Below are 57,671 nucleotides of genomic sequence, written 5' to 3'. Positions count from 1 at the left end.
GAAGATCACATCACTGAATTTGATGTTTCTCCCAATGCAAAACGGGCAGTGTTTGCAGCCCGTGGTGATATTTTCACTGTACCTGTTGAACATGGCAGCCCACGTAACTTAACCGATAACTCAGCTAGTCGTCAGGTTTCACCTGCATGGTCTCACGAAGGTCAATCCATTGCTTGGTTCAGTGATGACACTGGTGAATACCGCCTAAATATTGCGGATCAAAAAGGTAATATCGCCAAAGAAATTAAATTAGCAGAAAAAGGCTTTTACAATGAGCTGCAATGGTCACCGGATAATAAACGTTTAATTTTTAGTGATAATTTTCAGCAGCTTTGGATTGCAAACGCAGAAAATGGCAGCACAAAAATTATTGACCAAAACGCCATTACTCACCCTGAACCATCACCTATGGCGTCGTGGTCACCAGACAGTAAATGGGTAGCATACACCCAACAAACCAACAATATGTTTCGCCAACTCTTTGTTTATTCAGTGACAGAGCGAAAAAGTTATACAGTAACCGAAGGCATAGCTGAAATACGCTCCCCTGTTTGGGATAAAAATGGCGAACGCTTGTATTTTCTAGCTAGCACAGATTATGGCCCTAAAGCAGCTTGGCTAGACATGTCAACGGTCGCATTCAACCCTAGCTTTCAAATTTACTATGCACTGTTAACTAATAAATATGACTCTCCATTGTTAGAGAAATCAGATGAAGAGGAAGCTACAAAACAGGCAAACGCAGAAGAATCAGAAGCAAACAGCGAGGATGCAGAGAAGTCCGCAGTGTCTGTCACTGTAGACTTTGAAAATTTACACAAGCGTATTCTGCCTCTATCTAAAGAGTCAGGGCACTTTAGCCAGCTACAAACGGGGAACTCGGGAGAGCTATTTTATGTGTCTCAATATGAAAATAATTCAGGTGAAACTAAAACAGATTTAATTCGCTACGAATTAGAAACGCAAAAAACAAGCACACTCGCAAGCGACATAAACACCTATAAAGTATCCACAAATGGCGAATCTCTGTTAGCTAAAAATCAAGCTGGCTGGAGCGTATTCAATAGCGCAACAGGATCTGGAAAAGATGATAAAGTACTAAAATTAGCCCTACCAAAACGTGTTAATTATTCACAAGAATGGCAACAAATATTTAGAGAAGCATGGCGTTATCAAAGGGATTATTTATATGTTGATAATTTTCATGGGGCTGATTGGGATGAGGTTTACCAATTATACAGCCCACTGGTTGCATCGGTTAGACATCCCGCTGACCTTACCTATTTACTAGACAACATTGGCGCTGAAGTTTCAATTGGTCATTCATATACATATACAGGGGAATTGCCCTACCTAGGTAAAAATTATGTGGGCCTGTTAGGGGCTGATTTTAAGATTGATGATAACGGCGTCCAAATAGTAAAAGTCTACACTGGTGAAAACTACTACACCAAACAAAATAATCAGGCACCGCTTGCTAAAGTTGCCCATAAAATTAGAGATAACGACTATCTACTTAAGGTAAATGGTACCTCTATAGATCCAAACCAAAACATTTATCAATACTTTCAAGGCACACTAGGCCAAGTCACTAACATTACTGTTGGAAATTCTAAACGACCTAAAGACTTGCAAACTTTCAACATCATTCCTATTGCCGATGAAACTGCACTTCGAAGAAATGAATGGGTTGAAAACAACCGTAAATATGTAGATAAACAATCTGATGGAAAACTAGCGTACGTGTGGATCCCAAACACCGCAGAAGATGGTTACCATAGCTTTAACCGTTATTTTTATTCTCAATCGGATAAACAAGGGGTGATTCTCGACGAACGCTTTAATCACGGAGGTTTTATTGCAAACTATATAATCGATGTATTAAGGCGAGAACCAAACGGCTTTTTCAACAATCCCTTCGCCAAGGCAAACCCTATGACAAGCCCTGGCTCGGGGATTTGGGGGCCTAAAGTTATGCTAATTAATGAGGTGTCTGGATCTGGGGGCGATATGCTGCCTTATATGTTCAGACACTATAAATTAGGTAAGTTAATTGGTAAGCGCACCTGGGGTGGATTAGTAGGCATATGGGGCGTACCTCCGCTTATTGACGGTGGTTATATTACCGCACCAAGGTCAGGCTTTTATGACTTACAAGGGCAATGGAAAGTAGAAAATGAAGGTGTGGCACCCGATATTAATGTTGAACAATGGACAAAATATACGGTTAAAGGAAGCGATCCTCAATTAGACGCTGGGATAAAAGAGGCCTTAAGTGAACTATCTGGTTATCAATCACCAATAATGACAGAGCCTAAGACACCAATTAGAGTCCCAAATCCTATTCAATAATCTTCCATTAAAAATAGTACAAACTTAAAGGTGGGTTTAATTGTTAACCCACCTTTACTGCACTAAAACCGCAATGATGTTTTTATAGCTTTATGGATAGTCGACGTACAAAGAAAGCGAAAGCCTATAAATTAGTAATTAACACCACAGTCAGTTGTTAAATTTCCCACTCAACATCAGTGACGCCCTCAATATTTTTTACTATATTCTCGACGATTTTTCTTGCTTCCAATTCAGGAGATTTATCTACTCTGCCAAAATACTTTTTAATAAAAGGAACACGCTGTTCCGGCCAAATTTGCCACAACGGAGTTTCTGATTTTTCATCGTTTTTACCTAGGTACAAGTCAACCATAATGTCGCCTATATACATCGAAATACTAAACATATAATCATTGTTCACAGGAGAATTGGGATTCAAATTCGACTTTTTAAGCTCAGCAAACACATATTCAGCGAGAGACTGATTTGACTTAAATATTGCTGACTTAAAATACAGACAATCCCTCACTTCAATCCCCCCTTAGACATATAACGAGCCTGCTTAGATTGTTAGAGTTATTCAATCTTTTCTATAGGTAAGCATATACGTTACGGCCCATGGAACACGATACTCAATGTCTTCCAGTATCATAGATAATAATTCAGCTCTCTCGGTTTCAGAGTAATCAGTTAACGGTTCCTTCCATAAGAATTGTACGTCTCTTTTCTGTCCAAAATTCATAGCTGCTGTTGAGAAAAAACTAGGTGCAGAAAGGGTAGAGGCATCAAATAATTTGTAGTCAAGATAGTTATGAATGGTCAATTGACCTTCTTTCATTGCTGACGTTCGAGAAATTCCAATTCCGCCCATATAGCCAGCCCCATTATCGATTGCATTGTATCCTCTTGTGACAACTAATAAGTAATTTACATTGTTTTCTTTTGCAATTTGAGCTAACTCATTCGCTGCAAGATCTACCTTAAACTTCTTGTACTCACCTTTTTGTCTATAGCTCGCCAAGAGTGCAGCTCTATCAAATTCAACATCGACTACATCAATTTTCTTAGGGTTATTTAACTTAGTATTTATAGTGTTTTTTAATACCCTAGTTACCTCTTTATCAAAGTCAATATATTCCTGTTCCACGAGATTTTCACTATTGCCAAACACTGTAAACCCTAGATTTGCGTACGAAAATTCATTACCCACAAATGACACAATTCCGATTTTTTCGATCTTAGTAATTTGCTCATTGTTTAAAGGGGTGGCTGCTAAAGTGCATCCAGCTAGTACAATAACTATAAAAGTTACTGTCATGATCTTTCTTAAATCCATATGGACCCTCTTAGGTGTTATAAGTAATTATTATGCCAGCATTTTCGGTTGGCTTAGTACGCATCGAAAAACCAGTCCAACACCAAACGTTTGTTAAGTACGTAAAACATAGATAGGTTGGACTTGCTCTGGAGAATATTTTTCGTTATCAGTGACTAGACCAACTAACAATTTAATAGAAGCCGCTGGGTATGTTCAGTTTCTTCATTCCCTTTTCTATCACAAATTGAATTGGTTTCAATCTTAAGCAGTTATTTAAGCTAATCAATATCTTAAAAAAGGTGTGCCTTAACCGCTGCGTGAGAGGTGAAGTTACACCGAGCCTTATTTACCAATCAACTCGTCACCAAAACGTGCCATTATTATTTACCCAAATAACAAAAAAGGAGAAGTGCCATTACTTCTCCTTTTTATGTGTCACCTAATTGGGCTGATGCAAACTTACACCTTAACGAGCTAAGCCTTTATCTGATTTGAGCTAACCGCTACTTGGCGGCTTGAATCGCCAAGCCTTCACAAACTGAATTAAAGGCATCACCTTCCATAATTGGTAAGTCTGGTAGCATCTCTAACAACTCTTTACGGACTATAGGTGACAAACTCATGCCCCCCGTTATAAACAACATTTCTGGCTGCTCGGCGCTATTTTCTAGGCATTCTTTAATTAACTTTTTAACCCTGCGTAACCAAGATTGCATGGAGCGTTGTAGCTCTTCGACATTAATGTCTACCCCAAAATCAGCCTCAATATAATGCAAGGGCAAAGTGATAGCGGGTTTACTCGATAGCAGCTCTTTAGCTAAACGTGCAGAGTTGACTAATCTGGCAGAAAGCTTTTCTTCTTGCACTGTTAGCAAGCGCTCTAATAACTCTGGCTCTTTTACCATATGTTTAGTTTGCGCTATTTCTAAACCGTACTCTTCAGAGAAAAAGCGGTTTAATTTTGGAATATCGTCAACAGCACACATATCAGAGTAATAGGTGGGAGGCACAGGCAAACCATTGGTCATTAACAACCCCTGCCCCATTGTAGGTGAAATCGACTTCACAATAAGATTCTTATCACATTCCATTCCCCCTAAGCGAGTACCGGTTACCGATAACACATCTTGTTGACGGTCTAGATTCGCCAGCTTTTCGGGAGATAGACGAATACAACAGATATCCGTAGTACCACCACCTATATCAACAACCAAGACATTGGTGTGTTTATCTAAGGTTCTTTCTATTTTATAAGCTGCAGCTATAGGCTCTTCTAAAAAGTCAACTTTAGTGAAACCTGCTTTATGAGCAGCTTGAGTCATTATATTAATAGCCTGACTATTTCCTGCGTCACCTCTAGTGCCATGAAACTTAACTGGGCGGCCAATCACAGCAGTATCAACGGGCAGTTTTAATTGCTGCTCTGCACTAAGACGGAAAAACTCCAATTGTTTCGCTATCATGCCAACAAAAGCTTGCTGCTGACCTTCTACTAAACTGGCCCCTAAAAAGTTTTTAGGCGAATAAATCAAGCGCCCTTTGTCAGGCGTTTTTAAGTAACGTTTAAAGCCCTCTTCACCAAATGCAAACTGCCCTGTTTCTACCAACTGCTGTAAAGATAAGTCTTGTACCGTCATATCTTTTAGTAAAAGCTGGATTGCTCGACGTTGCAGTGCGGGGCGATTATGTAGCTCAGCTCGTAAATCATCAATTCTGTCACTGAATACTTTTTGCTCTCTAGGATCTTTTGCTTCGTAATAACCATCTTTTGCTTTGTCTAGCTGTTCACTTATGGCTTGTTTGATGCGCTGAACTTTTGCTTCAATGATAGGAGCAGGAGGTAAAGGAAGCTCGTCTTGGTAATAAATAAAAACAGAAGAACGAATTTTATTTGCAGACTCTAAAGTAGGATCGAGTTTGATAAAGTGGTGTTTCTGTCCATCAAAATACACTACCTCAGAGTTTGATGTTCCGTAATCTATACCAATTGCTGCCATGTCTACCGCTCGAAACCTAAATGCTGCTTAAAAATATGGCCGCGAATTGTAATAGAAAATATCGAATACTTCACCCGCTGTTTACCCTTGTTTTTTGTTCAATGAGTAACAAGCATGTGTATTTTCACTGATCTTGTAGCTGAAACTCTATGATTCTTCTATTTGCTAAATCAGCCTTTTTTATATCCTCTTCATAATATTTATCTAGCAGCTTATCGAGATCTCCATTAGCTGACATTTTCTTCAACCCAGCCTCGATTCTCTGTGCGATACGAGGCGCACTCTTTGAAACATAAACATAAGTCACAAGCGGAATGTATAAAGCTAAATTTGGCTCCACCATTAAGTTAGGAAGCTTATCTTTACGGGTGTTTAACTCATCATACGCCTCATATATGGCTCTAGGTGTATAATCAAAACGTCGTTTTTCCAACATAGAGAACAACCCTTCGAAAGTGTGAGACGTCACCATATTCATATTGGCTTTCTCAAAAACGTCAGTAATGGCCCAGTCTCTCTGAAAACCTGCTGTTAACATATTTAAATCTTCTAATGTCTGAACGTTTTCAAATTTATCTAGGTTATCTTTATGTATTAGCAATAACCGGTAACTCATTAACCCTCGTCGTATAGGAATTTTTATTGCTGTTGCACTTTTGTCCCAAATATCACTGGAAGCTGCAATGTAAGTATTGATTAACTCGCCTCTACGAATTGAAATAAGGGCTCTTCCGGGAGTCATATCCACATTTATAGTTTTATATAAATAAGGCCCAAACTCAGGAATAGTCATCTCAAGGGCCCTAAATATAACTTCATCTTTATGCCTTTCCCTTTTATCCATTCCCAAAAGCGGCTTGAGCAATTTTATTTCATCAACAGCGTAAACGTTTAACGCCGCCCCTAAACAACTCAATAAGAGTAATACCTGAATAATCGGTTTTATGGTTAACATGTCAGCCATTAGAAGAGTAAAAGAGTATAAATATAGTCATTATTTTACAAAGTACTTAGTTTATCGGTAAAGCCATTAGCATTCTTAAGTAACTCAGCTCAGGTAAGCTTGTGGCCAACCTAAATAGAAGTTTACATTTATAAAAAGAAAAAGCACAAAAGGTCAAATGAGCAACAAATTTAGGGTTTAACATAGCTTCACTACCTAATAGGGATTAGACATGAAATACTTAAACAGCATTCAACTTGGCATTGACTACATTGAAGATAACCTAGACAAACCCATTCCGCTTACCTCTATTTCAGCCCATGCCAACATGAGCCATTGGCATTTTCAGAGAATATTTAAAGCCCTAACTAACGAAACTTTAAAGGCCTATGTTCGCTCAAGACGCATTGCCAACTCTATGGATATCTTATTTGATAAAGAACGTTCAATACTAGACGTTGCCATTGCTTCTGGCTTTGAGTCCCATGAGTCTTACACCCGCGCATTTCAAAAGCTATTTGGATATACCCCAAGCGACTATCGGCAACGGGCCAGCCAAGCATTAATCATTAAAAAAGCGCGGTTTGATCAAGGATATTTAGAGAACCTGCATCAACACCTAAATTTGGAGCCCCGTATTTATACTAAGCCAGCCAAAATACTGGTGGGCATAAAAATCGAAGTCATTGGTATTGAGTCAGAAAAAACAAACATAGCAGATAAACTTCCAGCATTGTGGGAAGGCTTTATGCCTAGGCTAGCTGAAATCAGCAATACAATAGAAGGTACTTGTTACGGCATTATCACTGTTGAAGAAAATACCAGTGGTGAGCAAAAGCTGTTTTATATGTCATGTGTGGAGGTATCAAAAGCCTCAGATATTCCAAAGGGAATGGTGACGACTCAATTACCAGAACAACAATACGCTGAATTTCAGCACACTGGGCAAGTTAATACCGATCATTTTAATCGCACCATTAGCTACATCTACTCAAGCTGGTTATTGCGATCAAACATGAAGCATACCTACGGCCCCGATGTTGAAACCTACGGCCCCGAGTTTAACTACCAATCTGACGACTCTATCGTTTACTACGCTGTCCCAGTCGAGCCTTTAGCACAATAATTTACTCCATTAGCAATTAGGATAAAAAATGAATCACCTTGAACTAATCGCCGTATTAGCGGTTAACCAGTACCTGTTTTTTGGCGCTATGACAGGCAAAGCAAGAAGAGTTAGTGGTTTAGAAGCCCCTGCCATACAAGGCGCTATAAGATTTGAGCGCATGTATAGGGTACAAATGAATACCCTAGAAATGTTAGCGGCATTTTTACCCCTTCTCTTTATTGCTGGTCGTTACCAACAGCCCATAGTCATATCACTACTTGGGAGTGTTTATCTGCTCGGCCGGTTTGTGTATTGGCGGGCTTACGTCACTGAGCCAGCAACCAGAACCTTAGGGTTTATGCTGACTCTGGTACCCATCGTATTGTTAAGCATAGTGGCCATGTTTGGCATATTCCGCAGCCTTTTATAGTTAGAACAACTCTCAAAGATTAAAGTGAACAGGAAAACAAAATGATAAAACTCTATAGTTTTGGTGCCAATTTAAACGTCCCCGATCCGAGTCCATTTGTATTAAAAATAAACTTACTACTACAGGTTTCTAATCAACCCTTTGAGGTAATAAGTGGTACACAATATTTACAAAAGGCGCCCAAGGGTAAGCTCCCTTACATTGAAGACGGTAAGCACATCATAACGGACAGTTTTTTTATTGAAAAACATCTAAAAGATACCTATGGATTTGACATAGACTCCCACTTAAGTACCGAACAAAAAGCAATATCTGAGTTAGCCTGTGCCAGCCTAGAGGAGCGCTTATATTGGTGTATTGTGCACTTTAGATGGGTATTTGAGAGCAACTGGGCAGTTATCAAACCCACATTTTTTGGCGATATGCCCTTTCCACTTAACAGGATAATTCCCAAACTTGCCCGAAAGGGCATGATAAAAGCGATGAAAGGCCATGGCATAGGTCGCCATAGCGAAGCCGAGATATTGCAAATTGCAGCATCTCAATTACAAGCGATGAGTAATCTACTGGGCAATAAAGATTACTTTTTTAACGGCAAACTTAGCTTACTTGATGTGTGTAGCTACAGCATGTTAGCGCAAATACTCTTGCCCAACATGCCATCGCCTTTAGTTGATTTAACTAATCAGTACAGTAACTTAGTAGCATTTTGTGAGCGCATACATACCCAGTACTACAGTTAAAAAAAGCATTATACAAAGCCACTAAACCGTGGCTTTAGCTCGACTGTTTTTCCAGCGCCTTAAGGACATCATAATCCCCGTATACACCAACAAACAAGCTAACAGCGAAGCAACACCGGCTATGGTTTGGCCGATTAAACCGTACACTTCACCAGTATGTAAAAAACGAATGTAGTTTCTAATTTTTCGATAGGTTGAATAGTCATCAAAGGTTTTCTCTGCAACCAACTCACCGCTTAGGGTGTCTAGATACACGCTTTTCTTCTTTTGAGGCTCGCCGCCGTTGCCCATATCCAGATCAAATATTTGCAGGCTTTGTGCCTTAGCTGCCACTGAAAAGCTAAAGGTATTCCAGTTTGGGTTAGCCTTGCTTGCCGCTAAGAACAATTCTTGTGTACTTATTGGTTGTAATGAAATCTTTGATGGCAATGTAATAGCCTTTGGAAAGCTCTTAGTGTCAGTTGATACTAAGGTTTCTAGCGTCTTACCAGGCCATTTAAAAGAGAAAAAGAAAGCCGTAAAAATCACCACAATCAAAACAGGCGCCATGTAAAAACCAAATGTATTATGCCATTGGTAATTTCTAGCCTGCTTATTTGGATGTTTTTTTGTGAGGATTAACTTCTGTTTAAATGCTCTTCGTTTAAATTTAGCGGGTAACCACAAATACAGTCCAGTCAGTGCCAGTAAGAAAAAAATGATATTAGAAATCCCGTTCACCCAACGACCTGTTTCGCTAAACTTTCCATCTAGAGTAAGCCAGCGGTGAAACGCTCGCACCTTGCCCATAAACTCTCTTGTACCTTGACCGGGCTCAGTTAATTCAGCACCGTTAAAAGGGTTTAGATAAGCCAAGGTTTTACGACCTTCTTTTATCACAAATGGAGCATTCGGCTCATTCGAAAAGCTAATAGTTACAGCTTTTTCAGCAGGATAAGATTTAGCTATAAAGGCTACCTTGTCCAAAGATAAGCGATTAGCGTTGTCAGTGTGAATTTCAGGGAAATCGGCTTTTTGAGCACTTTGAATAACTTGCCTTTCATAGGTTAAGGCTACGCCTGTGAAGGACATCAAAAATATAAACAAGGCCGCACTACACCCAATAATTAAGTGAAACCAAAAAAAGAATTTTCTAATGCTCATTAGTATACCTTACGTAAAAAAGCCCCATTACAGGGGCTTTAAAAATTATAGATTTATGGTAAACCAATAAAAGTGCATTTTACATGGTTAAAATGAGACTTTAGCTTCTAATCTAGCAGTTGCTCCATTACCAATTGTCACATTATTAATACCACCCCCAGCTAGATAATCTGCATCAAAAACGTTTTCTACATTTAAGCGAAAATCAACTGTTTTATCCCAAATATGAGTACGGTACGTGGCCCCAACATCAACCCTGGTATAAGCATCTTTAAGCACTGTATTGTTGTTATCAGCATAACGTTCACCCTGATAAAATACGCCAGCATTTAGTGCCAATGCTTCTGTTACCTCATATCGAGACCATATTGATGCTGACCATTTTGGTGCATCAACAGGGGTATTACCTTGATAGTTTTCATCTTCTTCAAACTCTGCGCTTAGGTACATAAAAGACGCCATTAAAAATAACTTATCGGTAACTGCACCTTGAGCAGAGAACTCTACGCCCTTGTGAACTTGTTTTCCTGATTGAGTTGTGACGGTTTCAAAAACGGGATCGTTAAGCAACTGTTCGGAAATCAAGGTGCCAGTTTTCTCAATATTAAAAATCGCCCCATTAACTAATAAATGCTCTGAAAACTGCCACTTTGCACCCAACTCCACTTGCTTAGAGGTAGTTGCATCAATCTCCATTCCAAAGTTTCTATCTAACTCGTCTTCGATAGTTTCGCTAGATTGTGGCTCAAATCCTTCTGAATAATTCAAGTAAACCGTACTGTTTTCAGCTGGGTGATATAACACACCGACTTTTGGCAGTAAGGATTCGTTGTCTGCCCCTTCTCTATTTTGCTTGTCATAGCGACCACCGACAGCAACTTGCCATTGTTCATCTAAGGTTATCAAGTCTTGAAAATAAAGGCCGTAGTAGTCATATTCGGTCACGCTTAGGCTGGTGTCTCTATGAAAGTCTAAATCGGGTTTAGCGGGTTCGATTTCACCGGGAGTGAAAACGATTGAGTCTCCTCTTTCAATTAACTGCCCGTAATAATAATCAAGGCCATTAGCACCAATCAGTAAGTTATGTTCAACTCCTGCAAGTGTAAAAGTACCGTTTAAATCAAAATAAACGGTTTTAAACTGCCAGTCATCTGAGCGGTCATAAGGGTTAGAAGTATAGCTATCGCCGGATTGATAATCAGAAGGTAACCCAGGTGACGATTCAAATCGTTGCCGAGTAAAACTCTGCTCGTTATATCCAAGCTTCATTTCCCAGTCAGGGTTAAAAAAGTAACTTAATTTAGCACCAATATTTTCTACTGCTATGTCAGTAAATGACCAAGAAAAATCATTAATCACGTTTTCGTTACTAATGACATCGGCGTCTTCGTTTAACCATGCTCCGGTATCTAACCCTGCCTTATCATTGGTGCGATCGTAATAAACATTAGCCACTAGATTGTCGGTAATATTATGCTCAATAACCAAAGAGCCTAAAAAACGATCTCGCTCACGAGTTCCACCATTTTGGTATTCACGTTGAAAATCCACATCTTGCTTAACCAAGACTGCGCGATAAGCCGTAGCTTCAAAAAGCTTACCACCAGCATCGAGCATAAACCGAGTAGAGCCATTTTGGTCTGTATCAGCACTGATTTCTAATAGCGGTGCTACTGTTGGCTGTTTAGTTACCATATTAATCAGTCCACCCGGCGCTGATTGGCCATACAAAATACTTGATGGGCCTTTGATAACCTCTACCCGAGACAAGGTTTCGATGGGTTGCTGATAATGAGACCAATGTTGATGACCATCTCTTAAATACCCTGTGGATGAACTCAGCTCAAATCCTCTTGAGCTAAACACTTCTCGGTTTCTTTGCTTTGAGCCTGGAGATAAACTCGCATCATTATTTAAAACTTCACCCAATGTGGTGGCTAGTTGTTCATCAATAATGGTTTCTGGAATGACAGTGACCGCTTGCGGTGTTTCTAATAAGGAAACGTTTGAGCGCATAGCACCAGAGGCGTTTTCAACTTGGTAGTCATTGAAATAAGTCCCCATAACTTCGATAGTTTCTACGCTATCGTCACTGCTAATTTCTTGGGATAAAACGGAATGAGATACGGCCAATAGACCAAGACTGACACTGATAAAAATCCTATTTAATTGCATGTGCTTCCATTAATTTGTAATTACTTTAATAAGTACACTTACAATAACACAAACGCAAATGATATCAATTTACATTTAGATGAAAGAGTATCTCAATTGGCGAACTCCAACCTAAACAAAGTTTTTAAGCTAAGCTAGCCCTAAGCTAAGCAGCTACTTTACTTTTGTGTTTTGGCATCAAAACACTTAACACTAACAACAAAATACACATAGCCATGCCAACTTGAGTTGATGTAGCTAGAGCACTTAGCCCTGCAGTTTCAACCACTTGCCCAGACAATACAGCCGCCCAAGCAAAACCACTGGTTAATAATGGTGTTGCTACTGCAGCCCAGCGCCCTTGGCTATCTAAGGTACCGGCCAATGCTAACAACACAGGGAAGCAAAATTGCAAGGCACATATAGCGGGGAACAAGCCCAACAAAAACAGGCTTTGCGATGTACTGTTCACAGCAAGTGTCCAGCCTGCTCCGCAGACAATAAATGCTAAAAACAGAGGCTTTTCAGGGCCAAACTTAGCGCTGCACATGCCACCAATTAAACATGCAAAAGCTGACACAAATAAAATGATACCAATACGATTACCTGACTCTTCAAAGGTCATTCCTAAGTTAGTCGCTATGGTAAACATAAAGGCAAAACCCTGGCCGCTAAAGGTTACAAATAACACGCCCATAATTATGATAAGCACAGGCCGCAAACCGATGTTAAAGGCTATATTATTAGGTTCTGGTGCACTTTGACTTTCAACCCTATCGACTGCTTTATGTTTATAAACAAACATGGCTAACCAAAATACCACGCTTAAGATAACACTAAATATGAAGCCACCAGCCAAACCGCTTTTTTCTGTGGCCATGCTAGCGCCCGCAACCATGAAAGACATTAGCAACACGCCTATCATGTCAACCAAGCCAAACAGGGTACCTGCCGAGTTTGAACGAGCTATAAAGCTTGATGTTACACCCATCAACACCCCTACACTTATACCGCTTAACAGTTGTAGCAACAAAGTAGAAACAGCATTACTAAAGAACATACTGTTTACTATTTGGCAAACTACTAACAGCAAACCTGCATAGCTAATAATGCGTCTATATGAATACCGCTCTAATAATTTTGCTACCACAAAGGTAGCCAGAGAAATGCCAATAAAAGGTGCAGCCACCAACCAACCTGCAAGGCCAGCTTTAAAGCCAACCTCATTCATAAATTGTGTTAACAATACAGGTTTGACTGAGCTAAAAAGAGTCGACATAGAAAACGCAGCACTCGCCGCAATAATTAATCCAAGGTGAAGACGTAAAAAAGCAAAACGACTCATTATTCTGCAAACCTTTGTTTATGGGTGGCCTGTATTTTTCCTTGGATATGTTCGCCAGATGTAGTCGCCGTATACCTGCAAGGTTGCTCTTCAGATATAAACTGCTCTAATGGCTCAACCCAAGTGGGGCTATCTGGGTCGAAAAACATTGCAATAGATAATCTATCTTTACCATTAGTGCATGGCGCCACCCTATGTAAAGTTGAGCGATAATGGCCGTTACTCCAGCGCTCTAATAAATCACCGCTATTAACCACTACTGTATTTTCTCTGGGCTCAACTCCTTGCCATTCATCCTTGTGATTTAATACCTGCAAGCCGCCTACACTGTCTTGGAACAGCAAGGTTAAAAAGCCGTAATCTGTATGAGCTCCTGCCCCTAATTGCTTTTCTATGACCGAATCTGCAGGTTGCGCCGGGTAATACAGTAGTCGCAAAGAAATACTCTCGCCATTGTGAGTCGAACTAAAAAAGTCCTCATCAAGGTTCAAGTGTTTAGCCATTGTTTTCTGTAAGGTGTGGCCGGCATTTAAGGCGTTTGCATAAAACTCTTGCATGACTTTTTTAAACTCAGCAGATGGCCAGCGGTCTTCAGCAATATCACCTAACAGTATATTACGCATAGTGAAGGTTTCTTTTAAATCAGCAGGGGCATTGGGATCTAAGTTTTCTTCTTTGAGCCCTTGGTATCCAAAGTTCTCCCTTGCAGAGCGGTATTGGCAGCGCAGTTTTGTTTCTTTGTCTCCGGTAAAAAAGTCTCGGCTAAAATCATAAACTTTTTGAAGTAGCTCAGCATCAATACCAAAATCACTAATTTGCATAAAACCAAAGTCCCGCAAACTCTCATGGATAGTCTGGCCAGGGTTTGGGTCTTGATTAAATTGGATTACGGGTATGGACATGGGCGCCCTCCTCTACTGATTAATAGCAACGATAAATGTGATAACTAAATCAACAACTAAGCTTGGATTGGCGACAGGCTAGCTTAAAGCAACAAGCTAATTGGCTGCTCACTCTTAAAAAACCAGCAAACCAAATTTTAACTAACGTTCCAGATAGGGCTCGCCCTAACTTAATAAAAATATTAAGCATTGTATATTTCAAAAACAATGGGCAAATACCCCATACAAGAAACAAAATACTATGCAGAGTACTCGGGCAAATTTGATAAGCTAATGGGCATAGAATTTAAAGGCTATTAAGCTTTAGTTTACAAAGAGCAGCTGTGAAAGCGTTATTAAAACTCATATTGTCATTCACTCTAGTGTTTATCAGCATATTTGTGCTGATGAAATTCACTGGGGTGATCACGATAGAAAAAGTAGAAAACTGGTTACTCATTGCTAAAGATACTGGTGTGTGGACACTCATGTTTATAGTGGTAGTGATACTTATGTCAGATTTACTACTTTCTATCCCTACCTTGGCAACCGTAACACTAAGTGGATATTTTTTAGGACACCTATACGGTGCTATTGCAAGCCTAGCAGGCTTAATGCTAGTTGGAGTAATGGGGTACCTATTGAGCTATTATCATGGCGATAAAATTGAAATGCGGGTGCTAAAAACCCGAGAGCAGCGGTTAGACGCAAGGCAAAACTTCGCGCAGCACGGTATAGTGATGATACTTTTCTCTAGAGCTATTCCTATGCTGCCAGAAATATCAGCATGCATGGCTGGCATGACAAAAATGCCCTTTTACAAATTTATCGCCGCTTGGTCACTGAGTATTATTCCCTATGTTTTAGTATGCAGCTACGCAGGGTCAATCAGTTCGTTAGATAACCCCAATCCAGCAATATACAGTGCCATTAGTGTAAATATTGTTATCTGGTTAGCTTGGTATGCCACCCGTAAACTCGGTAAGCACGCTAAAACAATCGCCAATTAGTTTATTACACTTACAAAACCACCCCCTTATCTAAGCCACTTTATATGTTGTTAAATTTAAATTTTAAACTTTTTTGGGAATAAATCTTTTGCTGGTTCGTTACCTAAGTGTCATCTAACTAAACACGAGGAAACGACAATGACTAAGCTAAACAAAATTACAAATATTATATTAATGGCAGGTTTGGTAAGTGCATCAACAGCGGCGCTTGCCCTAGAGTCTAATGTATCTGTGAATGCAAGTGTAACGACTCAAACAAGTATGTCTCAATCAGTGGATAGTGAAAATGCTGAAGTAAACAATAGTGTTGAATCAGACACAGCAGCCGATGCAAATGTAGACGCAAACGGCGAATCAGCAGACGCCACAGTTGTTGATGAAGAAAACTCAACAGACGAAACCGCTGACGATTCAGAAACAACTGAAGAAAGTGAAATTCTTGCTGATAGTTCTGAGTCAGCCACCCAACTAACTGAGACGTTAGCTACTGCAGAAAAGTCTCTGACACAAGCAACAGGCTCTTTAACATTAGCCACCGCTTCTTTGACCGAGACAACTAGCGCGGTAACAGCAGAGTTAAACCTTGAAAATACCCTAAACTCTACTGTATCCAACTCTGTAGACACCATTACCTCAGTATCTGCACCTGATTTAAGCGCAGTGAACTCTGTAATTACATCAGCGACAGATATATCTGCAGAGCAAGCTATGGCAGCAGACATAATTGCAGACTCAACTACACAAATAGCCTCTCAGGTATCAGGCTCTTTAGAAAGTGCCACAGCAGTATTAACTACAGCTGATGTGGTAACAGAAATGAGCCAAACGGTAAGTCAAACTATCAGCACTTCTGTGAGCGATGTGATTAACAGTGAAGCTAACACCCAAGTGGCAGAGTCACTGACTAGTCAAATTAACGGTGTGGTGTCTGATGATATATCTACAGAAATCGCCACTGCCACCACTGCAGAAGTGGTCAGCAATATTAGCAATAGTTTAGATCTTTCTATCTAAGTACCGCCCTCAAACTAAAGCCGGCCTTGCGCCGGCACTTCTTGTATAAACTCATCCTATTATCGGAGTCTGATATGAAACGCTTATCTTGTGTATTCTTAGGTGTATGTATTGCGCCAAACCTTTTCGCTAATCAAGAGCTTGTATTTAATGGTGAAGCCAAGGCAAGCTACCTTTATAACTCTGCATTAAGTGTGGATGAATTAGACCAAGTAAACACCCAAGGCGATAATGGCATTCAATTTGATGGCTCGTTAGCCGCAACTTGGACACCTACAGACACATTCAAATTAACCACAGGATTAGGATATTCAAATAGTCAATACAGTGAGCTTGAGCAATTTGACCTTACCCTTTACCGCTTTAATATTGATGGCAGTTACGCTTTAGAAAATAGAGATATAGGCATAAGAATAGATAATGTTGAGGCTCATTTGCAGGGCAATAAATTTCTGTCGTTTCAACAAGTCAGCGCCTACACAGGGCAGTTTTTAACAGCCACTACTTTTTTACGAACGAGTGTTAATTACAAGAATAAAACCTTTCCCGATTTAAGCCCAAGAGATGCCACCAGTTTGGGATTATCTGGCGACTTATTTCATTTTATAAATGATGCCAAAACAATGTTGTCAGCCAATATTAATATTGAAAAAGAGCAAGCAACAGATAAGCAATTTGACTTTACAGGCCTTGGATTAAAAACCCGTATTAGCCACAAATTCACTTGGTTAGGGTTAGATAATAAAGCAGGATTAAGCTGGAAGTATCAAATAAAGAACCATCCAAAAGTTGAAATATCAGAAGCCCAAGACCAATCATTTTTTGAGCCAGGAAGTCCAGCTCAAATCATAGAGCGAGATCAATATCGCAGTGTAACAACCGCAGATTGGGAGCTAAATATTACAAACAATGTCAGCATAAAGACTGAGGTTGAATATGGTAATTATAATGCCAACCTAGCGCAGCTTGATTATCAACAAACCAAAGTTAACTTATCTATTTCGGCTAGGTTTTAATAGCCAATTCAATAACTTATTAACCAATCAGAATTTAATTAATGAAGTTAGAATAAGGCCGTAGCACAGCTCCTAAACCATAAATAGGGTCTCGGCCTTCGGGGCCCATATCTTGTATCAGCCTAGACATTCTTTCAAACACCAACTCTTTTGTAACCAACTTAGCGTCTGTACTTTTAAGTACAACACAGCTTATTGCTGCTGAAACCACAGGAGCGGCCATAGATGTGCCAGACTCAGTTGCATACTCTTGGGCACCACGAACTGTAAGTACATTGACCCCATCAGCTGCAAAATCAATATACGCCCCTCGATTTGACCAGCGGTAAGGTTGTGATTTTTTATCAATCGCACTCACAGCAATAACCGACTCATAAGCAGCAGGAAACAAAGGTGCAGCCGCCGGCCCTTTATTGCCTGCAGCCGCTACAACTACTACCCCCTTTTTAACCACAGCATTTAGTACCTGTTCTAAAATAAGGTTATCAGGGCCAGCTAAACTCATGTTCACTACTTTTACACCCTGCCTAATCAGCCAGTCAACTCCCGCCACTATAGCTTCTAAAGTGGCTCCTTGAGCGTAATCAGATTGACGGTAAAACACCTCAGCGGAAAAAAGCTCAGCCTTAACCAGCAAAGGGGGCTGTTCAGCGATATTGCCAACCATAATACCCGCCACCGCTGAACCATGAAACGACGGCGATGTTAAACTGGCAGGCAAAAATGACTTGGCCTTGATATCTTTACCGGCAAAAGCAGGGTGATTTACATTTATAGCACTATCTACCATACCTATTTTTACTGGGTCATCACAAAAAGCCTGGTTTTGGGAGCTAGCCAAACTATCAGCTATAGGACTACCATCAACCATAGTATCTTGGCTCTGGGTTTGATAAATATGATTTCTATCTAAAGATGCCATGGCCTCTTCTGGTAAATGTGTGGCCAAAGCTTTTTTTGAGTCTAGGCTAGGTGGCATTTCAAAATGAATTAAGGTTAATCCTAAACCAGAGTACTGCTTTCGAAATTGAACCTTAGCCCCTAGCTGCAACAGCAGAGTTTCGGTTTTTATATCAGATAGCAAGATCCATTGTTGTTTTACCGCCCGCCAATCATTTTCGACCAATACCTCAGTAAATAGCGGAGTGTTGATCTTGTCTGCTATGGTCAAGATATCTGGTAATGCTTCCAAAGGAGTTGTCACTAATGTCTCGATTGCCGGTAATTCACTTAATGTAAAAGGAGGGTCTATTTTACTGACAACTTTATCTTCAACTCTTGTCACTCTATCGACTACCGAACCAAGGCTACCTGTTAAATCTCTAGGATTAACCAATTGAGCCTGAGCAAATTGGCAAAAAACAACACTGGTTAATATGATAATTTTAGATTTAAACATAGGGTTTTCCTGTTACACAAAGGGGCTGATACTGAAATAACGTATGACATTAAAAAATATTTCATTTTTTATGGAATAAACCTGCAACCCATTCGTCTTCTATACAAAGAGCTTAACAAAAATGAGAACCAAACATGACCGAATCCTTTAAATCACTGCTACCTATGTTACGCCGCTTTGCGTATTCATTAACAGGCAGCACTTTTGATGCTGACGATTTAGTACAAACCACATTGGAGCGTATTTTAGATAAAGGCATCCCAGAAAACATTGAAGTCAACAAGTGGGCATTTACAGTGTGTCGCAATGTATGGATAGACGAATATAGAGCTAAGAAAACTCGCACCGCTGCAACTGAGCGCCCTGAGCTTCAAGAAGTGGCAACAGTAGAAGACCAACAAGCAATAGAGTCTAACGCCCACCTTACCCAAGTTCATCATGCTATGAATACCTTACCTACAGACCAGCGTTCAATTCTGTCTATGGTGGCTCTACAGGGACTATCTTATAAAGATGTATCTAGCATATTGAGTGTGCCGGTAGGTACAGTAATGAGCCGCTTGTCTCGGGCAAGAAGCAGCCTACTAGAAAAAGTAAACAGTCAACAATTAGGAGGCCAAGCATGAAGATCACTGACGAAATGTTAAGTGCCTTTTTAGACGCTGAATTACCTGCAGCAGAAATGGAGCATGTCAGAGTCGCATTAGAAACCGATGACAATCTTGTGGTTAGGCTTGCCGAATTAGCAGAAGCAGACCAATGGGTAACTGAGTATGCACAGCAAATTGACAGCACTCCCATTCCTGAAAAACTGATTCAGCTTGCCAATCAGATTGACCAAAAATTGCAGGTCAATGAGCCAGAAGCCATTAATAAAGTGGTGCAATTATCAGCTTGGAAAAAGGCCACACAAGGCACTCAAAAATATTACCAAGTAGCAGCAGGTATCGCTTTAGTAGTAGGTGTTGGCTTAATCACTACTCTTAATACCAGTGTTAATGATTTAGCGATACCTAGCAATATAGCTAAGGTACTAGATACCGCACCAAGTGGCACTCAACATACATTGAGCGATAACAGTGTTGTAGAAAGTCAGTTAAGTTTTGCAAGTATTGATGGGCAACTTTGTCGTCAATACCAAGTATTAACAAGTGCTGGCTCCCAAGGAAATATTGCCTGCAAAAATGGAAGCTCATGGGAGTTAAAAGCACAAAGTGGGATAACACCCGTAAACCCTGAACAAGTTTATCAAGCAGCCTCTAACAACAATGCGTTAGATAAGCTAATTGATACCCTAATTGATGGGCCGGCCTTTGACCGCTCACAAGAACAAGCAGCCATTAATAATCAATGGCAACTAAGTAATTCAATCAAGTAAGAGGTGAAATATGAAATTTATCATGATGTTTTTATCAGCAGTTATCTTGTTTTCTGGTTGTGCAACTAAGCCAGACTACCGTGAAGCCAAAAATGGTTCTGTAGGTTATAGCGAACAAAAAATTACCGATGACAGGTTTAGAGTTCAGTATAAAACTCGTAACAATACAGTGGCAGATGCATATGACTATGCATTGTTAAGAGCTGCGGAGCTTACCATTGACCAAGGCTACGACTGGTTTGTGGTTAACAGCCAAGAGACCTTTGTGGAGTCTGAAAAAGTACCATCATCGGAGCTGCAATTATCAAGACATACTTATATTCAAAAACGTTGTGGCCTATTAACCTGTGAGACTCGCCATACCCCAGCCACTAGTTATGGCGCCGGCGTATCAATCAACAGTGGCAATAACCGCAAAGAAGTACATACCATTATAGAAGTTAGAATGGGCACAGGCATTAAGCTAAATGACAAAACATTAAGTGCTCAAGATGTGATAGACAACTTAACTGAGAAAGCAGATGCAGAGTAAATACTCTACTGAAGTGTAATAAGTAGTAAGCACACAAACCCCACAATAAAAAAGCGCCAGATTGGCGCTTTTTTAAATTTAGGTTAAATACCTAACGGTTTTCTAAGCGGTTGTAATCTAGCAAACCACCTTCGATTGGTTTATGTGCCATAAATGTTTGATGCAATTTATCGCTAAAAGGCCAAAACTCTGGTGAAGTTCGACGTACAGCAAATGCATCTAAGAAGGTTTCATAATCTTGCTCTGATTTAATCTGCTGTGCTTGAGCCACTAACTTAGCAATATCAGTTTCCTTTACATGCCAAAAAACATCGGGATAACTTCCTAATAAACCATGAACCAGAGTTACATTGTCATTTTTATAGTCTCGGTTAGTTTCTTCATAAAACAGACTATTAACATTGTAATGGGCACTGTTACGGACCAAAGTGAAAATTTCTGGCTCATCACTATTTTCAAGCTCTATCATGATCATACTCAACTCAGGCAAAATAGCTGCACTTTGACCTTTTAACTTATTTAACTCGGCTAACAAGGCTTTGTTATTGCTGCTTAATCGACTATCTGCAATGTGATACCCCTTTGGCTGCACACTTTTTAAATGTTCAGCAAGCATGCCAAACAACTCTTTTTTATGGTTTTTAGTTACGAACTCAATGCCACTTGGTTGGTCAAACTGATTCACTTTTCCCTGTAAAAAAGAGGTTAATTCAGGTCCAGCCTTTTGATACCAAGACTTATGTTCTTCACGGCGAGTTTGCGGCGGTAAAAATGCTAAAAAGTTAGCCTCACCTTCAAGTCTTAAAAAATCCATATATAAGCGGGTTAACAATTGATGGCCATAGTTACCATACACATCAAAGCCTGCCACTAGTAAATAATGTATCCGTTCTAGTAAAGGGTAATCGATTACCCAAGCTGTTTTGGGAGGTTCACCCACCAGCCCTTTAATGACACTGGCATTATCGAAATGCCTAAACACTGTTAGGCTAGCATTGTCATTACTACCCTCTCCATTCCAAATATCATCAATGGAAAACTGTTGACCGTCTTTAATAGATGAATTCATAAACTTGTTTCTAGCCCGAATATAATCACCTTGTCGACTAGCATACTCAACCCAAGTCACCGCTAACGCTGTACTTTCTTGTTCAGCCGGCAGGCGTAAATTATCTCGCTGAGATTCGTAAAAAGCATTCACTTCTGATGAAATGGCCACTTCTGGTTTTACAAAATAAACCCAAAAGTGATCATTAATCACATTAAGCGCCACTTGCCCCCTACATACCGGACCTTTGATGTAGCCCATTATGGTATTTTGCGCCCTTTCTAACATAAAGCGATAGCGGGCATTTACAGGCAATTGCGCAAATGCAGTTAAGGGGTTAGCGGCTATTTCTGGTTGATAGCTAGGTAATTTTGAAACCTTATAATCGGCATCTACAAACCAAGCCTGCCATTTTTTAATTAACGACTGATCTATCCCATAGGGTTGATGGGTTTTCGTCACTATAGTAGACACCACTGGCTGTAAACGATAATAGACCCGTTCTACATCGGGTTTATCAAAAGGACGACGGGTAGCAATAATATCAATAGGCTCACCAGAGGCAGTTCTTGAACGCACTAAATTGTAAAACTGAGGTTGCGAATCTGGCTCACTTAGCTCATTAAAATATAAATGGGTGCTAAAGAGGTGTTCGTAAATATAGCGAGCACTTAATTGCATTTTTAAAGAGTCTGCATTTAGAAAGTCTTCTAAGTGGTTTACTGCTTGTTGCTGCTCTTTTGAAATAGGTGCATGGCTAGGCATAAAGGCCCCCTTTTCTATCCACTCCATAAGCGTATTATGCTCACCGGGGGTTAGTTCAGGCAAAGCATAGGGCATACCTGCAAATGGTTGCGCTTTGGCATAATGGGCAAATTCTTCGATAGTAGGACACACTTGCGCCCTATCAATACTGACATCAAACCTTTTATCTAACAGCTTATCGTCTGGTAACGGGTTTTGCTGCTTTAACGTCAACATTTTTGCTAATACAGACGCTTGGGTATTTGCAGTGGGAGTTTGCTCTCGCTCGTTTAATACTGGATAAAAGCCTCGCTCGCGCCATACTTCAGGCTCTAAAGCATCCATAAACAGGCGATTTGGTGTGGCGGCTAAGATGCGGTCACCATGATAAACTTTTTCTTTATTTGCACCGCGCTCTATCCCCTCAGCCGAGCTCATTTTCAACTGACAAGGCGCGTCGTAACAGGCATGACACACTACGCAGCGTTGTTCAATTATAGGGGCCACATCCTCTTCAAAAAAAAGGCTAGCGGCAGAGTTTTCAGCAGTTTCAGGTAACTTGTCTTTAGCTCGATTAGCGGTATTTTCATCACCGTAGAGCTTATCTAAATCAAAACTGGCAATGGTTGCGCATCCAGACGTAATCAAAAAAGCAAGGATGAAAATTTTCATTTTCTTAATGTGTGCTGTTTTCATAGTTCTCCAACTAAATGCATCTGAAAAAGAAAAGATAAATATCTGATTCTGCATTAAAAATAATTCAGTAATAGCGAATTGTACGACAAACCCGGTGATTATTAAAATTGCCTAAGCTTACCCAGTTCTTACAAGCTCGCTAACAAATTGTAATTTTTACACTAGGATAATTACATACACCCACAAGGAAGGTTTGCACTATGCATTTCAATTATAGTCCCTTTGTATGTTTAATTAGTGTTTTATTATACTTTACCACCACAACTGTAGCCCTTTGTTCAAGCCAGCTACAGCCCATCAGTAGCGCCCCTACTCCGCAACAGCTAGCCCATATTTATTCAGAAGATGTTGTCATAAGTGACTATTGGATCAGTGAAAAACTGGACGGTATTCGTGCTCGCTGGACAGGCTCTAAACTTATCACCCGTAGTGGTAATACAATTAATGCGCCAGCTTGGTACACAAAAGACTTTGGAGAACACATACTGGATGGTGAACTATGGCTGAAGCGAAATGGCTTCGAACAAACAACCTCTATTGTGCTGCGAGATACTCCCACCCAAGACTGGGAAAGAGTCAAGTTTATGTTGTTTGATTTGCCCGCACACAAAGGAGATTTCACCCAGAGACTAACTCATTTGAAAAATCTGGTAGAGGCATCACACAGCCCTTATTTATTTTTAATTCCTCACTTTAAGCTAACCAATAAGTCCGAGTTAATGACTAAGCTTGATACCTTAGTAGCACAGGGTGCAGAAGGCTTGATGCTACACCACCAGCATGCCCTTTATGAAAATGGTAGAAGCACAAAGTTACTCAAATTAAAAAAACATCAAGACGCTGAAGCCAAAGTTATCGGGCATATCCCCGGTAAAGGTAAGTATCAAAATATGCTAGGAGCATTATTGGTGGAGCTTGAGAACGGCTTACAATTTAAAATTGGGACTGGATTTAAAGACTTACAAAGACAAAACCCACCAGAAATTGGCGCAATTATTACCTTCAAACATTATGGATTTACTGCAAAAGGAGTACCTCGCTTTGCCAGTTTCATGCGAGTAAGACCTAAATCAAAGCAATAGCTTACTGATTGGTGCAATAAGTTGACAGTTGTCATAACACTGACGCATTTCACTCGTACACTCACAATGATAATAATATTGGAAAGTCATAATGAGTGAACTTACAGGTACCCTCTCAACACACAACCCAGACCGCACTTCTAACCACCTATCTCAATGGTTTTTTGTGGCCCTATTGGTTTATTTACTTATTTGTGCTGTAAGTATTATTGGTGGCGGCTTTAAAATGGCGGCAGGAGGGCATGCCAAAGAACTATTTGCTTTTGCCAGTAACCCATTTGCAGGTCTTGTTATTGGTACAGTTGCAACGGCTTTAATTCAATCATCATCAACTGTTACGGCTATTATAGTTGGCTTAGTCGCTGGCGGGTTACCTGTATCGGTTGCGGTTCCTATGGTTATGGGAGCCAATATTGGCACCTCTATCACCAATACCATAGTTTCTTTAGGTCATGTGAAAGCTAAGCAGGAGTTTTCTAGGGCTTTCTCTGCAGCAACGGTACACGATTTTTTTAATTTACTATCCGTTTTAATATTTTTACCTTTAGAAATAGCTTTTGGATTACTCGAAAAGCTCGGCTCAATGCTGGCTCAAGTGTTTTACGGGGGCTCAGAGGTTTCTATGCACAGCTTTAACTTTGTTAAAGCTGCGACTTCTCCAGTTGTAAGTAACGTTAAATATGCAATGCAGTCATTTGGGGAGCAAACAGGCGGGATTATTTCCATAATTATTGGTGTGGTACTAATTTTTGTCTCAATTACCTTAGTAGGTAAGCTACTCAAAAAGCTTATGGTGGGTAAAGCGCGAGAGATAATGCACTCTGCTATTGGCCGTAGCCCAATTTCTGGAATATTTTCTGGCACCTTAGTAACAGTGTTAGTTCAATCCTCCTCGACCACCACATCTTTGATGGTCCCTCTAGCGGGCTCAGGCTCTTTTAGCTTAAAACAGATTTACCCATTTACTCTTGGAGCCAATATTGGCACCTGTATAACCGCTGTACTTGCTGCAACAGCAGTAACAGGTAATAGCGAGGCTGCTTTGCAAATAGCATTCATACACCTCACTTACAATATTTTAGGCGTGATACTCATATATGGACTGCCTTTTCTGCGCTATGTACCTGTGCAATGTGCAGAGTGGTTAGGACGTCGAGCCTCTGAAAATAAGGTAGTTGCACTGATATATATTCTAAGCGTGTTCTTTATCGTCCCAGCGCTTTGTATTCTTATTTCAAACCAATTTCAGTAAGGAATTAATTCCATGGCAAATGTTAACGTACTGAGTACCGAACGCCTTAAGGCTTTAATTGCAGATACTGAAGAAACCCTTAAGCAACTGACCATAGAGCTTGAAAGAAGAGAGTTGTTACAACAAGAAAACGCCATTGAAAACTTAGAAGAGCATATGAAGGGAGCCGAGTTAAGCTTGGCAACAATACATCAGTTTTTAGCTTACCTCATGAGTGATTTAAAACAACGGGAGTAAATACTAGATATAGTGTTAACCCCGCTAGTAATTAAACTTGATTAGAGGTGCTACTTGTTGTTGGAAGGCTTAACCGCTTTACGGACTAACCTGTCAGAAATATATTGATAAAGTGAATACAAAACCAAGCCAAAACAACAAATCGAGATGATTCCACAAGGTACCCACACCACCCAAAGCCCCGTATTATAACCGCCAACTGCCATAACACCCAAAATAACAGCAACAGATAACTCAATGACCAAGGCTTCGAAATTCAAATAATAACTAGGCTCTATAGTTTTTGCTGCATAATGATTAACCTTAATACTCATAACGCCCTCCTTGTAAAACAGCAACTCAACACCCAAGAGGAGCACTAAGTCTGTTTTGATTAGGTCACAGTCATATATGACCCATAGGTTAAGACGGTATCAGATGTCGAGTCATAGTACAATAAATGTGCACAAAGGAGCTATTCAGTAAGCTCAATGTTAGAGCTGAGATTTAAAAAAATAACCCTTAACGCTCTTTTTTGGGCGCTTCAATTATCCGCGTATTAGGCAGGCTATGTGTATACTTAGCTTCTTTCTCTAGGGCTTCTAAATCTTTTACTATTAGCTGATTACGTTTTTTATCTATAGTGCCGTCTTTTTTCCAAAGCTGTAGCTGTTTATTCACTATCTGGCGCACAGTACCCGCCATTCTAGCTAGGGCATCATCGTTCAAACCACTCACTAAATGGTGCTGATGCTCCTCTTCTTCACGACCTGTATAGAACTTAATTTTTTTAATATGCTTTAAAATGATACGACTTAAACGTGTGGTGACATTGTGCAAAATCACACTGCTAGCTTGCTCTTCTTTTTCGCGCATTTTTTGCGCTAGATACGGCATAAATTGCTGATTAAACTCCGGATAGGTCCACAGCCACTTCCTCATGGTATCGAGTTTAACCGATAGCAATTTTACTGTACTTAGTGGCGATACAATTACATCGTGGGGCTGGTCATCCAAAAGCACAATCAAATCAAAACAATCACCAGCGTAAAGCATATCTAAGGTAGTTTCGCGGCCAGTCTCTGGGTTAGATTGTTTTATTTCTACTTGACCGTCTAACACCACAAAAAATCGTTGCGTCAATAATTTCGGATCAAAGTATTCACCCTTATGCCATTCATTTAATTGAAACTCCTGTTGAAAATCTTCAATTAAACGGGCCGGCAGCCCTGCAAACATGTTGGCCTGCTTGACCAACACTGGGCTAGCTTTTTGAGGTAAATGTGAAACGTCAGAGGCCATAAAGAAAACAGATTTAAGCAGTGATGTAAAAGAGTAAAGCCATTCTACCCTGTTGTGTGTTCATACCCAAGCCACCGCTAAATAACAATCTTTCGCTAACTGTCACAATTGTGACATCGGCATTTTTTGAGCCTGCGTATTATAGCCCCACTAACCAAACATCTTGAGTGTTAGCGGCAAAGTTAGCTAGTCAATATCAAGGTGTTTATGTGGTCAAACTGCTTACTTGGTCAACACCATAAGCATTAGATTAAAACAACTAAACATTAGGTGATTATTATGACAAAGATTATAGGTATTGATTTAGGTACAACAAATTCATGTGTAGCTGTTATGGAAGCTGGCAAAGCGAAAATTATTGAAAATTCCGAGGGTAACCGTACTACCCCTTCCATTGTTGCTTATGCAAACAGCGAGACACTAACGGGACAGCCTGCAAAAAGACAAGCTATAACCAACCCAACAAATACGTTATTCGCTATAAAACGTTTAATTGGTCGTAAGTTCGACGACAAAGAAGTGCAAAAAGACATTAAATTAGCTCCCTACAAAATCATTAAGGCAGAGAATGGCGACGCTTGGGTTGAAATAAATGGTAAAGCCTTATCACCACAAGAAGTATCGGCTCAGATTTTACGTAAACTAAAACAAGACGCAGAAGCTTACCTAGGTGAAGCTGTTACAGATGCAGTGATTACGGTACCGGCTTACTTTAATGATTCACAGCGTCAAGCCACTAAAGATGCAGGTAAAATTGCAGGGTTAAACGTGAAACGTATTATTAACGAACCTACAGCTGCAGCACTGGCATACGGTGTAGACAAAAACGCTCAAGCCGACCAAAAAGTCGCAGTATATGATCTAGGTGGTGGTACCTTTGATGTGTCGATTATCGAAATATCAAACTTAGATGGCGAGAAACAATTTGAAGTGCTCGCCACAAACGGCGATACCTTTTTAGGTGGTGAAGACTTTGATTTACGCTTAATTAACTACCTTGTAGAAGAGTTCAAAAAAGATACCGGCATTGATGTCCAGAAAGACTCTTTAGCACTGCAGCGCATTAAAGAAGGAGCGGAAAAAGCTAAAATCGAATTGTCATCGGCGTTACAAACCGAAGTAAATTTACCTTACATTACAGCTGATGCAAGTGGCCCGAAACACTTAAATGTGAAGGTAACGCGAGCCAAACTAGAGTCACTGGTAGATGACTTAGTTAAGAGCACCATTGCCCCATGTGAGCAAGCTTTGAGAGACGCTGGCATTAGCATAAGCGACGTAAGTGAAGTGATTCTGGTAGGTGGTCAAACTCGCATGCCAAAAGTACAAGAAGCAGTTAAAAACTTCTTTGGCAAAGAGCCCCGTAAAGATGTGAATCCAGATGAAGCAGTAGCGCTTGGTGCAACCATTCAATCAGGCGTGTTATCCGGTGAAGTTGACGATGTACTGTTGTTAGATGTGACCCCTCTATCACTTGGTATCGAAACCCTAGGCGGAGTTATGACTAAGCTGATTGAGAAAAACGCTACCATACCCACGCGGGCATCAGAAGTGTTCTCAACAGCTGAAGACAACCAAGCTGCGGTAACCGTACATGTGTTACAAGGCCAACGTGAAATGGCAGCAGATAACAAGTCACTGGGTCAATTTAACTTAAGTGACATTAGCCCTGGGCCAAGAGGATCAGTGCAAATTGAGGTCACCTTTGATATTGACGCAAATGGTATATTAAATGTGTCAGCCAAAGACAAAGCTACAGGTAAAGAGCAAAGCATTGAGATCACGGCTTCTGGTGGTTTAACTGAAGATGAAATCAATCGCTTAGTTAAAGATGCCGAACAACATGCTGGAGCAGATAAGCTAAAACGTGAGCTAGTTGAGCAACGCAATCAAGCAGACCAACTAATACACACAGTGCAAACATCGATGACTAGCTTGCCTGAAGCACAGCAAACTGAGCTTAAAACCTTAATAGAGCAGCTTAAAATGGCAGTTAACGGTGATAATAAGTCAGCCATTGAAATGCGCCAAAAAGCATTGCAAGACGCTTACGCTAGCATAATGCAAGCTCAGCAGGCTCAGGCGCAACAACAAGGGCAAGCAAGTCAGCAACAAGACGCGCCAGCCAGCAATAGTGCTAACGACGATATAATCGATGCTGATTTTGAAGATGTAAGCAACGGTTAATCGTTAAATACAACTAGGCTTGTGTAAGCAAGTCTTACGTTTAAAATACTAGTTTTGATAAAAACAAAGCCCCTAATACTCAGTATTAGGGGCTTTTTTTATGTAGTAAGCATAAATTTACAAATAAGGAAAAACTGTGATGTATCAACAATCTGAGATAAGAAGCATTTCAGAACATTAAGATTTACTTTAAAATTCGGCCCCTGATTTAGGGTGATAAATCGCCCCGCTGTTTTAAATTAATCGAGTAAAAGGACCCCATGAAATCTTTATTTTATTTACCTATAATGGCAATGAGTGCCACAGTTTTAGCTGATGGCGCAGGATTTGAACACTTTGTTGTTTATGGTAAGCAGGCCCATTTAATTGGGGATTCATTATCGGCTTCTGAAGGCGTCATAGGTTATGGCGACATTCAACAGCGCCCTATATTAAGAGCTGGCGAGGTTCTAGAGTTTATTCCTGGCATGGTAGTGACTCAACACAGCGGATCAGGTAAAGCTAACCAGTATTTTTTAAGAGGGTTTAACCTAGATCACGGCACAGATTTCAGTACCACTATAGATGGTATGCCAGTCAATATGAGAACCCATGGCCATGGCCAAGGTTATACAGACCTCAATTTCATCATCCCTGAGTTTGTCGAACGAATCGATTATCAAAAAGGCCCATATCAAGGGACGCAAGGTGACTTTTCTACAGCAGGCGCCGCTAACTTTTCGTTAATGTCGATCATCCAAAACCCTTTAGCCAAAATTGAATTGGGTGAAAATGGTTATCTTAGAGGTGTTGTAGGTAACAATGTGGCCACTGAAAATGGTAACTTTGCATTTGGAGCCGAGTGGCAACAGTATGATGGTCCATGGACTGACGTCAACGAAGACGTAAACAAAACCAACTTGTTTGCTAGATATCAACAAGCAGTCGCCGGCGGCATACTTAACATCACCTTTTTAGGGTACGACAATAGTTGGAATTCGGCAGACCAAATACCAGAACGGGCAATCACGTCTGGATTAATTGACCCATTAGGTTCCATAGATACTACAGTTGGTGGTGAGTCTAATCGCTACAGCTTATCTGCAAACTGGCAAAACCAAGATTGGTTTGTATCTGGATATGCCATCACCAGCGACTTAGATTTATATTCAAACTTTACCTATTTTCTTGATGATCCTATTAATGGGGATCAATTTGAGCAGGTCGATGACAGAAATATCTATGGCGGTAATATCACTAATATATTTTCTGTTGATACGGACAACTACCATCTCCATCAAAAAGTAGGACTAGATGTACAGTATGATGATATTGCAGAAGTGGGCCTATACAAAACTGCAGCCAGAGAACGCCTATCTACGGTTCGCACTGACTCGGTTGACGAGTGGTCAGCTAGCTTATTTTATACAGTAGACGCCTATATAGGTGAAGACTGGATTGCCAATGCAGCCATTAGGCATGACTACTTATCAGTCGATGTTGAAAGTGACTTAGATGCCAATAGCGGCAAAGCTAACGATCACATGACAAACGTAAAAGCCGGCATTAGCTATTTGATTGATGACCAATGGCAGGCCTATGCTAACGCTGGGCAATCATTCCATTCTAATGATGCCAGAGGTGTAGTCATTAGCCTTGACCCTTCAACATTAGAACCCACTGACCCAGTAGACCTCTTAGTGCGCGGTCAAGGTGCCGAAGTTGGCTTACGGGTATCACTTATCCGTAGGTACAATATGTCTTTATCACTGTGGTGGCTAGAAAATGACTCAGAATTAGTATTTGTAGGAGATGCAGGTAATACCGAGGCGAGCCGAGCTTCTGAACGCAAAGGAGTAGAATTTTCCAGTAACTTTTGGTTAACCCCTAATCTCACCACTGATCTGGAGCTAGCGTGGACACATTCTCGTTTTAGTGAATCAGCAGAAGATGAAGGTGATTACATAGACGGCTCGCTGCCTTTTGTTGCCAGTCTTGGGATCAACTGGGAAGTAAACGACCAACTAAACACAAACTTACGAGTTCGCCACTTTGGAAAGCGGACGTTAGATAGCTTTAATGAAACCCAATCAAATAGTTTCACCGTTGTGAATGCCAACGCTCAATATCAAATAAACGATTGGAGATTAGACCTATCAGTGCTGAACGTGCTCGACAGTGATGACCACGATATAGACTACTTATACACCAGCAGATTGCCAGGTGAAGCTGACGAAGGCGTTGAAGATATCCACTACCACCCTATTGAACCACGCACGGTTAGAATGGGCGTCACTTATCAGTTCTAAACTATAAAAAACTTACTTTATGCCGGTCTCCAATGGCTGGCATTACCTTAACTGTACTATTGATACCTTAAAATAACGTCAAGTGTTTTAAACAATACACAAGGCCCCACTGCTACAAGACTTTAACTTTCATAAAAAACACTAAAGTATGTGTATAAAACTTAATACTTAAGCAACTTCCTAGGTGATTTTTCACATTCCCAAAACTGCTAGGCTATTTAGTGAACATTATCGCTAATCTGATTTTTACCAGTTTTTTATAAAGGGGATTCAACAAACTAATGGTTTGCAAGTTTTCAAAAAACGACAGTCTTTTTGCCACCCTGGGCTCTATACCTAAATGATCCATAAAAGCTCATGGTGGGGTACGAGGAATATAGCGTTTACGTTATTTACTCTCTTCATCTTTACTTGCTTGAGTAATGTTTCATTTGCACTCAGCTCAACTACCGAGCCACATGAACACTCCCTTAGCTATGAATCTGTAGAGAATTTAGTCCAAGCGATTAAAACAAGTCGAATGGACTATTTAAAAAGTGCTGAAGCCTTAGAGCGTGCTTTTAATGTCAGTAAAAAAGAGGGCTGGAAAGATATCCACTTTGCTACTTCGGTACTTTATGCAGAGCTACTTTTTAGACAAGAGAAATACTCTGAATTAGATCGCCACCTTAAAGCCTATGATAAAGATCTGGGACTACAAACCCAGAAAGATTTATATTTAATGCTGCTGGAAACAAAATTGAAGCTACTACTCAGAGCAGACGACCCTGAGCCTGCCCAAGCTTTAATGAAGCAATTAAAACTATCATTACCTGAATCCTCGCCCAAGGAGAAAGTGACTATATTTCGGGCGCTTGCTTACTACTACACGGACACAGATGCATTAAAAAACACCTTGGATGTGTCCCTAGAAGGACTTGATCTGGCAACCAGTTTGCAAGATGTCCCTTCTCAAGGTTTCTTTTTAAGAAAAATAGGAGATACCTACAATTATCTAGGGCAAAAAGATAAAGCAGTAGAATATGCCCGAAAAGCAGCTGCAACTTATGAGAAAACCAAAGAAGAACTTTTTATGTCAAAAGCTTTTTGGAGCTTAAGCAACGTGCTGTTAGAGGCCAACCAAAAAGAAGAGGCCATTGTATATTTGAGAAAAGCTCTTTCATATTTTAAGTCAGTCAATATGTTGAAAGGCCTCGCATTTTCTCAATATTCCCTAGCAAACGTTTTATACACCCAGGAAAAGTATCAAGAGGCTTTAGGTACAGTTAAAGAAAACATAAGTCTTGCAAAGGCTGCTGGCGTTTATGATATGCAGTTAGCATCCATGATTTTATTAAGTGACATATACATAAAGCAAGGCTTGCTTGAAAAGGCTAACAGCGTCAACGATCAGGTATTTTCTATACTCGATAGGTTTAGTCGCAGTTATTACAAAGCAAATTTTCTAAAGAAACGATATGAATTAAAGCGGAGCTTAAACAGAACTAACGAAGCATTTGAAGCAATAGAGCAAGAGCTCGTATTTACCAAAAAGCACCTAGAAGCCACCAGCGAAAACAATATAAAAACGCTTCAAGTGAAGTTTGAAGTCAAAGAAAAAGAAGATGAAATATTAAGGCTCTCCCACCAAAACGATATTAATGAGCTTGAAGCCAAGCAGCAGCATCAACAAAAGCTAATTTGGCGTTTAAGCACAGCAATTGCAGTTATTCTAATTGGCATATCCTGTTTGCTATTTTACAAACAAGTGCGTCAGCGCCAAAAATATCACGCAATCGCATTAACAGACTATTTAACTAATTGCCCGAATAGACGGGGCATAATGCAAGAAGCTACCCATAAAATTCAAAACCAAGAGATAACAATAGCCATTGCAGACTTAGATTATTTCAAAAAAATTAACGACCAGTTTGGCCACGATATTGGTGACTTAGTCTTAGTTGCATTTGCCAATGCAGCCAGAAAAACATTGTCAGAAAATGACAAGTTTGGGCGCTATGGCGGTGAAGAATGGTTGTTTGTATTAGGCACTAATAACAAATCTGATGTGCAAGATATCTTCTCTGGTTTGAGTGCAAACTTTGCAGACTATTGTGTTGATATTAAAGCGAATAACCCCGCTATAAACTGGGACATAACATTTAGTATGGGGGCAATTATCAGCACTCAAACCAGTAATAACCTTGAAGATCTCATCATTCAGGCTGATAAGTTACTTTACCAAGCAAAAGAAAACGGCCGAAACCAGTTAATGATCGCATAGTAAATTTGGTAGCTAAAGCTGCAATAAGACAAATACAGGCAGGTGTAGCCATTAACATCTGTCGCTATTGGTAACTAAAAATGTATAGATGGATTCAATTTAGAAAGGGGAAAAATATCAATATCTATTAAATTGGTCAGCTTGAAAATAATGAAGTAAATAAGGAAAAGATAAGTTTATAGATTATTTCTGAGCCAGTATTTGTCGAAGTTAGTTATACATAAACACAATAAAACTAATAAACGCTAACCAACTTGCGCCGAGTAAAACCCAAGGTAGCATATTGAATTTGGGCTCAGGTAGCGCTTCTTCTATAACATTGCTGGCGGTTTGGTTTACTTGTTTAGAGTTCTGTTTACGTTGTTTATCTAACTCTCGTAAGCGTTTGTTTTGCTGTTTTTTATATTCAGCTATGCCCTTTTCTATACCTTGAGCTATCAATTTAGTCTGTTCTTTTGTTTGCCCTTGCTTTTGCCTACTTTTAGCAATTTTCATGGCTTGAGCTGATACCTCTGGAGACACTTTATTCTTCATTTTTTCAAATCAACATGTTTGTACAATATTTGTATCTTACCAGTTTCCCCTCTTATTTAGGGGATGATTTCTTGTATCAATTAACCACCTTCACAATCAAATTAAAAAAACACCAACTTTTAGCAAAATAAACCAAGTTCTTGGTTAAATTAATTAATTCAAAATTAAAACAATTTATAGAAAACCATAAGTTATTGATTTTATTAAAATAAAATTTTTGGCACCTCAGTTGCAAAAGTATGGTAAGTCACAACGACGACTTAACAACTTAACTAAATAGGAAAATACAATGAACACATTCACTAAAATAATCGCTACTTCTGTTTTAACTATTAGCTCAATTGGTATGGCAAACGCTGCAACTGAATACGTAGCGGCAGACGATTATGTAACAAGCAAACTATGTGTAACTGCAACCGAAGGAAGCAAACTACAATTAGCAAAAGCGATTGAAAAAACCGGATTAAGTAAACGATACGTTGTAAAAAATGTGACTTGTAATAATCAAGATATTATTACCTTTGTAGAGCAGCACGGTACAAATGTAGACAATATTAATAACTACTTAACTGCTGGTAAATATAGCAACAATGTTGAAGTTACCACTGTTGCATCGCGTTAATCCAACTTGATTGTACGCTTAGTTTGTTTTATTCAATCCTCAGCACTTACTTATTAACAATAAAGTAAAGCGCTGAGGATCTGAGTGAAAAAGCGAGTATCCCTTCTGTTAACTCTGCAAAACACTAGATTACAGACTTTTCCTAGTAGGCATAACCACATTGGCAAAAATCAAGCCTGCCACTAGTGACATCAAGATTAAAAAAGTCTCTTGCCCAATATGTTCAGTCTTTATAATGTCCTGACCTGATATAAACGAATTCAAGCCAATATAGGTTTTTGATCCTGGAACCAACACTATCAGTCCATGCATAGCAACTATACTAGAAGGTGAATTAGATATTCGTGAGAAAACATTTGCGAATACCCCTAAGGCAAAAGCCCCAACAAATGCCCCTAAACCATTTTCTAGATAAGCCGAACTCCAAGTAGAGACACCATAAGCAATAAAGGTAGAAGTGATAGCCCAAAGCACATGCTTTAAGCGGGTTCGAAATATTGCTACCAATCCTATACTAAGTAACAGCACACCTAACCAGTTAACCCAAAAAGGTAAGGTTTCTGCCAAGGCCAACTCTTGTTGACCAAACAATTGGTATCCTAAACTCACACCTAAAAAAGCTCCAAAGTACAGTTTAAACAACTGCATAGTGGCATCCATCACACGCGCAGTACCAGACACCATGTTACGGGATGAAATTTCTGCCAAACCCATTGTTAGTGACAAACCTGGCACTAAGATAATTAAAGAAGACAAAATGATTAACCAAATATTAAACCCTGATGACGAATAGTGGTTAATCGCACAGGCGCCAAAGCCCACGCAAAACGATGCAACAGGCTCTAACATCAGCTTCACTCTTTTTGAGTTTAAGGCCCAAAGTGTCCAAAAATAAACCATAAACCCAAGTAAGCCTGAATAGAATATCTCTGACCAACCCGCTCCCATCAACATAGCAAAGGCACTAGTAGACAGACTAAAAGCACCACCAGTTAATGTCTTACCATAAGGGCTTGGCATCACATCTATTTCATCTAAATGTTTGTCGGCTTCAGCTAAAGAAATCTCTCCAGACAATAAAGTGCTAGCTAGTTCATCTGTTCTAGATAAAGAATTCATATCCAACTCTCCAGGTTCCATCCTGGCAGAGTGGTTGTATTCATCTTCGTGACCGTCGCTCCACAACACCATAGTTAAAGAAGTAGGTGTAGAGATAAAAGACGCATGTACGCCTAAGTGTGTGGCAATTTCGGTTAAGTAAGCTTCTAGACGAAATGAAGGCGAACCGTATTTATGAAGCATTTTACCTAGCTTGAGGATAAAACGCCGAATTTGGATAAACTCTAATGTGTCCATTTTCTAGTGCTACTTAAAAAAATTAGTGGTATTAAAGAGCTAGAATACAGTAAATGCATCTAGAAGGAGTACTAAACAGGGCGCGGAGTTTAGAGATACTTGAAAAGTTATTCAACGTACATTTTTTAAACATTTTGAATTAGAAAAACTAATGCTTTTAGATGCCAACTGAAAGAGTCTTACATTTCAATAATGCCAAGTTTAGAAAGTCAGTATTTAGCTACACCCTTACTATTCTTTTTCTGACTTTTTTACTACATACTTACAGGCACAACACCCATAGTAATAACCCTTAGATGACTATCAAGATTCTCAAACATATGAACTTATTATCCCAAGAATCTATGGCAGGATAAGATGCAAGATTCATCAGAAGGCTGGGCGTCACTGCAACCTATATTACAGCACATTTTACTGACTTACAGTGACGGTTTATCTGAATTTGAGCTATTTCAAAAATTAAAATCGCCACCATATGAGATGTTTTCAGCGGACGCCTTATCGGACCCCCTTTTACTATTTCAAAACCACTTCATCCTATTTAACGCTTTGTATCAGTTAAACGATACATGGTTAGAAACAGAAATTGGCTCGTTAGAAGTACATTGTACCTGCATTCGCAAGCTGCCTTGGTCTGCTAATAAGTCTGCCCTTTGTAAAGAAGATAAACTGCGGGACTACTATTTAAATTGGGATAATTTCAACTCAACAGATCAAACACAAGTAGAAGCCCTCATTGACAGCTTTTGGAAAAGGTATTCTCGACAAAATGAGACATTAACCTTCACTAATATGTCTTCACAACAAGCATTAAGTGTATTGGAGTTAACTTCTCCATATTCCTCCGAAAAACTCAAATCCCAGTATCGAAAAATGTTACATAAATATCACCCAGATAAAGGGGGGGATCACAATAAAACCATTACACTTCATAAAGCTTACCAGTATTTAAAACACAGCTTTTAGATATAAAAAAGCGACAAGCCCCCTGATGTTGCCCCACATTGTTATTTTAATTACAGAAGATGAAGACAATTTTATATTTTGTTTATAAGCATTATTTGTTATAGATATGTGTCATTAAGTAGATTTACTCATCCGACTGGAGCCGAGGTTACTTTTGTCATATTTTTATTGGGCGCCACAGATATGTATTGCAAGGCTAGTGCAACTCTTATCAGTGTTGATACTTACCCTAGGCTGTAGTTCATTGCTACAAGCACAACAGATACCATCAGAAGAGTATTGCCAAGTACTTTTAATTGGAAACGACAATCTAGTACAAGCCCTACCTAAGGGGGACTCTGTGGCTATTCAGCTTCTGACAGGTGAGAACCGTTTACGCTTAAGCTGCCATTTAAACGAACAGGCTATATTCACCTTTGGAAAAGATGAGATACTAGAAGTCAATATTGAAACTACAAATGCTACAGTCGAACAAGTATTGTCTAATAGCCCCTCTTATTTATTGCCTGCAGGCACATTCCAAATGGACTTTGTTTTTCTCACCCATCATGAATTTCTTCAACAATTTTCTTGGCTTTCAACTGCGACATTTTTTAATCAAAACCTAATTAATAATATAACAATGGGGGCTTTTTATGGACTGTCCCTAACATTGATTTTCTATGTTTTCTTTATGGGAAAAGTATTAGGAGATAATCGCTTTCAGTTTTATAGCCTTTACATATTTTGTGCTGCTACATTTTTCTTACTTCAAGAAGGCCAGTTGAACATTATATTGCCAAAACATAGCTTTTTATTGAGTCATCAATTCTATTTACTATTTGCGGGACTTACGGTTGTAACCGCAATACTATTCATTGTTAGGCTAACCGACATTAATCAACAATGGCCTAGGTTAACTCGTTACTTCTTAGAGCCTGGGGGAATTGCCGTTTTATTGATGTCTATTGTGATGTTGCTTTTAGATCACAACGCCTTGTCTGCATATATTGGCGAAGCTATGTCAAAACTTACGCTTGTGTTAATGCTTTGTATTTTTTCACTAGTTGCCCTACAAACAACCGCTAAAAAAAGAATGGCAAGCTGGGTATTATTTAGCTTAGGGTTAATGGTTATTGCAATGTTCTTTAGAACCATACTGCAAGACTTGAGTCCATTTTTGCACCGCTATGCTCTTATTTTTGCGTTTTCTATTGAGGCTTTTATTCTAGCTGTTGTCGTGCTCACCAGAGTTAAGAATATCAGACAAGATAAAATTAGAGCTGAGTCTCAAGCAAGTACTGATGAACTTTGCAATGTCTTAAACCGCCGAGGCTGGGAGCTAAGAGCAAACCAACTACTTAACCAACAAAGATTAAACGGGGGTGTTACCTGCCTCCTTTATCTTGATTTAAATGACTTCAAACAAATAAACGATAAAATGGGTCATGATATAGGTGACAAAGCTTTGCAATTGATCTCAGCAGAAATAGAAGAGCAATTGGGTTTAGATGAATACTTAGGGCGTATTGGAGGCGATGAATTTGTTATTATAGGGCACTTTAAAAGTGTACACACTGCTAAAAACTTCGTAGAAAAAATGCAAATCAATTTACGTCAATACAAGTTAAAAATAGAAGAAGAAATGACATTGAATGTAACCTGTAGTGTTGGTTATAAAATATTTAGCAAAGCGCCGAACTCTACAAAAGATATGCTAATTTTAGGCGACAAATCTATGTACCATGTAAAACAAACAGAAAAGAAGAGCACTTTAAAGGTTTTATGTTAAAACCTTAACCTTGCTTACAGTACCTATAAGAAGCTGATACTCTCCGACCTATCAAATTGAAAAGCTCAGCATTACTTTACTAAATGTAATGGGATCCACACATGAAAAAACACCACTCAAAATTTAAATGGTTGTTACAAATAAAAAGCACCATTTTGATTGGTGTTCTTTTATGTACGCTAGCCTATGCCAAACCTGTAGCTATTAACAAGTTTGATAATCCTTACGCTGAATATGTACAATTGTTAACTACCCAGCCATCGAAAATTCTAGAGAAGCTTCAATCAAATCCTATAGCTGATAACGACTCACAGCTTTTAAAAGCTCAGTATTACGGACTACTCAGCCAAGCACATTACACCCTAATTTATCCTGAAAAAGCCTTAGAGAGTGCTCAGCTATCTTTAACCTATATCACTGAGGCTGAGCAACCATGGCTATATCACACATTAAAAGTCTACGAAGCAATGGCATTTGAACTTATTGGGCAGCCAATAAAGGGAATTGAAGGACTCAAGCACGCTATAACTTGGTCCAATCAAAATAAGGCATTAGATATTTATGCTATGGCCCTTTATACAAAATCTCTCATTAATACAAAATTAGGTCACTATACAGTGGCCTTAGAGTCAGCAAAAGCAGGCTATGCTTTAAAAGCCCATCCGCAAAATGGCTATAAGCGCCATGACTTCACTATGCTAATCGCGCAAATTTATGATGAACTGGATGAATATAGATTAGCTATTCCTGTATACGAAGAAGCCGTAGCAGAGTTTAGAGCTCGTAATCAATTAGTATCATTAAGCATTGCGCTTTATGGCCTTGGCCGAGCGAATTACGCTATACACAAGGCAGATTCTGGCGTAGAACAACTTGAAGAGTCTTTAAGTATTGCTGAAACCGTTGGAGACTCACAAGGCGTTGCCTATGCCCTTGCAGAACTCGCTTTAATTAACATAAAGCAAGGAAATTACTCACTCGCTAAGCAACATTTACTCGCAGCGCGAAAAATATTTTCTGAAGCACGAAACCCGCTTGTTAATATAGAAAGTTCTATGCGCCTAGCTTTAGTTTCTTTGCATCAGCAAAATACAAGCTCAGCCAAACAATATCTTGATGAAGCACGAGCCCTATTAGTTAAAGAAAATATGCCCAGTCATGCTATTGAAATTGACTATATAAGGTCAAAATTGCTATTTCAAAATAGTGATTACAAAGCTGCATACGAATTATTAAGCTCGGTTTATGACAATTATCGCAACTATCGCGAACAGGAGAGTAATAGCCAACTGCATAAAACCCGGGTTGAATACGATCTTCAATCCAAAGAATTACAAAACGACATACTGTCAGAAAAAAATGCTTTACAGCAACAGGAATTAAAATTTCAAAAAAATAAAAATATTTACTTCTTCATTGTTACTTTTTTAGCAATAGGCGCGAGTATATTAATGGCTGTTTTGGTATACAGAACCCATAGTCATCGTAAAGTATTAGAAGTTTTGGCCACAACGGATGAACTCACAGGTTTGTGTAATAGAAGACATATTCTAGAACATTTGAACAAGACTATAACTGCAACAGCTAAGACAAACGGGTGCTCTAGTGTTGCTATGATTGATTTAGACTGGTTTAAAAAAATTAATGACAATTTTGGACATGCAACCGGTGATTTAGTACTACAAAAATTCTCCCAAATTTGCCTACAGACTATGCCTAAAAATGCTCATTTAGGCCGAATAGGAGGTGAGGAGTTTTTAATGCTTTTTCCAAATACGGATGCACAAAATGCATTAATCTATATGAATAAATTAAGGCACAAAATGCCAGCATTAACCAAACAAATAGATATTCCTAACTTAAAAATCACTGCATCTATTGGTATTTACCAATGGGACCAAGATGATACTGCTAAAGATATTATGCAAAAAGCTGACATAGCCTTGTATAAAGCGAAAGAAAATGGCCGTAATCAAGTATTAAATTACCAGCCATCCTTAGGTGAATAACAACAATAACAAACCTATTTTACTAAGGTAATATGCACCTAACTCCATTCGTCAAAATGGTTTACATAAACACTATGTAAATAATAATTACTATTTTACCTATCGTTATTTTTTATTTAAAAAATAACAAACTTAGTGCTTTGTATATTTATCGATAGATTAAAAAAATAATCGGAACTAACAAAAAAAGATAAAGTCCAGACACTAACAGTTCAGCTAATTAGAGAGTCAATTTATGAGTACTTACACCGCAATCAACCTAGTAGCCCGTCCAGAGCCTGGTCCTATTCCAGAGAAGGTGTTTGAAATAGTAAAAAAAGCAGTACCTAGTGCAGGCCCTGGCCAGATATTAGTTAAGCAAACCCATATGTCTTTAGATCCGGCAATGATAGGTTGGATGAACCCAGATCCCGAAAGTTATATTCCTCCTGTTGCTTTGGGTGATGTGATGCGCTCATCTGGTTTAGGTGAAGTAGTTGAAAGCCAAAACCCAGAGTTTGCTGTGGGCGATCGCGTGATGGGTATGACAGGTTGGAGTGAGTATATTTTAAGTAGTGGAGAAGGACTACGTAAAGTACAACCAGGTCTTGATGCAGAAATGGTGTTATCAGTATTTGCCCTACCGGGCTTAACTGCTACCCAAGGCTTATTTGGATTTGGTAAGCCAAAAGCAGGAGAAACGATTCTTATAAGTGGCGCAGCAGGATCTGTTGGCTCTATTGTCGGGCAACTTGCTAAAGCAGATGGATTAAATGTGATAGGTGTTGCCGGCAGCGACGAAAAGTGTAACTGGTTGGTAAAAGAGCTAGGCTTTGATGGTGCTATTAATTATAAAAGTGATGATATAGACGCTAAAATCAAAGGGTTTGCGCCTAAAGGTGTGGATATATACTTTGAAAATACCGGTGGCCCTATTCAACATCATGCCATTGAAAACATGAATGCCCATGGCCGTGTTGTAGTGTGTGGAATGATTTCAGATTATGCAGCAGAAACACCAAGTGCAGGGCCTAACTGGATCCCTATTATCAAAAAACGAATTACGATCCAAGGCTATGCAATGCCAGATCACTTCCCCCAATTAGCAGAGCTTGTAGGCAAGTTAACTCCCTACGTAATGCAAGGTAAGGTTAAGTACCGCGCCCATGTATTAGAAGGCTTAGAGTCTGCAATAGGAGGCTTAAATATGTTACTAACAGGTGCCAATAAAGGTAAGTTAATTGTGAAACTGTAAACTAAATTTGGGCATACCTGCTAACTACAGGTATGTCTGCATTAATTTTGTAATTATCTGCTTATTAGCTTCAGGAAAAGTAAAATCAGACAAAGCGTTAATGTTTGCCCATAGACTAACCTGCCCTTCTTGATGACTTGCAGTACCTTCAAAACCATCAACTAACCTAACATCTAAGCGCACTTTCTTATCTCCATAATCATGTTCAATAATCATAAATGGAGTTTGCTTAGTCACTTGTATGCCTATTTCTTCAGACAGCTCTCGGCTAAGGGCTTGTTCGATTGTTTCATCTGCCTCTCGCTTCCCCCCAGGAAACTCCCACTTTCCACCTTGATGTAAGTCATCGGCCCGTTTACTTATGTAAATATCATCACCTTGCTTAATAACACCAACTGCAACTTCAACGATTTTCAACTTTTTATCCCCCAATAAAAAAGTCGAACATAAGTCCGACTTTTAAAGATTGTTGCTCAAAATTAATTACTTCAATTTACCACAGCATTGCTTATATTTTTTACCAGAGCCACATGGACATTGATCATTACGACCAACCTTAGGACCTTGCCTTACATCGGCCCTAGGCTCTTCTTCTGCAGTTGTGGTTTCATGTTCAAACTTTTTAGGGGTGTTATCAGCTTGACGTCTTTGCTCTTCCACCGCCTCAACATCTTCTTGTGCTTTTACTTGCACCCTACTTAAAATTGTCACTACTTCCACTTTAAGGCTCTCTAGCATTTCAGTGAAAAGCTCAAAGGACTCTTTCTTATATTCTTGCTTAGGATTCTTTTGAGCATACCCCCTCAAATGAATACCTTGGCGTAAATGATCCATAGCCGCTAAATGCTCTTTCCAGCTACTATCTAAGTTCTGCAACATAACGTTCTTTTCAAATGCGCGAAGAACCTCAGGACCAACTACGTCTTCTTTAGCCTTGTAAGCTGCAGCTACTTCTTCAACAATTCGTTCGCGAAGCTTTTCTTCATACAACTTGTCGTCTTCTTCTAACCAAGTTTTAACTGGTAAGTCGAGTAAGAAGTCTGCTTTAAAGCGCTCTTCCAAACCATCTAGATCCCACATTTCTTCTAACGATTGTGGTGGAATATATTGGTCGATTATTCCTCCTACAACATCTTCACGAATTGCAGTAATAGTTTCACTGATTTCGCCTTCATCTAGCAATTCATTACGTTGTTCGTAAATAACTTTACGCTGATCATTAGCAACATCATCGTATTCAAGTAATTGCTTACGCATGTCGAAGTTACGACCTTCAACTTTGCGTTGTGCATTTTCAATAGCTCGAGTTACCCAAGGGTGCTCGATAGCTTCTCCATGCTCCATACCTAAGCGTTTCATCATATTGCCCATTTTCTCTGAAGCAAATATACGCATTAGGGCATCATCTAGTGAAAGATAGAAGCGAGAAGAACCTGCATCACCTTGACGACCTGCACGGCCTCGTAACTGATTATCAATACGTCGAGATTCATGACGCTCAGTACCGATAATATGTAAACCACCAGCTGCTAACACAGCATCATGATCCGCTTTCCAGTCTGCTTTGATTTTTTCTATCTTAGAAGGTTTAGGATCATGAATTTTATCTAGTTCAGCTTGCCAATTCCCACCTAAAACAATATCAGTACCACGACCAGCCATATTAGTCGCTATGGTTACCGCTCCTGTTTTACCCGCTTGAGCAATAATGTCAGCTTCTTGCTCATGGAATTTAGCATTAAGTACTTTATGGGGGATTTTCTCTTTTTTAAGAATTCGAGAAATCAACTCAGAGTTCTCAATTGATACTGTACCTACTAAGGTAGGCTGACCACGTTTCACGCAGCCTTTAATATCTTCAACTATGGCTTCGTATTTCTCTTGCGCAGTTAAAAAGATTAAATCAGCTTTATCATCACGTATCATAGGTTTATTAGTGGGTATCACTACCGTATCTAAACCATAAATACTTTGGAATTCGAACGCCTCTGTATCAGCTGTACCTGTCATACCTGACAATTTGTCATAAAGACGGAAGTAATTCTGGAAGGTAATAGATGCTAGAGTTTGATTCTCATTTTGGATTTTAACCCCTTCTTTTGCTTCAACAGCTTGGTGTAAACCTTCAGACCAACGTCGGCCTTCCATGGTTCTGCCGGTATGCTCATCTACAATTACGATTTCATTGTCTTTTACAATATAATCTACATCTTTGGTAAATAGCTTATGGGCTTTTAAGGCTGCATTAACATGATGTAATAAAGAAATATTTGCAGCTGCAAATAACGACTCGTCTTCAGCTAATATACCTTCACGTTGCAATATTTCTTCTACAAATATTTGGCCATTCTCGGTCAAATGTATTTGTTTACCTTTCTCATCAATCGTAAAGTGGCCTTCACCAGCTTCACCTTCTTCATCTTCTTTTTCTTGTTTGACAAGTTCAGGAATAATAACGTTAATACTGCGATATAACTCTGAACTATCTTCAGCCTGACCAGAAATAATCAGTGGTGTCCTAGCTTCATCGATAAGGATTGAATCAACTTCATCTATTACTGCAAAATGTAACGCTTTTTGCACTCTGTCTTCAGGCCTAAATGCCATATTATCGCGAAGATAATCAAAACCAAATTCGTTGTTAGTTCCGTATGTAATATCAGAGGCATATGCTGCTTTTTTCTGTTCGTGGCTCATGCCAGGAATATTACAACCAACAGTTAACCCCAAGAATTCAAATAATGGGCGACTCCAATCGGCGTCACGGGTGGCCAAGTAATCGTTCACAGTAATAACGTGTACACCCTTACCTGATATCGCATTCAAATAAGTGGGTAAAGTTGAGGTTAATGTTTTACCTTCACCTGTACGCATTTCTGCAATTTTACCTTGATGTAAAACTTGCCCGCCTATCATTTGCATATCGAAGTGGCGCATACCAAACACACGCTTACTGGCTTCACGAACAACAGCAAAGGCTTCGATTAGAATATCATCTGTTGTTTCATCTTTTTCTAAACGTTGTCTAAATTCGTCAGTCTTGGCTTTAAGCTGTTCATCACTTAACGCTTCAAGCTCAGCTTCTAGCTGATTAATTTGCTCGACAGATTTACGTAGTTTTTTTAGTGTTCGGTCGTTACGACTGCCGAAAATTTTGGTGAGAATACTCGAAAACATCGATTTACAGGTTCCAATCTAAGTGATTTACAAATTCTATTGTGCTTTTGCACAAAACATTTAGCCAATATGGCACGAATCTAACATAAAACAATCGGCTCATAAGGAGCCGATTGCTTAAATAAAATAAAACTATTGTAACGAAAAAACGGGCCTAAGACCCTCTTTTACGATAAACAAACGGTAAGGGGTCAAGTTGCTTACCTTTACGGATCACTTCATAGTGAACATGGGCACCGGTAGAACGCCCTGTATTACCCATAAGCGCAATACTTTGCCCTTTGGTGACAACATCACCAATCTTTACGTTAATTGATTTGTTGTGCCCATAGCGTGTAGTCAAACCATTACCGTGATCTATCTCAACTAAATTTCCGTATCCATATCGAGACCCGGCCCAGGTCACGATCCCAGAACCAGTTGAAACAACAGGCTCACCTTCTTTACCTGCGAAGTCTAAGCCTTTGTGTAAAGTAGGTTTACCACTAAATGGGTCTTTACGAACGCCATAATACGATGATAACCAACCAGACTTAATAGGTTTCCCTTCTAACCGGCTTTCATCTTGTATATGGCGACTTAACATCAAAGATTCAAGTGCATTGAGTTGTACAGACTTATTTTGAAGCTGTTCAAGCATACTTTGCATTTGAACTAACAAGTCTTCTTTTTCTAATGGTGCATGGGTTTCCAGCTCAATATCTTGGCCAAGTTCCTCTTTAGCACCAAAATTAAATTCTTCAGGATTCAGATTAGCTTGCTTAACTAACCTTTCGCCAATTAAGTCTAAGTTCTGCATTTGATTTTCAATTTCAGCTAACTTTAACATCATACCGGACATACGTTGCTCAGTAGCCTCCTTTAAAGAATCAAGTTCATTTACCTGCTCATTTAGTCCCGATTTAGCATAATGAATTCGTGCGATATTTTCATCTAACGAAGATACAGAACGGCTCGACACCAAGAAAATTCCACAGACAGCCACAAACAATAGCGTAAGCTTTTGTTTACTAATATTTAGAACTAGTTTTTTTTCTTTACTTCTAAACAGTAACGTTAATTTCATTACTTATGGCTACCTTTATTAAATGAAGTGAACACTTCTTCCCTGCTATGCAAAATGCATAAGTGTATCAAGCTAGGTACGATAGCATATATCACGATATCAACAAGTTAAAGTCATTCAAGGTATTACTACAGCGACCTAATATATATTTTGTATACACATAAGGTAAAGAGCAATTGTCTACTAAAACTGTCATAAGTTTGAATAGTGAAAATAAGTTTTGCATTACCCTTATAGGGCAATGCAAAAAGTAACGTTGGACTTAGCCTGTAACTAAGATAGGAGAGGCAAACCGAATAGGCATTTCTTCTGGGGTTTCATAACTTACGAATTCCCAGCACTCTTTATTCTTAAGCAAAGCATTTAGTAATTTATTATTTAAGCCATGGCCAGTTTTGTAAGCCACTAACTCACCCACAATACTGTGGCCACCTAAGTACAAATCACCAATTGCATCAAGTATTTTATGCTTAAGAAACTCATCGCTATACCTTAACCCTTCTGGGTTAAGTACACGATATTCATCAAGTGCTACGGCATTTTCCATACTTCCGCCTAAGGCAAGATTATGAGAATGCATATACTCTAAGTCTTTCATAAACCCAAAAGTACGAGCTCGACTAACTTCATCTACATAAGAAGATGAATCAAAATCCAGTACCATATGCTGACGGGTTTCACTAATTACAGGGTGATCAAAGTCAATTCGAAAATCAACCCTAAAGCCATCGTAAGGTCTTAGCTCGGCCCACTTATCGCCCTCTTCAACTTTGATAGCTTTGGTAATTTTAATAAATTGCTTAGCCGTGTTTATTTCTTCTATACCAGCAGACTGTAGCAAAAAGATAAACGGACTTGCGCTACCATCCATGATAGGCAACTCATCGCTGTCAACTTCAACAATAATATTATCAATACCTAGACCAGCTAATGCTGACGCTAAATGTTCAACGGTTGAAATAGTTACACCATCAGAATTACTGATACAGGTACACAGCATAGTATCACCCACAGAATCAGCTCGAGCGGGTATATCAGCATAAGGTTCAAGGTCCACGCGGCGAAATACGATCCCCGTATTCGCAGGCGCTGGCCGGAGAGTCATAGTGACCTTGTCTCCTTTATGCAGACCAATCCCTGTCTCTTTTACAGATTGTTTGATAGTACGTTGTTTAATCATAACCCTTTCGATCAATAACCTAATGGAATAAAAAGCGGCGCGTATAGTATAAAAAACAAATCACTTTGTCAAAATACTGCAATATTTAAACCAGCTATTTCGACAAAAACAAAATTTATCTTAAACTAAGACCGGATAATTCCAAAATAATTCACTTAAATGTTTTTAATCCGCTTGCTTACGTAAAAATGCTGGAATATCTAAATATTCCAAATCATTTCCTGGATCAACTTTCTCTTCACTACTTACCGCTTTTGCTTGCTCTGGCATAGCGCTAGCACTTGGCATTGCATTTGAGCCATTAGCTTGTAGTTTAAATTCACCGCCATCTGCAACAACTTTACTTGCTCTGTTAGAAACAAGAGAAATATCAGGCTTCTTTTCAGCTCCAATTCCTGTTGCAACGACAGTCACTCTAAGCTCATCGCTCATTGCCATATCAATAACAGTACCGACTACTACGGTTGCATTTTCAGAAGCAAAGGCTTTAACGGCATTACCCACAGTTTCAAATTCATCAATAGAGAAATCTGGACCAGCAGTAATATTAACTAAGATACCTCTAGCACCAGATAAATCGATATCTTCCAATAATGGGCATGCAATTGCACTTTCAGAGGCTTCTTCTGCTCTATCCTCGCCAGATGCACTTCCACTTCCCATCATAGCTGTACCCATTTCAGACATTACTGTTCTTACATCGGCGAAATCCACGTTAATTAAACCTGGACGCGTAATTAATTCAGCAATACCTTGCACCGCACCACTTAAAATATCATTTGCAGCACTAAATGCTTGTAATAAAGGCGTACCTTTACCCATAACTTTCAACAGTTTTTCATTGGGAATAGTAATCAATGAATCCACGTATTTAGATAACTCTTCAATACCTTGCTCAGCGTAATCTGTACGCTTTCTGCCTTCAAAAGGAAACGGCTTAGTCACTACCGCGACAGTTAAAATACCTAGCTCTTTGGCTACCTTAGCAACTTCAGGTGCAGCACCCGTTCCAGTACCACCGCCCATACCGGCAGTGATAAATACCATATCGGCACCTTCTAGACTTTGACGAATAGTTTCGCTGTCTTCTTCTGCTGCTTGGCGTCCAATATTGGGGTTAGCTCCAGCACCTAAGCCTTTGGTCACGCCCGAACCAATCTGCAAGGTAACATTCGCAGCAGAGCTACGTAGTACCTGTGCGTCGGTATTGATGGCAATAAATTCTACGCCTTCAATATTTTGCGACACCATGTGCTCAACTGCATTGCCGCCGCCACCGCCGACACCAATAACTTTAATAATTGCTTCTTCGCTGTGACTATCCATTAACTCAAACATATTTACTCTCCGGTTTGTACATAAAAGCAATCAGGATCCCATCCTTGCCTGTTGCCATATAATTTTGATTTAAAATAAAGTGACTAAAACTCGCCTTTAAACCAACTTTGAATTCTTTGCCAGACTCCATCACTAGCTTTTGCCTTACTAGCAAGCTGACTAACTAAATGCTCTTTACCGTATTGCAGTAATCCTACTGCAGTGGCAAATTTTGCATCATCGACATATTCAGATAACCCTTTCATTGCAAGGGGCTCTCCTACTCGCACTGGCATTTGAAAAATTTCTTCGGCAAATTCTACTGCCCCTTCCATTTTTGCGGTCCCACCAGTCAAGACTATGCCCGCTGCGATTTGTTCTTCAAAACCACTGGCTCGTATTTCATCATGAACCAATTCAAATAATTCTTGATAACGAGGTTCAATTACCTCGGCTAAAGTATGTCTAGACATAGCTCTCGACGGACGCCCACCAACGCTATGTACTTCAATACTTTCTTCCATGCTCACCATATCTTTTAGAGCACAGGCATAATTAATTTTAATTTCTTCAGCATGACTTATGGGCGTTCTGAAAATTTTCGCTATGTCACTAGTAATTTGGTTACCCGCTGCAGGTATGACAGCTGTATGTCGAATAGCCCCATCGGTATAAATAACCAAATCAATGGTGCCACCGCCTATATCCACAACACATACACCTAGCTCTTTTTCATCATCTGTTACCACTGCGTAACTAGATGCTAAGGCTGAGAATATCAGCTGATCTGCAGTTAAATCACAACGCTCTACACACTTAACTAAATTTTTAGCCATGTCATCAGCACAGGTAATAATATGTGCTTGGGCTTCCATTCGGACACCTGACATGCCAATTGGGTTTTTGATTCCTTCCTGCACGTCGATAGTAAATTCTTGTGGTAATACATGTAATAAACGACGCTCAGCTGCAATAGGCACGGAGCGGGCGGCATGCACTACATTGTCTACGTCTTCTTGGGTCACTTCTTTATTATTAATTGGTACCATGCCACTTTCATTCTGGCACTTCACATGTCTACCCGAAATGGACATAAATACCGAAGACACACTGCAATCAGCCATCAACTCCATTTCGTGAACCGCACGCTTTACAGACTGAACCACTAAGTTCAGATCATTCACCCCGCCTTTATCCATACCTTTTGAAGCATGACTTCCTACACCAACAACACTAATAGAGTTATCGTCGAGCAATTCGCCCACGATAGCCTTAACATTACTGGTGCCTATATCTAAGCCAACAATTAACTTTCTTTCGGTACCCTTAGACATTTTGCCAAGCTCTCTCAATATTCACGCTCACGATGTTTTATTCTCAATTATTTAATTCAAACCTAGCTTTCAGCTGATTTCCAACCAACAGCTAAACCTGTGTCGTAACGCAAGTCCACATAATCTACTTGCTTATCTTGTTCTGAAATTAGCGGAAACAAATCCACAAACCTCTGTAATCTATCAATAAATTCTATTCTACCAAGGTTAAGCCTAATACCGTTGTTTAACTGTACATTCCAGGCAAAACGTTCGCTTAGAAACATTTCAACAATATGTAAATTGGTAGAGTCTAAAAGCGACTGCATGTTTTTGTAGCCCTGCAGCGCTGTTTGTTCACTTCCACCAGGCCCATACAAACTCGGCAACTTTAATTCCGTTACCACTGCAGGGTCACTTATTTGAGCATTAAAAACATCACCATTTTTATTTAACAACATATCGCTATTCCAAATAGCGGCTGGTGTTTGCTCCACCACAAAAATTTCTAAACCACTTGGCCAACGTTTACGAACAGAAGCTCTATACACCCAAGGTAGCCCTTGCACAGTCTTGTGAGTTTCATCAACGTTCAACTCAAAAAAACTTCCGGGTTGAGTACGCTTAACTAAGGCTTCAATCTCAGCATCATCTATAAATCTTCTGTCCCCAGACACCACAATATTTTGTACTGGAGCCTGTTGTTCATCTTCTAGCCAAGCATTAATTTTGAATGCACCAATACTTAATAAGGCTATTAACGTAATAAAAAACGCCAAGCCTAGATAAAATTTCGACCCTCTACGGGGCGAATCAAGTAAAGGTACTTCACTCATTATGCTTGTACACTCTGTGCCGGCTCGGAGGTAGACAAAATAGCTAAAGATAACTCAGTAAAACTTAAGCCCGCTTGCTTAGCTGCCATAGGCACTAAACTTTTCTTTGTCATACCAGGTACAGTATTCGCCTCTAATAAATAGAATTTACCCAACTTATCTTGCATAAAATCAACCCGCCCCCAACCAGAACCCGCAACAGCATCAAATGCTTCTAATGCGAGCTCAGCTAATTCCGACTCAATTTCAGGAGTAAGGCCGCTTGGACAAGAATACACTGTACTGTCAGCTTGATATTTAGCCGTATAATCGTAAAAAACTCGGGGGGTAGTCATACTAATGGACGGCAACGCCTTACCATTCAATATGCTAACGGTATACTCAGAACCATGGATAAACTGCTCAATTAAAACTTTATTGTCGTATTTGAATGCGTTTTGAATCGCAATTTCTAATTGTTGTACACTATCAACCTTGGCCATACCTATGCTGGAACCTTCCTGCGCCGGTTTAACCATTACCTCTTTCCCCAAGCTATCCATTATAGCCTTGCATGATCTCCCATCATAGCTTCTTTTGTCGGCAATTTTATATTTTGCTGTAGGCAAACCTAAGCTTTGCCAAACCTGCTTACTACGGATTTTATCCATACATAAAGCCGAGCCTAATACTTGCGTACCTGTGTAAGGAATATGTAGCTGTTGCAAGGCTCCTTGCAAAGAGCCATCTTCGCCGCCACGGCCATGAAGCATAATGACTACGCGGTCATATTTTTCAACTAATAAGTCTGTAAGTGGCTTATCAGCTGGGTCAAAAGTATGGGCATCTACTCCAGCATCAAGTAAGCCCTTTAAAACGGCTTCGCCAGATTTTAGTGATACTTCTCTTTCAGCAGAGCTGCCGCCATACATGACAGCAACCTTTCCGAAAGATTCAGGGGTATCTTGATTCAAATTAATCATTGTTAAGTCCCTTACTTAGTAGCTCAGGTTGCAACTCAACTTTTTGTAAAAACTTGGCAATTTGCCCGATATTTCCAGCACCTTGTGTTAACACAATATCTTTATCGTCTAGGGTTTCAGCTAGCAAGATAGGTAGCTCTTGGATATCTGATACATAAACAGGTTCAATTTCACCTCGTTTTCGAATCGAGCGGCACAAGGCTCGGCTATCAGCGCCATCAATAGGCTCTTCTCCTGCTGGATAGACTTCAAGGAGCAACAGAACATCAACTTGAGATAAAATTTTCACGAAATCTTCGTATAAATCTCTAGTACGAGTATAACGATGGGGTTGATAAGCCATAACTAAACGTCTATCGGGCCAATTATTTCTAACCACGGCTATAGTTGCAGCAACTTCCGTTGGATGATGACCATAATCATCCACTAAAATAGCTTGGCCTTTACTTGTCTGATAATCCCCTAGTAACTCAAAGCGGCGGCCAATCCCGGAGAAGTTACCTAATGCGGTAACAATAGATTCATCATCGATATTTTCGTCACTGGCCACAGCTATTGCAGCCAAAGAGTTGAGAACATTATGATGACCAGGAATATTCACTGTTACATGTAAGTTAGCTTTACCTTTGCGAACCACATCAAAACTACTTTGATTAAACCCTAGCTCAATATTGATAGCACGGACGTCTACTTGCTCAGTCACACCATAGGTTAAATATTTTCTACCGACTTTAGGCAATAAATCCCGAATAACTGGGTCGTCACCACATAACACGGCTAACCCATAAAAAGGTAGGTTGTGTAAGAAGTCTATGTAGGTGTCTTGCATTTTTTGGAAGTCGCCGTGATACGTTTCCATGTGGTCAGCTTCTATGTTAGTCACCACAGAAACCATGGGCTGTAGATGTACAAAAGAAGCATCACTTTCATCAGCCTCGGCAATGAGATATTTACTAGCGCCAAGTCTCGCGTTAGTGCCAGCACTATTAAGCAGACCACCTATAACAAAAGTAGGATCCAATTGAGCTTCAGCAAAAATAGTTGAAATTAGACTGGTAGTCGTTGTTTTTCCATGGGTTCCAGCAACAGCAATGCCGTAACGAAAACGCATTAGTTCGGCCAACATTTCAGCCCGGCGAATAACAGGAATACGTTTAGCCTTAGCGCCTATAATTTCTGGATTGCTATGATCGATTGCGCTAGATACCACAACAACATTAGCTTGCTCAATATTGGTTTGTGCATGGCCAATATAAATAGTTGCACCTAAGCCCTCTAGCCTTTGTGTCATGTTGTTAGCTTGTCTATCTGAACCAGAAATAGCGTAACCTTCGTTTAATAACACTTCAGCAATTCCGCCCATACCTGCGCCACCAATTCCGATGAAGTGAATATTCTTTATTCTGCGCATTTCTGGTACTTGGTAATGGATTGAGTTGTCTTTGATCATGCTGCTTGCTCACTTAATTCAATACAAAAATGTGCAACTTTCTTTGCAGCATCTAGGCGGGCCAAAGCTTTCGCATTTTTGCCCATATCTAATAGTGTCTTTGGTAAATCCAATGAGGATTTAAGTAATAGGTGTAAACTGTCTGGGCTGAGATCTTTTTGCGGCATCAAATATGCGGCATTGCTGTCTGCGAGTACTTGGGCATTCTTTGTTTGGTGATCATCAACAGCGTGAGGTAAAGGTACAAATACCGCGGCAACACCAGCAGCTGCCACCTCTGCTACAGTCAATGCACCCGCGCGGCAAACGACTAAGTCAGCCCATTCATATGCCTGTGCCATATCGTCGATAAACTCACTTATTTGATACAAACTTGGGTCTTCCACATTCGCTTTATAACTTTGCTGCACAGCTGCCAAATGTCCTTTTCCAGTCTGATGACGAACCTTAATATTTGTTAAGCCTTGAAGCGCTAGGGGTACAGTGTCGTTTAACACTTTTGCACCTAAGCTACCTCCTACAACTAGTAGATTCAGAGGCATATCAAGTTTTGTTTTTTCTGCTAGGTTAGAAAATTCAGCCCTTACAGGATTACCGACCCAAGTATATTTAGACTTAGCTAGCTCTTGATCTGCAAAAGTATTAGCAAACCCAGTCAGTACTCGAGTGGCTATTTTTGCCAGTAACCTATTTGTTAATCCAGGCGCGGCATTTTGTTCATGTAAAACAAGGGGTAAACCATTACACCAAGCAGCAACGCCTCCCGGCCCACTAGCAAATCCACCTAGCCCAATTACCACATTAGGTTGAAAGGCTTTAATCACTTTGTGAGCTTGCCATATAGATTTCACTATCTTAAAAGGCGCCATAAGCAATCTGGCCAAACCATTGTTACGCACGCCAACTACGTCAATGAAACTAATAGGAAACCCAAATTTGGGTACTAAACTAGCTTCCATTCTTTGACTTGTGCCTAACCAATGTATATCCCAGCCTTGTGCGGACAACTCCTGAGCAACGGCTAAACCGGGGAATACATGCCCCCCTGTTCCACCAGCCATGACTAACAATTTTTTAGTCATGCTTCACGTCCTCATCAAAATATGGAGCCGACACTTCAACATCTTCAATAACGTCATTAACCTCTTGTTTAGCCTGCTTGATGCGCGTGCGTTTTTGTAATTTTGCTTTTCTACCTTTATTTAAGGCTTGAATACCATCGACCCGCATTTCAAAATCGATACGCAACAAAATAGCCGTAGCAACTGTCATCACAATAATACTGGAGCCACCGTAACTAAATAATGGAAAGGTCAGGCCTTTAGTAGGTAAAATTCCAGCGCTTGCACCAACATTTACAGCCGTCTGTAAACTAAACCAAATACCAATGGAATACGCTAAGTACCCTTCAAAAGGTCTTTCTCTGCCTAAAGCTAAATGCCCAATACGCATGGCTTTCATAACGATACATAACATAATAACTAGCACTGAAAGAACGCCAGCAAACCCTAGCTCCTCAGCTAAAATAGCCATAATAAAATCGTTGTAAGCTTCAGGTAAGTACTCTAACTTTTGTAAGCTATTACCCAAGCCTTGTCCTAAGATATCACCACGTCCATAGGCCATTAAGGATTGTGTTAATTGATAGCCACTACCAAAGGGATCTGCCCATGGGTCAAGAAATGATGTAATACGTTTTACTCGGTATTCTTCAAATACTATGAGTAGTACAACCGCTAAACTGCCAGCTATAGCCAAACTAAAGAACTGCCATAACTTTGCCCCAGCCAAAAACAATAACCCGATTGTGGTACATAGCATAACAACCACAGTTCCTAAGTCCGGTTGCACCAAAAGTAAAACCGCTAAAACAAAAAATACCGCCAATGGCTTTATAAAACCTTTAATGCTCTCTGTTACATGTTCATGCCTACGAACTAAATACCCTGCCAAATAGCAGAAGAAAAACAATTTTGCAGGTTCTGCTGCCTGAATGGTAATTGGCCCTAATACTAACCAGCGCGTACTTCCGTTCACCGTTCTACCAATGGCTAACACAGCAATCAGTAAGATAATCGCTAATAACAACAACCACACGTTACTCATGCTCCACCAACGCATGGGAATTTGCATCACGATCATGGCTGCAATTACAGCCAAAACAATATAAATAGAGTGGCGAATAGCAATATGAAATGGGTTATGAAAAATTCGCTCTGCAGCCGGCATAGATGCTGAGGTAACCACCACTAAGCCAATGGACATTAAGGCAATAGCGAGTAACAATAAGGTTACGTCATAGGGGCGGAAATTATCTTGTAACTCAGCACTATCATGCTTCTGCGTAAACAGTTGCCTGAGTGAACTAAGGTTATTGTCAATCACAGTACTCATAGTGACAATTCCTTAACTGCATCTCTAAAACAGTCACCACGTTGTTGATAACTTACAAACATATCTAAGCTTGCACAGGCTGGAGAAAGTAAGACTGTATCTCCTGAAACAGCAAGTTGTGCTGCTTTTTTAACAGCCTCTTCAATGGTTGCTACAGAGTAGCTTTTTACATTTTCGCCTTTAATTTTATTACCGTCTTTTCCAAGGGTAATTAATACATCTACCGATTCATTAATACATTCATTTAATAAAGCGAAATCAGCGCCTTTACCTTCACCACCAGCAATTAAAATGAGGTTGCCTTTTACATCAGACATCAAGCCATTAATTGCCGCTAAGGTCGCGCCGACATTAGTGGCCTTTGAATCATTGATCCATCGAATACCCTTGTCTATGGACACAGTTTGACAACGATGAGGAAGGCCTCCAAATTCTCTTGCACCTTGCTTTATGCTCTCATCATCTATACCCGCGACTTTAGCCAGTGCTGCTGCAGCTTGAATATTCACCATGTTATGCTCACCAACTAATAAACAACTATCGGCGTACAAGTAAGCTTGTTGATCTAATAAAATACAGTTATTGGATTTATCCCAAGAAAATCCTTCTAAGCTAAACGACGAGCCAAAGCTCATTGCTGGCTTGTAATTTACCGGGTAAGACAGAATGTCATCGCGATTACACACTCCGTTTTCCGCATTCTTATAAATACTTAATTTAATTTGTTGGTAGGCTTCTAAGTCGCCATGTCTATCTAAGTGGTCTTCAGTAACATTTAATACAGTTGCAGCCAAAGGCGCTAAAGAAAAAGTGGTCTCCAATTGAAAACTAGACAACTCTAAGACAATCACGTCTGCGGCTTGCTCAATCAAATCTAAAACAGGGATACCAATATTGCCCCCCATCAAAACTTTTTTGCCCGCAGCTTTACACATGTTTACCACTAAATGAGTGACGGTGGATTTCCCATTTGAACCTGTGATTGCGATAACGGGGGTATCATTAAACTGAGCAAATAGTTCGATATCCCCTATCACTTGGACACCAGATTTGATTGCTGCTTGAAGCACAGGTAAGTGAACATCAATTCCTGGGCTTAATACTATAAGATCTGCTTTATTTAACCTGTTACCGTCAAAATCACCAAGTAATAATGGAACATCGATATTTAACGCCAACTCGCTACGACTATCCATTGCAATAACCTGAGCACCTCTAGCTTTTAAAAATCGCACGCAAGACAGACCCGTTAGGCCCATACCTACTACTACTATTTTTTTATCCGCTAAACTCAAATCTTTCACTTTTCAGGTAATCCTTCTTAACGTAGCTTCAATGTTGCTAGTCCTATTAGGACCAATATCAAAGACACAATCCAAAAACGCACTATCACTCTTGGCTCTGGCCAGCCCATTAACTCAAAATGGTGATGAATTGGCGCCATTCTGAATATGCGCTTGCCTCTTAACTTAAATGAGCCAACTTGCAAAATAACGGATACGGTTTCGATAACAAAAATGCCGCCCATTATGATGAAAACAATTTCTTGGCGAACTAAAACAGCCAAAATCCCAAGCGTCGCCCCTAAAGATAAAGAGCCCACATCTCCCATGAAAACTTGAGCTGGATAAGTGTTAAACCACAAGAAGCCTAATCCAGCG

Annotated in this window: 48 protein-coding genes (2 of these 48 running past the window's edge); 21 read left to right on the top strand and 27 right to left on the bottom strand. The window is 39.8% G+C overall.

Annotation, left to right across the window (positions count from 1 at the left end; translation table 11 throughout):
• Positions 1 to 2,352, top strand: partial view of a S41 family peptidase gene (locus ACMUMK_RS04325; protein ID WP_414699894.1) — the 3' portion only. The gene continues 897 nt to the left of window position 1, outside the view; only the last 2,352 of its 3,249 coding nucleotides appear in the window; its start codon lies off the left edge, out of view; it ends in the stop codon at positions 2,350 to 2,352.
• A 157-nt stretch (positions 2,353 to 2,509) separates the two neighbouring features.
• Here the strand turns inward: ACMUMK_RS04325 and ACMUMK_RS04320 are convergent, their stop codons facing one another.
• The 4 genes from ACMUMK_RS04320 to ACMUMK_RS04305 all read right to left on the bottom strand — a co-directional run bounded on the left by ACMUMK_RS04320 (position 2,510) and on the right by ACMUMK_RS04305 (position 6,604).
• Positions 2,510 to 2,707 carry a hypothetical protein gene (locus tag ACMUMK_RS04320; RefSeq protein WP_414699893.1) on the bottom strand — a complete coding sequence of 66 codons (198 nt, stop codon included), beginning with the start codon at positions 2,705 to 2,707 and terminating at the stop codon, positions 2,510 to 2,512.
• A 207-nt stretch (positions 2,708 to 2,914) separates the two neighbouring features.
• The gene (locus tag ACMUMK_RS04315; protein WP_414699892.1) at positions 2,915 to 3,670 is read right to left on the bottom strand and encodes a hypothetical protein; all 756 of its coding nucleotides are present in this window, start codon (positions 3,668 to 3,670) and stop codon (positions 2,915 to 2,917) included.
• Between the two features lie 485 nt (positions 3,671 to 4,155).
• Complete coding sequence (locus ACMUMK_RS04310) at positions 4,156 to 5,649, bottom strand: Hsp70 family protein (RefSeq protein ID WP_414699891.1); 1,494 nt, start codon at positions 5,647 to 5,649, stop codon at positions 4,156 to 4,158.
• Positions 5,650 to 5,773: 124 nt separating this feature from the next.
• Entirely contained in the window at positions 5,774 to 6,604 is an 831-nt protein-coding gene (locus ACMUMK_RS04305) for a hypothetical protein (RefSeq protein ID WP_414699890.1), read from the bottom strand.
• A gap of 220 nt (positions 6,605 to 6,824) precedes the next feature.
• Here ACMUMK_RS04305 and ACMUMK_RS04300 point away from each other — a divergent pair, with 220 nt between their 5' ends.
• The 3 genes from ACMUMK_RS04300 to ACMUMK_RS04290 are packed head-to-tail and all read left to right on the top strand — an operon-like array spanning position 6,825 to position 8,873.
• Positions 6,825 to 7,718, top strand: a complete 894-nt coding sequence (locus ACMUMK_RS04300; RefSeq protein ID WP_414699889.1) for an AraC family transcriptional regulator — start codon at positions 6,825 to 6,827, stop codon at positions 7,716 to 7,718.
• A 28-nt stretch (positions 7,719 to 7,746) separates the two neighbouring features.
• Positions 7,747 to 8,130: an MAPEG family protein gene (locus ACMUMK_RS04295; RefSeq protein ID WP_414699888.1), complete on the top strand. Its 384-nt coding sequence runs from the start codon at positions 7,747 to 7,749 to the stop codon at positions 8,128 to 8,130.
• Between the two features lie 41 nt (positions 8,131 to 8,171).
• Complete coding sequence (locus tag ACMUMK_RS04290; protein ID WP_414699887.1) at positions 8,172 to 8,873, top strand: glutathione S-transferase family protein; 702 nt, start codon at positions 8,172 to 8,174, stop codon at positions 8,871 to 8,873.
• 21 nt (positions 8,874 to 8,894) lie between these two features.
• Here ACMUMK_RS04290 and ACMUMK_RS04285 read toward each other — a convergent pair whose 3' ends face one another.
• The 4 genes from ACMUMK_RS04285 to ACMUMK_RS04270 form a co-directional block, all read right to left on the bottom strand.
• Entirely contained in the window at positions 8,895 to 10,016 is a 1,122-nt protein-coding gene (locus ACMUMK_RS04285; protein WP_414699886.1) for a PepSY-associated TM helix domain-containing protein, read from the bottom strand.
• 87 nt (positions 10,017 to 10,103) lie between these two features.
• Positions 10,104 to 12,191 carry a TonB-dependent siderophore receptor gene (locus tag ACMUMK_RS04280; RefSeq protein WP_414699885.1) on the bottom strand — a complete coding sequence of 696 codons (2,088 nt, stop codon included), beginning with the start codon at positions 12,189 to 12,191 and terminating at the stop codon, positions 10,104 to 10,106.
• A gap of 145 nt (positions 12,192 to 12,336) precedes the next feature.
• Positions 12,337 to 13,515 (bottom strand): MFS transporter, encoded by a 1,179-nt coding sequence (locus ACMUMK_RS04275; RefSeq protein WP_414699884.1) that lies wholly within the window; start codon positions 13,513 to 13,515, stop codon positions 12,337 to 12,339.
• Positions 13,515 to 14,417 carry an isopenicillin N synthase family dioxygenase gene (locus ACMUMK_RS04270; RefSeq protein WP_414699883.1) on the bottom strand — a complete coding sequence of 301 codons (903 nt, stop codon included), beginning with the start codon at positions 14,415 to 14,417 and terminating at the stop codon, positions 13,515 to 13,517. Before ACMUMK_RS04270 ends, ACMUMK_RS04275 begins: the two co-directional genes overlap by 1 nt.
• Positions 14,418 to 14,740: 323 nt before the next feature.
• Between ACMUMK_RS04270 and ACMUMK_RS04265 the strand changes: the two genes are divergently transcribed.
• From ACMUMK_RS04265 to ACMUMK_RS04255, 3 genes are all read left to right on the top strand, one after another.
• Positions 14,741 to 15,406: a TVP38/TMEM64 family protein gene (locus ACMUMK_RS04265; protein ID WP_414699882.1), complete on the top strand. Its 666-nt coding sequence runs from the start codon at positions 14,741 to 14,743 to the stop codon at positions 15,404 to 15,406.
• Between the two features lie 138 nt (positions 15,407 to 15,544).
• On the top strand, positions 15,545 to 16,420 hold the full coding sequence (locus ACMUMK_RS04260) for a hypothetical protein (protein WP_414699881.1): 876 nt from the start codon (positions 15,545 to 15,547) through the stop codon (positions 16,418 to 16,420).
• A 74-nt stretch (positions 16,421 to 16,494) separates the two neighbouring features.
• Entirely contained in the window at positions 16,495 to 17,436 is a 942-nt protein-coding gene (locus ACMUMK_RS04255) for a hypothetical protein (protein ID WP_414699880.1), read from the top strand.
• A gap of 34 nt (positions 17,437 to 17,470) precedes the next feature.
• On the opposite strand, the gene ACMUMK_RS04250 is transcribed toward ACMUMK_RS04255, so the two are convergent.
• On the bottom strand, positions 17,471 to 18,835 hold the full coding sequence (locus ACMUMK_RS04250) for a S8 family serine peptidase (protein WP_414699879.1): 1,365 nt from the start codon (positions 18,833 to 18,835) through the stop codon (positions 17,471 to 17,473).
• 134 nt (positions 18,836 to 18,969) lie between these two features.
• Between ACMUMK_RS04250 and ACMUMK_RS04245 the strand changes: the two genes are divergently transcribed.
• From ACMUMK_RS04245 to ACMUMK_RS04235, 3 genes are read left to right on the top strand one after another with little or no spacing between them, the layout of a single operon-like run.
• Positions 18,970 to 19,461, top strand: a complete 492-nt coding sequence (locus ACMUMK_RS04245; RefSeq protein ID WP_414699878.1) for an RNA polymerase sigma factor — start codon at positions 18,970 to 18,972, stop codon at positions 19,459 to 19,461.
• Positions 19,458 to 20,213, top strand: a complete 756-nt coding sequence (locus tag ACMUMK_RS04240; protein ID WP_414699877.1) for an anti-sigma factor family protein — start codon at positions 19,458 to 19,460, stop codon at positions 20,211 to 20,213. Before ACMUMK_RS04245 ends, ACMUMK_RS04240 begins: the two co-directional genes overlap by 4 nt.
• 10 nt (positions 20,214 to 20,223) lie before the next feature.
• The gene (locus ACMUMK_RS04235) at positions 20,224 to 20,745 is read left to right on the top strand and encodes a CC0125/CC1285 family lipoprotein (protein ID WP_414699876.1); all 522 of its coding nucleotides are present in this window, start codon (positions 20,224 to 20,226) and stop codon (positions 20,743 to 20,745) included.
• Positions 20,746 to 20,836: 91 nt separating this feature from the next.
• Here ACMUMK_RS04235 and ACMUMK_RS04230 read toward each other — a convergent pair whose 3' ends face one another.
• The gene (locus tag ACMUMK_RS04230) at positions 20,837 to 23,233 is read right to left on the bottom strand and encodes a fatty acid cis/trans isomerase (protein WP_414699875.1); all 2,397 of its coding nucleotides are present in this window, start codon (positions 23,231 to 23,233) and stop codon (positions 20,837 to 20,839) included.
• 200 nt (positions 23,234 to 23,433) lie between these two features.
• On the opposite strand from ACMUMK_RS04230, the gene ACMUMK_RS04225 reads away from it, so the two are divergent.
• From ACMUMK_RS04225 to ACMUMK_RS04215, 3 genes are all read left to right on the top strand, one after another.
• Positions 23,434 to 24,315, top strand: a complete 882-nt coding sequence (locus ACMUMK_RS04225; protein ID WP_414699874.1) for a DNA ligase — start codon at positions 23,434 to 23,436, stop codon at positions 24,313 to 24,315.
• 91 nt (positions 24,316 to 24,406) lie between these two features.
• Positions 24,407 to 25,567 (top strand): Na/Pi symporter, encoded by a 1,161-nt coding sequence (locus ACMUMK_RS04220; protein WP_414699873.1) that lies wholly within the window; start codon positions 24,407 to 24,409, stop codon positions 25,565 to 25,567.
• A gap of 12 nt (positions 25,568 to 25,579) precedes the next feature.
• A complete protein-coding gene (locus ACMUMK_RS04215; protein WP_414699872.1) occupies positions 25,580 to 25,804 on the top strand; it encodes a hypothetical protein in 225 nt (74 codons plus the stop codon).
• Positions 25,805 to 25,854: 50 nt separating this feature from the next.
• On the opposite strand, the gene ACMUMK_RS04210 is transcribed toward ACMUMK_RS04215, so the two are convergent.
• Positions 25,855 to 26,118, bottom strand: a complete 264-nt coding sequence (locus tag ACMUMK_RS04210; protein WP_414699871.1) for a hypothetical protein — start codon at positions 26,116 to 26,118, stop codon at positions 25,855 to 25,857.
• A gap of 187 nt (positions 26,119 to 26,305) precedes the next feature.
• On the bottom strand, positions 26,306 to 27,085 hold the full coding sequence (locus tag ACMUMK_RS04205; protein WP_414699870.1) for a Crp/Fnr family transcriptional regulator: 780 nt from the start codon (positions 27,083 to 27,085) through the stop codon (positions 26,306 to 26,308).
• Positions 27,086 to 27,364: 279 nt separating this feature from the next.
• On the opposite strand from ACMUMK_RS04205, the gene dnaK reads away from it, so the two are divergent.
• The 3 genes from dnaK to ACMUMK_RS04190 all read left to right on the top strand — a co-directional run bounded on the left by dnaK (position 27,365) and on the right by ACMUMK_RS04190 (position 33,823).
• Positions 27,365 to 29,272, top strand: coding sequence for a molecular chaperone DnaK (dnaK, locus tag ACMUMK_RS04200; RefSeq protein WP_414699869.1), 1,908 nt, complete (start codon positions 27,365 to 27,367; stop codon positions 29,270 to 29,272).
• A gap of 260 nt (positions 29,273 to 29,532) precedes the next feature.
• Complete coding sequence (locus ACMUMK_RS04195; protein WP_414699868.1) at positions 29,533 to 31,560, top strand: TonB-dependent receptor; 2,028 nt, start codon at positions 29,533 to 29,535, stop codon at positions 31,558 to 31,560.
• Positions 31,561 to 32,080: 520 nt separating this feature from the next.
• Positions 32,081 to 33,823 carry a diguanylate cyclase gene (locus tag ACMUMK_RS04190; RefSeq protein ID WP_414699867.1) on the top strand — a complete coding sequence of 581 codons (1,743 nt, stop codon included), beginning with the start codon at positions 32,081 to 32,083 and terminating at the stop codon, positions 33,821 to 33,823.
• A 210-nt stretch (positions 33,824 to 34,033) separates the two neighbouring features.
• Here the strand turns inward: ACMUMK_RS04190 and ACMUMK_RS04185 are convergent, their stop codons facing one another.
• Complete coding sequence (locus ACMUMK_RS04185; protein ID WP_414699866.1) at positions 34,034 to 34,357, bottom strand: DUF2956 domain-containing protein; 324 nt, start codon at positions 34,355 to 34,357, stop codon at positions 34,034 to 34,036.
• A gap of 289 nt (positions 34,358 to 34,646) precedes the next feature.
• Between ACMUMK_RS04185 and ACMUMK_RS04180 the strand changes: the two genes are divergently transcribed.
• Complete coding sequence (locus ACMUMK_RS04180; protein ID WP_414699865.1) at positions 34,647 to 34,979, top strand: DUF3718 domain-containing protein; 333 nt, start codon at positions 34,647 to 34,649, stop codon at positions 34,977 to 34,979.
• Between the two features lie 129 nt (positions 34,980 to 35,108).
• On the opposite strand, the gene ACMUMK_RS04175 is transcribed toward ACMUMK_RS04180, so the two are convergent.
• On the bottom strand, positions 35,109 to 36,335 hold the full coding sequence (locus ACMUMK_RS04175; protein ID WP_414699864.1) for a threonine/serine ThrE exporter family protein: 1,227 nt from the start codon (positions 36,333 to 36,335) through the stop codon (positions 35,109 to 35,111).
• Positions 36,336 to 36,692: 357 nt separating this feature from the next.
• Between ACMUMK_RS04175 and ACMUMK_RS04170 the strand changes: the two genes are divergently transcribed.
• The 4 genes from ACMUMK_RS04170 to ACMUMK_RS04155 all read left to right on the top strand — a co-directional run bounded on the left by ACMUMK_RS04170 (position 36,693) and on the right by ACMUMK_RS04155 (position 42,315).
• Positions 36,693 to 37,301, top strand: a complete 609-nt coding sequence (locus tag ACMUMK_RS04170; RefSeq protein WP_414699863.1) for a DNA-J related domain-containing protein — start codon at positions 36,693 to 36,695, stop codon at positions 37,299 to 37,301.
• Between the two features lie 199 nt (positions 37,302 to 37,500).
• Positions 37,501 to 39,072: a diguanylate cyclase gene (locus tag ACMUMK_RS04165; RefSeq protein ID WP_414699862.1), complete on the top strand. Its 1,572-nt coding sequence runs from the start codon at positions 37,501 to 37,503 to the stop codon at positions 39,070 to 39,072.
• Positions 39,073 to 39,173: 101 nt separating this feature from the next.
• Positions 39,174 to 41,081, top strand: coding sequence for a diguanylate cyclase (locus ACMUMK_RS04160; protein WP_414699861.1), 1,908 nt, complete (start codon positions 39,174 to 39,176; stop codon positions 41,079 to 41,081).
• Between the two features lie 235 nt (positions 41,082 to 41,316).
• Positions 41,317 to 42,315, top strand: a complete 999-nt coding sequence (locus ACMUMK_RS04155; RefSeq protein WP_414699860.1) for an NADP-dependent oxidoreductase — start codon at positions 41,317 to 41,319, stop codon at positions 42,313 to 42,315.
• A gap of 24 nt (positions 42,316 to 42,339) precedes the next feature.
• Here ACMUMK_RS04155 and mutT read toward each other — a convergent pair whose 3' ends face one another.
• The 13 genes from mutT to mraY form a co-directional block, all read right to left on the bottom strand.
• On the bottom strand, positions 42,340 to 42,732 hold the full coding sequence (gene mutT / locus ACMUMK_RS04150) for an 8-oxo-dGTP diphosphatase MutT (protein ID WP_414699859.1): 393 nt from the start codon (positions 42,730 to 42,732) through the stop codon (positions 42,340 to 42,342).
• A gap of 66 nt (positions 42,733 to 42,798) precedes the next feature.
• Positions 42,799 to 45,492 (bottom strand): preprotein translocase subunit SecA, encoded by a 2,694-nt coding sequence (gene secA / locus ACMUMK_RS04145; protein ID WP_414699858.1) that lies wholly within the window; start codon positions 45,490 to 45,492, stop codon positions 42,799 to 42,801.
• A gap of 154 nt (positions 45,493 to 45,646) precedes the next feature.
• Entirely contained in the window at positions 45,647 to 46,558 is a 912-nt protein-coding gene (locus ACMUMK_RS04140; protein WP_414699857.1) for a peptidoglycan DD-metalloendopeptidase family protein, read from the bottom strand.
• A 262-nt stretch (positions 46,559 to 46,820) separates the two neighbouring features.
• Positions 46,821 to 47,738 (bottom strand): UDP-3-O-acyl-N-acetylglucosamine deacetylase, encoded by a 918-nt coding sequence (gene lpxC, locus ACMUMK_RS04135; protein WP_414699856.1) that lies wholly within the window; start codon positions 47,736 to 47,738, stop codon positions 46,821 to 46,823.
• A 165-nt stretch (positions 47,739 to 47,903) separates the two neighbouring features.
• Positions 47,904 to 49,076, bottom strand: a complete 1,173-nt coding sequence (gene ftsZ, locus ACMUMK_RS04130) for a cell division protein FtsZ (RefSeq protein WP_414699855.1) — start codon at positions 49,074 to 49,076, stop codon at positions 47,904 to 47,906.
• An 83-nt stretch (positions 49,077 to 49,159) separates the two neighbouring features.
• On the bottom strand, positions 49,160 to 50,389 hold the full coding sequence (gene ftsA / locus ACMUMK_RS04125) for a cell division protein FtsA (RefSeq protein WP_414699854.1): 1,230 nt from the start codon (positions 50,387 to 50,389) through the stop codon (positions 49,160 to 49,162).
• A 62-nt stretch (positions 50,390 to 50,451) separates the two neighbouring features.
• Entirely contained in the window at positions 50,452 to 51,204 is a 753-nt protein-coding gene (locus ACMUMK_RS04120; RefSeq protein ID WP_414699853.1) for a cell division protein FtsQ/DivIB, read from the bottom strand.
• Positions 51,204 to 52,166 (bottom strand): D-alanine--D-alanine ligase, encoded by a 963-nt coding sequence (locus tag ACMUMK_RS04115; protein ID WP_414699852.1) that lies wholly within the window; start codon positions 52,164 to 52,166, stop codon positions 51,204 to 51,206. Before ACMUMK_RS04115 ends, ACMUMK_RS04120 begins: the two co-directional genes overlap by 1 nt.
• Positions 52,159 to 53,616: a UDP-N-acetylmuramate--L-alanine ligase gene (gene murC, locus ACMUMK_RS04110; protein WP_414699851.1), complete on the bottom strand. Its 1,458-nt coding sequence runs from the start codon at positions 53,614 to 53,616 to the stop codon at positions 52,159 to 52,161. The genes ACMUMK_RS04115 and murC overlap by 8 nt, the downstream gene beginning before the upstream one ends.
• On the bottom strand, positions 53,613 to 54,698 hold the full coding sequence (murG, locus tag ACMUMK_RS04105) for an undecaprenyldiphospho-muramoylpentapeptide beta-N-acetylglucosaminyltransferase (protein WP_414699850.1): 1,086 nt from the start codon (positions 54,696 to 54,698) through the stop codon (positions 53,613 to 53,615). Before murG ends, murC begins: the two co-directional genes overlap by 4 nt.
• Positions 54,691 to 56,010, bottom strand: coding sequence for a cell division protein FtsW (gene ftsW / locus ACMUMK_RS04100; RefSeq protein ID WP_414699849.1), 1,320 nt, complete (start codon positions 56,008 to 56,010; stop codon positions 54,691 to 54,693). Before ftsW ends, murG begins: the two co-directional genes overlap by 8 nt.
• Positions 56,007 to 57,314 (bottom strand): UDP-N-acetylmuramoyl-L-alanine--D-glutamate ligase, encoded by a 1,308-nt coding sequence (gene murD / locus ACMUMK_RS04095; protein ID WP_414699848.1) that lies wholly within the window; start codon positions 57,312 to 57,314, stop codon positions 56,007 to 56,009. The genes ftsW and murD overlap by 4 nt, the downstream gene beginning before the upstream one ends.
• A gap of 17 nt (positions 57,315 to 57,331) precedes the next feature.
• Positions 57,332 to 57,671 carry the 3' end of a phospho-N-acetylmuramoyl-pentapeptide-transferase gene (gene mraY, locus ACMUMK_RS04090; RefSeq protein ID WP_414699847.1) on the bottom strand. The gene runs 743 nt beyond the window's last position, so the window shows 340 of its 1,083 coding nt (coding positions 744-1,083); its start codon lies off the right edge, out of view — the gene reads right to left on this strand; the stop codon is at positions 57,332 to 57,334.

It is taken from the genome of Paraglaciecola sp. 2405UD69-4, from assembly GCF_047525415.1.
In the GTDB taxonomy this organism is placed as follows: domain Bacteria; phylum Pseudomonadota; class Gammaproteobacteria; order Enterobacterales; family Alteromonadaceae; genus Paraglaciecola.
Note: the sequence above shows the minus strand (reverse complement) of the source record. Positions and strands in the feature narration are given on the sequence as shown.

What these genes read in the sequence shown, in the direction of transcription:
- ACMUMK_RS04320 (WP_414699893.1), bottom strand. Translation starts at nt 2,707, where the DNA reads ATGGTTGACTTGTACCTAGGTAAAAACGATGAAAAATCAGAAACTCCG.
- ACMUMK_RS04315 (WP_414699892.1), bottom strand. Translation starts at nt 3,670, where the DNA reads ATGGATTTAAGAAAGATCATGACAGTAACTTTTATAGTTATTGTACTA.
- ACMUMK_RS04310 (WP_414699891.1), bottom strand. Translation starts at nt 5,649, where the DNA reads ATGGCAGCAATTGGTATAGATTACGGAACATCAAACTCTGAGGTAGTG.
- ACMUMK_RS04305 (WP_414699890.1), bottom strand. Translation starts at nt 6,604, where the DNA reads ATGTTAACCATAAAACCGATTATTCAGGTATTACTCTTATTGAGTTGT.
- ACMUMK_RS04300 (WP_414699889.1), top strand. Translation starts at nt 6,825, where the DNA reads ATGAAATACTTAAACAGCATTCAACTTGGCATTGACTACATTGAAGAT.
- ACMUMK_RS04295 (WP_414699888.1), top strand. Translation starts at nt 7,747, where the DNA reads ATGAATCACCTTGAACTAATCGCCGTATTAGCGGTTAACCAGTACCTG.
- ACMUMK_RS04290 (WP_414699887.1), top strand. Translation starts at nt 8,172, where the DNA reads ATGATAAAACTCTATAGTTTTGGTGCCAATTTAAACGTCCCCGATCCG.
- ACMUMK_RS04285 (WP_414699886.1), bottom strand. Translation starts at nt 10,016, where the DNA reads ATGAGCATTAGAAAATTCTTTTTTTGGTTTCACTTAATTATTGGGTGT.
- ACMUMK_RS04280 (WP_414699885.1), bottom strand. Translation starts at nt 12,191, where the DNA reads ATGCAATTAAATAGGATTTTTATCAGTGTCAGTCTTGGTCTATTGGCC.
- ACMUMK_RS04275 (WP_414699884.1), bottom strand. Translation starts at nt 13,515, where the DNA reads ATGAGTCGTTTTGCTTTTTTACGTCTTCACCTTGGATTAATTATTGCG.
- ACMUMK_RS04270 (WP_414699883.1), bottom strand. Translation starts at nt 14,417, where the DNA reads ATGTCCATACCCGTAATCCAATTTAATCAAGACCCAAACCCTGGCCAG.
- ACMUMK_RS04260 (WP_414699881.1), top strand. Translation starts at nt 15,545, where the DNA reads ATGACTAAGCTAAACAAAATTACAAATATTATATTAATGGCAGGTTTG.
- ACMUMK_RS04255 (WP_414699880.1), top strand. Translation starts at nt 16,495, where the DNA reads ATGAAACGCTTATCTTGTGTATTCTTAGGTGTATGTATTGCGCCAAAC.
- ACMUMK_RS04250 (WP_414699879.1), bottom strand. Translation starts at nt 18,835, where the DNA reads ATGTTTAAATCTAAAATTATCATATTAACCAGTGTTGTTTTTTGCCAA.
- ACMUMK_RS04245 (WP_414699878.1), top strand. Translation starts at nt 18,970, where the DNA reads ATGACCGAATCCTTTAAATCACTGCTACCTATGTTACGCCGCTTTGCG.
- ACMUMK_RS04240 (WP_414699877.1), top strand. Translation starts at nt 19,458, where the DNA reads ATGAAGATCACTGACGAAATGTTAAGTGCCTTTTTAGACGCTGAATTA.
- ACMUMK_RS04235 (WP_414699876.1), top strand. Translation starts at nt 20,224, where the DNA reads ATGAAATTTATCATGATGTTTTTATCAGCAGTTATCTTGTTTTCTGGT.
- ACMUMK_RS04230 (WP_414699875.1), bottom strand. Translation starts at nt 23,233, where the DNA reads ATGAAAACAGCACACATTAAGAAAATGAAAATTTTCATCCTTGCTTTT.
- ACMUMK_RS04225 (WP_414699874.1), top strand. Translation starts at nt 23,434, where the DNA reads ATGCATTTCAATTATAGTCCCTTTGTATGTTTAATTAGTGTTTTATTA.
- ACMUMK_RS04220 (WP_414699873.1), top strand. Translation starts at nt 24,407, where the DNA reads ATGAGTGAACTTACAGGTACCCTCTCAACACACAACCCAGACCGCACT.
- ACMUMK_RS04215 (WP_414699872.1), top strand. Translation starts at nt 25,580, where the DNA reads ATGGCAAATGTTAACGTACTGAGTACCGAACGCCTTAAGGCTTTAATT.
- ACMUMK_RS04210 (WP_414699871.1), bottom strand. Translation starts at nt 26,118, where the DNA reads ATGAGTATTAAGGTTAATCATTATGCAGCAAAAACTATAGAGCCTAGT.
- ACMUMK_RS04205 (WP_414699870.1), bottom strand. Translation starts at nt 27,085, where the DNA reads ATGGCCTCTGACGTTTCACATTTACCTCAAAAAGCTAGCCCAGTGTTG.
- dnaK (WP_414699869.1), top strand. Translation starts at nt 27,365, where the DNA reads ATGACAAAGATTATAGGTATTGATTTAGGTACAACAAATTCATGTGTA.
- ACMUMK_RS04195 (WP_414699868.1), top strand. Translation starts at nt 29,533, where the DNA reads ATGAAATCTTTATTTTATTTACCTATAATGGCAATGAGTGCCACAGTT.
- ACMUMK_RS04190 (WP_414699867.1), top strand. Translation starts at nt 32,081, where the DNA reads ATGGACTATTTAAAAAGTGCTGAAGCCTTAGAGCGTGCTTTTAATGTC.
- ACMUMK_RS04185 (WP_414699866.1), bottom strand. Translation starts at nt 34,357, where the DNA reads ATGAAGAATAAAGTGTCTCCAGAGGTATCAGCTCAAGCCATGAAAATT.
- ACMUMK_RS04180 (WP_414699865.1), top strand. Translation starts at nt 34,647, where the DNA reads ATGAACACATTCACTAAAATAATCGCTACTTCTGTTTTAACTATTAGC.
- ACMUMK_RS04175 (WP_414699864.1), bottom strand. Translation starts at nt 36,335, where the DNA reads ATGGACACATTAGAGTTTATCCAAATTCGGCGTTTTATCCTCAAGCTA.
- ACMUMK_RS04170 (WP_414699863.1), top strand. Translation starts at nt 36,693, where the DNA reads ATGCAAGATTCATCAGAAGGCTGGGCGTCACTGCAACCTATATTACAG.
- ACMUMK_RS04160 (WP_414699861.1), top strand. Translation starts at nt 39,174, where the DNA reads ATGAAAAAACACCACTCAAAATTTAAATGGTTGTTACAAATAAAAAGC.
- ACMUMK_RS04155 (WP_414699860.1), top strand. Translation starts at nt 41,317, where the DNA reads ATGAGTACTTACACCGCAATCAACCTAGTAGCCCGTCCAGAGCCTGGT.
- secA (WP_414699858.1), bottom strand. Translation starts at nt 45,492, where the DNA reads ATGTTTTCGAGTATTCTCACCAAAATTTTCGGCAGTCGTAACGACCGA.
- ACMUMK_RS04140 (WP_414699857.1), bottom strand. Translation starts at nt 46,558, where the DNA reads ATGAAATTAACGTTACTGTTTAGAAGTAAAGAAAAAAAACTAGTTCTA.
- lpxC (WP_414699856.1), bottom strand. Translation starts at nt 47,738, where the DNA reads ATGATTAAACAACGTACTATCAAACAATCTGTAAAAGAGACAGGGATT.
- ftsZ (WP_414699855.1), bottom strand. Translation starts at nt 49,076, where the DNA reads ATGTTTGAGTTAATGGATAGTCACAGCGAAGAAGCAATTATTAAAGTT.
- ftsA (WP_414699854.1), bottom strand. Translation starts at nt 50,389, where the DNA reads ATGTCTAAGGGTACCGAAAGAAAGTTAATTGTTGGCTTAGATATAGGC.
- ACMUMK_RS04120 (WP_414699853.1), bottom strand. Translation starts at nt 51,204, where the DNA reads ATGAGTGAAGTACCTTTACTTGATTCGCCCCGTAGAGGGTCGAAATTT.
- ACMUMK_RS04115 (WP_414699852.1), bottom strand. Translation starts at nt 52,166, where the DNA reads ATGATTAATTTGAATCAAGATACCCCTGAATCTTTCGGAAAGGTTGCT.
- murC (WP_414699851.1), bottom strand. Translation starts at nt 53,616, where the DNA reads ATGATCAAAGACAACTCAATCCATTACCAAGTACCAGAAATGCGCAGA.
- murG (WP_414699850.1), bottom strand. Translation starts at nt 54,698, where the DNA reads ATGACTAAAAAATTGTTAGTCATGGCTGGTGGAACAGGGGGGCATGTA.
- ftsW (WP_414699849.1), bottom strand. Translation starts at nt 56,010, where the DNA reads ATGAGTACTGTGATTGACAATAACCTTAGTTCACTCAGGCAACTGTTT.